The organism is Nocardiopsis ganjiahuensis DSM 45031 (genome assembly GCF_000341085.1).
GTDB classification, from domain to species: domain Bacteria; phylum Actinomycetota; class Actinomycetes; order Streptosporangiales; family Streptosporangiaceae; genus Nocardiopsis; species Nocardiopsis ganjiahuensis.
Window position 1 is genome coordinate 171752 of the sequence record NZ_ANBA01000020.1, and the last position, 57357, is coordinate 229108.

General features: G+C 72.6%; 52 protein-coding genes (2 of these 52 only partly in view). 10 read left to right on the forward strand and 42 right to left on the reverse strand.

Features of this window, described 5'->3' with window-relative positions:
- On the forward strand, positions 1 to 79 hold the final stretch of the coding sequence (locus D458_RS0126560) for an MFS transporter (RefSeq protein ID WP_083936440.1). It extends 1445 nt beyond the left edge of the window; 79 of the gene's 1524 nt are visible here — the last part of the coding sequence; the start codon falls outside the window, past its left edge; the stop codon is at positions 77 to 79.
- Here D458_RS0126560 and D458_RS0126565 read toward each other — a convergent pair.
- Genes D458_RS0126565 through D458_RS0126590 form a run of 6 tightly spaced genes read right to left on the reverse strand, consistent with a single transcriptional unit; the run spans position 33 to position 9360 of the window.
- Complete coding sequence (locus D458_RS0126565; RefSeq protein ID WP_017589751.1) at positions 33 to 2234, reverse strand: TIGR03986 family type III CRISPR-associated RAMP protein; 2202 nt, start codon at positions 2232 to 2234, stop codon at positions 33 to 35. The genes D458_RS0126560 and D458_RS0126565 overlap by 47 nt on opposite strands.
- Positions 2234 to 3064 (reverse strand): hypothetical protein, encoded by an 831-nt coding sequence (locus D458_RS0126570; RefSeq protein ID WP_017589752.1) that lies wholly within the window; start codon positions 3062 to 3064, stop codon positions 2234 to 2236. Before D458_RS0126570 ends, D458_RS0126565 begins: the two co-directional genes overlap by 1 nt.
- A complete protein-coding gene (locus D458_RS0126575) occupies positions 3061 to 4854 on the reverse strand; it encodes an RAMP superfamily CRISPR-associated protein (protein ID WP_017589753.1) in 1794 nt (597 codons plus the stop codon). Before D458_RS0126575 ends, D458_RS0126570 begins: the two co-directional genes overlap by 4 nt.
- Positions 4851 to 6698 (reverse strand): hypothetical protein, encoded by a 1848-nt coding sequence (locus D458_RS0126580; RefSeq protein WP_017589754.1) that lies wholly within the window; start codon positions 6696 to 6698, stop codon positions 4851 to 4853. The genes D458_RS0126575 and D458_RS0126580 overlap by 4 nt, the downstream gene beginning before the upstream one ends.
- On the reverse strand, positions 6695 to 7420 hold the full coding sequence (locus D458_RS0126585; protein WP_017589755.1) for a hypothetical protein: 726 nt from the start codon (positions 7418 to 7420) through the stop codon (positions 6695 to 6697). The genes D458_RS0126580 and D458_RS0126585 overlap by 4 nt, the downstream gene beginning before the upstream one ends.
- Positions 7417 to 9360, reverse strand: coding sequence for a hypothetical protein (locus tag D458_RS0126590; protein ID WP_017589756.1), 1944 nt, complete (start codon positions 9358 to 9360; stop codon positions 7417 to 7419). The genes D458_RS0126585 and D458_RS0126590 overlap by 4 nt, the downstream gene beginning before the upstream one ends.
- Before the next feature lie 248 nt (positions 9361 to 9608).
- Here D458_RS0126590 and D458_RS0126595 point away from each other — a divergent pair, with 248 nt between their 5' ends.
- On the forward strand, positions 9609 to 9797 hold the full coding sequence (locus D458_RS0126595) for a hypothetical protein (RefSeq protein ID WP_017589757.1): 189 nt from the start codon (positions 9609 to 9611) through the stop codon (positions 9795 to 9797).
- A 176-nt stretch (positions 9798 to 9973) separates the two neighbouring features.
- Here the strand turns inward: D458_RS0126595 and cas6 are convergent, their stop codons facing one another.
- Together cas6 and D458_RS0126605 are read right to left on the reverse strand one after the other, a co-directional pair.
- Positions 9974 to 10918 carry a CRISPR system precrRNA processing endoribonuclease RAMP protein Cas6 gene (gene cas6 / locus D458_RS0126600; RefSeq protein WP_017589758.1) on the reverse strand — a complete coding sequence of 315 codons (945 nt, stop codon included), beginning with the start codon at positions 10916 to 10918 and terminating at the stop codon, positions 9974 to 9976.
- 173 nt (positions 10919 to 11091) lie between these two features.
- Positions 11092 to 11634: a DUF1697 domain-containing protein gene (locus D458_RS0126605; protein ID WP_017589759.1), complete on the reverse strand. Its 543-nt coding sequence runs from the start codon at positions 11632 to 11634 to the stop codon at positions 11092 to 11094.
- Positions 11635 to 11732: 98 nt separating this feature from the next.
- On the opposite strand from D458_RS0126605, the gene D458_RS34330 reads away from it, so the two are divergent.
- Positions 11733 to 12884, forward strand: a complete 1152-nt coding sequence (locus D458_RS34330) for a hypothetical protein (protein ID WP_017589760.1) — start codon at positions 11733 to 11735, stop codon at positions 12882 to 12884.
- Here D458_RS34330 and D458_RS0126615 read toward each other — a convergent pair.
- Positions 12856 to 14586 carry a solute symporter family protein gene (locus D458_RS0126615; RefSeq protein ID WP_017589761.1) on the reverse strand — a complete coding sequence of 577 codons (1731 nt, stop codon included), beginning with the start codon at positions 14584 to 14586 and terminating at the stop codon, positions 12856 to 12858. The genes D458_RS34330 and D458_RS0126615 overlap by 29 nt on opposite strands.
- On the reverse strand, positions 14586 to 15023 hold the full coding sequence (locus D458_RS0126620; RefSeq protein WP_026119706.1) for a DUF485 domain-containing protein: 438 nt from the start codon (positions 15021 to 15023) through the stop codon (positions 14586 to 14588). The genes D458_RS0126615 and D458_RS0126620 overlap by 1 nt, the downstream gene beginning before the upstream one ends.
- A gap of 528 nt (positions 15024 to 15551) precedes the next feature.
- On the opposite strand from D458_RS0126620, the gene D458_RS0126625 reads away from it, so the two are divergent.
- Positions 15552 to 15827 (forward strand): hypothetical protein, encoded by a 276-nt coding sequence (locus tag D458_RS0126625; protein ID WP_017589763.1) that lies wholly within the window; start codon positions 15552 to 15554, stop codon positions 15825 to 15827.
- A 324-nt stretch (positions 15828 to 16151) separates the two neighbouring features.
- Here the strand turns inward: D458_RS0126625 and D458_RS0126630 are convergent, their stop codons facing one another.
- From D458_RS0126630 to D458_RS0126670, 9 genes are all read right to left on the reverse strand, one after another.
- Positions 16152 to 17519, reverse strand: a complete 1368-nt coding sequence (locus D458_RS0126630) for an NAD-dependent succinate-semialdehyde dehydrogenase (protein ID WP_017589764.1) — start codon at positions 17517 to 17519, stop codon at positions 16152 to 16154.
- Positions 17516 to 18826 carry a M20 family metallo-hydrolase gene (locus D458_RS0126635; RefSeq protein ID WP_017589765.1) on the reverse strand — a complete coding sequence of 437 codons (1311 nt, stop codon included), beginning with the start codon at positions 18824 to 18826 and terminating at the stop codon, positions 17516 to 17518. The genes D458_RS0126630 and D458_RS0126635 overlap by 4 nt, the downstream gene beginning before the upstream one ends.
- 41 nt (positions 18827 to 18867) lie before the next feature.
- Positions 18868 to 20565: a thiamine pyrophosphate-dependent enzyme gene (locus tag D458_RS0126640; protein ID WP_017589766.1), complete on the reverse strand. Its 1698-nt coding sequence runs from the start codon at positions 20563 to 20565 to the stop codon at positions 18868 to 18870.
- Positions 20566 to 20641: 76 nt separating this feature from the next.
- A complete protein-coding gene (locus tag D458_RS0126645; RefSeq protein ID WP_026119707.1) occupies positions 20642 to 21268 on the reverse strand; it encodes an RraA family protein in 627 nt (208 codons plus the stop codon).
- The gene (locus D458_RS34335) at positions 21261 to 21686 is read right to left on the reverse strand and encodes a RidA family protein (RefSeq protein ID WP_204366932.1); all 426 of its coding nucleotides are present in this window, start codon (positions 21684 to 21686) and stop codon (positions 21261 to 21263) included. The genes D458_RS0126645 and D458_RS34335 overlap by 8 nt, the downstream gene beginning before the upstream one ends.
- Before the next feature lie 2 nt (positions 21687 to 21688).
- Positions 21689 to 23083, reverse strand: a complete 1395-nt coding sequence (locus D458_RS0126655; protein WP_204366933.1) for an MFS transporter — start codon at positions 23081 to 23083, stop codon at positions 21689 to 21691.
- Between the two features lie 402 nt (positions 23084 to 23485).
- Positions 23486 to 24568 (reverse strand): GNAT family N-acetyltransferase, encoded by a 1083-nt coding sequence (locus tag D458_RS0126660; RefSeq protein ID WP_017589770.1) that lies wholly within the window; start codon positions 24566 to 24568, stop codon positions 23486 to 23488.
- Between the two features lie 210 nt (positions 24569 to 24778).
- The gene (locus tag D458_RS0126665; protein WP_017589771.1) at positions 24779 to 25543 is read right to left on the reverse strand and encodes a GAF and ANTAR domain-containing protein; all 765 of its coding nucleotides are present in this window, start codon (positions 25541 to 25543) and stop codon (positions 24779 to 24781) included.
- Between the two features lie 140 nt (positions 25544 to 25683).
- A complete protein-coding gene (locus D458_RS0126670) occupies positions 25684 to 26409 on the reverse strand; it encodes a GAF and ANTAR domain-containing protein (protein ID WP_017589772.1) in 726 nt (241 codons plus the stop codon).
- Between the two features lie 302 nt (positions 26410 to 26711).
- On the opposite strand from D458_RS0126670, the gene D458_RS0126675 reads away from it, so the two are divergent.
- Positions 26712 to 27290, forward strand: a complete 579-nt coding sequence (locus tag D458_RS0126675; RefSeq protein WP_017589773.1) for a sigma factor — start codon at positions 26712 to 26714, stop codon at positions 27288 to 27290.
- A 9-nt stretch (positions 27291 to 27299) separates the two neighbouring features.
- Positions 27300 to 27665, forward strand: coding sequence for a sigma factor-like helix-turn-helix DNA-binding protein (locus D458_RS0126680; protein ID WP_017589774.1), 366 nt, complete (start codon positions 27300 to 27302; stop codon positions 27663 to 27665).
- Between the two features lie 99 nt (positions 27666 to 27764).
- Here D458_RS0126680 and D458_RS0126685 read toward each other — a convergent pair whose 3' ends face one another.
- Entirely contained in the window at positions 27765 to 28385 is a 621-nt protein-coding gene (locus D458_RS0126685) for a TetR/AcrR family transcriptional regulator (RefSeq protein WP_017589775.1), read from the reverse strand.
- A gap of 44 nt (positions 28386 to 28429) precedes the next feature.
- On the opposite strand from D458_RS0126685, the gene D458_RS0126690 reads away from it, so the two are divergent.
- On the forward strand, positions 28430 to 29428 hold the full coding sequence (locus tag D458_RS0126690; protein WP_239648072.1) for a DUF2867 domain-containing protein: 999 nt from the start codon (positions 28430 to 28432) through the stop codon (positions 29426 to 29428).
- 48 nt (positions 29429 to 29476) lie between these two features.
- Here the strand turns inward: D458_RS0126690 and hutI are convergent, their stop codons facing one another.
- The 5 genes from hutI to hutH are packed head-to-tail and all read right to left on the reverse strand — an operon-like array spanning position 29477 to position 36562.
- Positions 29477 to 30700: an imidazolonepropionase gene (gene hutI / locus D458_RS0126695; RefSeq protein WP_017589777.1), complete on the reverse strand. Its 1224-nt coding sequence runs from the start codon at positions 30698 to 30700 to the stop codon at positions 29477 to 29479.
- Positions 30697 to 32100, reverse strand: coding sequence for a formimidoylglutamate deiminase (locus tag D458_RS0126700; RefSeq protein WP_026119708.1), 1404 nt, complete (start codon positions 32098 to 32100; stop codon positions 30697 to 30699). The genes hutI and D458_RS0126700 overlap by 4 nt, the downstream gene beginning before the upstream one ends.
- Entirely contained in the window at positions 32097 to 33335 is a 1239-nt protein-coding gene (locus D458_RS0126705) for an allantoate amidohydrolase (RefSeq protein ID WP_017589779.1), read from the reverse strand. The genes D458_RS0126700 and D458_RS0126705 overlap by 4 nt, the downstream gene beginning before the upstream one ends.
- Positions 33332 to 34990, reverse strand: a complete 1659-nt coding sequence (gene hutU / locus D458_RS0126710; RefSeq protein ID WP_017589780.1) for a urocanate hydratase — start codon at positions 34988 to 34990, stop codon at positions 33332 to 33334. Before hutU ends, D458_RS0126705 begins: the two co-directional genes overlap by 4 nt.
- A gap of 24 nt (positions 34991 to 35014) precedes the next feature.
- On the reverse strand, positions 35015 to 36562 hold the full coding sequence (hutH, locus tag D458_RS0126715; protein ID WP_026119709.1) for a histidine ammonia-lyase: 1548 nt from the start codon (positions 36560 to 36562) through the stop codon (positions 35015 to 35017).
- A 103-nt stretch (positions 36563 to 36665) separates the two neighbouring features.
- On the opposite strand from hutH, the gene D458_RS0126720 reads away from it, so the two are divergent.
- Entirely contained in the window at positions 36666 to 37439 is a 774-nt protein-coding gene (locus tag D458_RS0126720) for an IclR family transcriptional regulator (protein WP_017589782.1), read from the forward strand.
- 42 nt (positions 37440 to 37481) lie between these two features.
- Here the strand turns inward: D458_RS0126720 and D458_RS0126725 are convergent, their stop codons facing one another.
- Positions 37482 to 38177 carry a hypothetical protein gene (locus D458_RS0126725; RefSeq protein WP_017589783.1) on the reverse strand — a complete coding sequence of 232 codons (696 nt, stop codon included), beginning with the start codon at positions 38175 to 38177 and terminating at the stop codon, positions 37482 to 37484.
- A gap of 134 nt (positions 38178 to 38311) precedes the next feature.
- Here D458_RS0126725 and D458_RS0126730 point away from each other — a divergent pair, with 134 nt between their 5' ends.
- Positions 38312 to 38572: a hypothetical protein gene (locus D458_RS0126730; protein WP_017589784.1), complete on the forward strand. Its 261-nt coding sequence runs from the start codon at positions 38312 to 38314 to the stop codon at positions 38570 to 38572.
- Between the two features lie 331 nt (positions 38573 to 38903).
- On the opposite strand, the gene D458_RS0126735 is transcribed toward D458_RS0126730, so the two are convergent.
- The 10 genes from D458_RS0126735 to uvrC all read right to left on the reverse strand — a co-directional run bounded on the left by D458_RS0126735 (position 38904) and on the right by uvrC (position 49321).
- Positions 38904 to 39275, reverse strand: coding sequence for an RNA polymerase-binding protein RbpA (locus D458_RS0126735; protein ID WP_083927594.1), 372 nt, complete (start codon positions 39273 to 39275; stop codon positions 38904 to 38906).
- Between the two features lie 79 nt (positions 39276 to 39354).
- The gene (secG, locus tag D458_RS0126740) at positions 39355 to 39591 is read right to left on the reverse strand and encodes a preprotein translocase subunit SecG (protein ID WP_017589785.1); all 237 of its coding nucleotides are present in this window, start codon (positions 39589 to 39591) and stop codon (positions 39355 to 39357) included.
- A 288-nt stretch (positions 39592 to 39879) separates the two neighbouring features.
- Complete coding sequence (gene tpiA, locus D458_RS0126745) at positions 39880 to 40659, reverse strand: triose-phosphate isomerase (RefSeq protein WP_017589786.1); 780 nt, start codon at positions 40657 to 40659, stop codon at positions 39880 to 39882.
- Between the two features lie 219 nt (positions 40660 to 40878).
- Positions 40879 to 42063, reverse strand: a complete 1185-nt coding sequence (locus tag D458_RS0126750; protein ID WP_017589787.1) for a phosphoglycerate kinase — start codon at positions 42061 to 42063, stop codon at positions 40879 to 40881.
- 144 nt (positions 42064 to 42207) lie between these two features.
- Complete coding sequence (gap, locus tag D458_RS0126755) at positions 42208 to 43212, reverse strand: type I glyceraldehyde-3-phosphate dehydrogenase (RefSeq protein WP_017589788.1); 1005 nt, start codon at positions 43210 to 43212, stop codon at positions 42208 to 42210.
- A 342-nt stretch (positions 43213 to 43554) separates the two neighbouring features.
- On the reverse strand, positions 43555 to 44535 hold the full coding sequence (whiA, locus tag D458_RS0126760) for a DNA-binding protein WhiA (protein WP_017546454.1): 981 nt from the start codon (positions 44533 to 44535) through the stop codon (positions 43555 to 43557).
- A 202-nt stretch (positions 44536 to 44737) separates the two neighbouring features.
- Positions 44738 to 45151 carry a DUF488 domain-containing protein gene (locus D458_RS0126765; RefSeq protein ID WP_017589789.1) on the reverse strand — a complete coding sequence of 138 codons (414 nt, stop codon included), beginning with the start codon at positions 45149 to 45151 and terminating at the stop codon, positions 44738 to 44740.
- A gap of 53 nt (positions 45152 to 45204) precedes the next feature.
- Positions 45205 to 46194, reverse strand: coding sequence for a gluconeogenesis factor YvcK family protein (locus D458_RS0126770; protein ID WP_017589790.1), 990 nt, complete (start codon positions 46192 to 46194; stop codon positions 45205 to 45207).
- A 206-nt stretch (positions 46195 to 46400) separates the two neighbouring features.
- The gene (gene rapZ, locus D458_RS0126775; protein WP_017589791.1) at positions 46401 to 47285 is read right to left on the reverse strand and encodes an RNase adapter RapZ; all 885 of its coding nucleotides are present in this window, start codon (positions 47283 to 47285) and stop codon (positions 46401 to 46403) included.
- Positions 47282 to 49321 carry an excinuclease ABC subunit UvrC gene (uvrC, locus tag D458_RS0126780; protein WP_017589792.1) on the reverse strand — a complete coding sequence of 680 codons (2040 nt, stop codon included), beginning with the start codon at positions 49319 to 49321 and terminating at the stop codon, positions 47282 to 47284. The genes rapZ and uvrC overlap by 4 nt, the downstream gene beginning before the upstream one ends.
- A 178-nt stretch (positions 49322 to 49499) precedes the next feature.
- Between uvrC and D458_RS0126785 the strand changes: the two genes are divergently transcribed.
- Complete coding sequence (locus D458_RS0126785) at positions 49500 to 50660, forward strand: mechanosensitive ion channel family protein (protein ID WP_026119710.1); 1161 nt, start codon at positions 49500 to 49502, stop codon at positions 50658 to 50660.
- A 105-nt stretch (positions 50661 to 50765) separates the two neighbouring features.
- Here the strand turns inward: D458_RS0126785 and D458_RS0126790 are convergent, their stop codons facing one another.
- From D458_RS0126790 to D458_RS0126815, 6 genes are all read right to left on the reverse strand, one after another.
- Positions 50766 to 51152 carry a Rieske (2Fe-2S) protein gene (locus D458_RS0126790; RefSeq protein ID WP_026119711.1) on the reverse strand — a complete coding sequence of 129 codons (387 nt, stop codon included), beginning with the start codon at positions 51150 to 51152 and terminating at the stop codon, positions 50766 to 50768.
- Positions 51153 to 51261: 109 nt separating this feature from the next.
- The gene (locus D458_RS0126795; protein ID WP_152521253.1) at positions 51262 to 51636 is read right to left on the reverse strand and encodes a hypothetical protein; all 375 of its coding nucleotides are present in this window, start codon (positions 51634 to 51636) and stop codon (positions 51262 to 51264) included.
- A gap of 122 nt (positions 51637 to 51758) precedes the next feature.
- Positions 51759 to 52127, reverse strand: a complete 369-nt coding sequence (locus D458_RS0126800) for a VOC family protein (protein WP_017589796.1) — start codon at positions 52125 to 52127, stop codon at positions 51759 to 51761.
- A 188-nt stretch (positions 52128 to 52315) separates the two neighbouring features.
- Entirely contained in the window at positions 52316 to 55150 is a 2835-nt protein-coding gene (gene uvrA, locus D458_RS0126805; RefSeq protein ID WP_017589797.1) for an excinuclease ABC subunit UvrA, read from the reverse strand.
- Between the two features lie 349 nt (positions 55151 to 55499).
- Positions 55500 to 56528 carry a TerC family protein gene (locus D458_RS0126810; protein WP_017589798.1) on the reverse strand — a complete coding sequence of 343 codons (1029 nt, stop codon included), beginning with the start codon at positions 56526 to 56528 and terminating at the stop codon, positions 55500 to 55502.
- Positions 56529 to 56900: 372 nt separating this feature from the next.
- On the reverse strand, positions 56901 to 57357 hold the end of the coding sequence (locus D458_RS0126815; protein WP_017589799.1) for a glycosyltransferase family 4 protein. 626 nt of this gene lie beyond the right edge of the window; the window shows 457 of its 1083 coding nt (coding positions 627–1083); its start codon lies off the right edge, out of view; it ends in the stop codon at positions 56901 to 56903.

Here is a 57357-nt window from a genome sequence, read left to right on the forward strand (position 1 = left end):
CGCCGTGGCCGCCGGAAGCGCGGTCTCGTTCGTCATCGGCCTGCTCGTCCTGCGCCTGCTGCCCCGAAGCGTTCGGTGAGCGGGGGCAGGACCGGGTACTCGGCGAACCGGCGCAGGGACATCACCGCCGTCTCCGACCACGGCAGGCGCTCGCGCCAGCGGCCGGCCAGGCACACGTCCACCACCTGGTCCACCTCGGTCCAGTCGCCGACCGACCGGTACCCCGCCAGGGCGGCGGAGAAGGCGTCCAGGAACGAGGCGACCTGGTCGGGGCCGGCCCGGGTGACCCCGGCGGCGGGGTCCAGGGAGAGGTCGGCGGCGCGGGAGCGGCGGTCGACCAGGTGGAGTTCGGGGCGCAGGTGCACACTGCCCATGCCGAGGGACTTGCCCATGCCGATCTTGTGGGCGTGCTCGGGGTCGCGGGGGTCGCCGCCGTCGGCCGGGTTGGCCAGGAGCAGGGCGCGCATGAGGGCGCCGAGTTCGGCGTCGGTGAGGTTGGTGAAGGTGATCCGGGACCGCAGGGCGAGGCCGTCGCGGAGCGGGACGATGTCGCGCTGGGTGTCCCTGGGCGGTGCGGTGGCGGCGCCCCGGGGCAGCACCGTGAGCCCGAGTTCGGTCTGGGCCCGTTCGTCGTAGCGGACGGGCGTGCCCAGGCGGGGGTCGTGCCGGTGCAGGTAGGCCTTGTACCCGCCCAGGCGGATCCGGCCCTCGTGCGACCATGTGACGATGTCGGGCCGCTCCCCCGCCGCCGTGTCGGGGCCCTGGAGCAGGTAGTTGGCGAAACAGCCGCGCTGCGGGGACAGCAGCCGCACGCGCAGGGCGGCGCCGTCGGGGTAGTCGGGATCGGGGTCCGTGCTCAGGGCGCTGCCGAAGGACACCCGGCCCTTGAGCGCCCCGGCCTCCCCCGCGAACACGTCGGTGTCACCGAAGACCGCCCGGCACACGTCGACGGTGCGCCCCGCGCGTGCGGTGCGGTCGGGGTCCCCGTGCTGGGGGCCGAGTACCTCGCCCGGGACGGCGCGGCGGATCGGGTTGTCGTCGCTGACCGCGATGCGGTAGCCGCCGGAGCGGCCGAAGGAGACCACGTGGCCGGCCTGGTCCACGTCGAACCAGATCGGTTCCAGGCTCCGCCGGGGCAGTCCGCCGCCGCCCCCGCCCCCGGCGACGGGCGGACGGCCGGGGTCGTTGCCTCCGGCGCCCAGGGTCTCGGGGAAGGCGGCCCGCTGGTAGCCGGTGACCTGCTCCGCGGACTCGAACAGTTCCACCATGGCGTCGGGGACCGGGAGCCGGCCGGTCCGCAGGTCGGTGGGCCTGGGGAACAGGTAGGCGTTGCTCCGTCCCCCCGCGGCGGCCCCGGTCAGGACCACCAGCGCGGGGACCACCCCGCCCCCGTGGTCGGAACCGCCGGTGCCGACCTGTCCGGCCAGGTGGGCGAGGGCCTCCTCCTTCGTGGGGGCGACGGCGGCGATCCCCGGCTCTCCCGGCAGGTGGACCGCGTACACCCAGCGGTGCTGGAGGCGGCCGTGCTGTTCGTGGGCGGTGGGGACGTAGGTGTTGTCACGGGGCGCGTCGGGGAAGTCCGCGACCCCGAAGTCCCAGGTGCGCAGGCTCTCCCGCAGCACCTCGAAGGGCACCTTGAGCGCCCGGCCCGGCTCGGGTTCCAGTGCCGTGGCGGGGACCTCGACGGCGTACCAGCCCTCGCCCCGGGGCGAGCGGTACAGGAAACCCTGCTTGGTACGCAGCCCCGCCCGGCGTTTGCGGTAGTGGTCGTGCTGCTGGGCCATGACCTGGCGGGCGCGGGGGGACAGGGCGCTGTCGGCGCTGCCGGCGTCCACCCGCACCGGGGCGCGGAAGAACAGCATGGGGGTGTTGACCGGCCCGCTCTCGCCGCCGGTGAGCATGCGCAGTGTGTTGCGGACCAGGCCGCGCAGGGTGGAGCCGGGCACCGCGGGCAGGGAGCGGTCGCCGTGCGGAAAGCGGGCGGAGGCGTGCACCCCGTCCCGGCCGGGGGTCTGGCCGATGAAGGTGGGGGTCAGGGTGGTCAGGGTGAGGTCGATCCAGCCCGAGCGGGTGCCCGGGACGGTGCGGTCGTGCGACCGGAGCAGGGACCCGGTGTCGTGGTCGGGGTGCAGCGCGGCGGCGGGCACGGGGGTCTCGGCCAGGCGGACCAGGCCGTAGGGGGCCGTGGCGCGGTAGGGGCCCGGTCGGTCGGCGGCGTGCCGCGGGTCCGCCATCAGCGCTCCTCTCCCCGGGCCCGTTCCTGACCCGGGCCCCGGCCCCGGGCTCCCGCCCTGTCGTCGGCACGCACCTGGTCGCCCGTACCGACGTCGAACTCCGGCCCGGTGGGCTTGGCCCCGGTGCACAGCCCCGTGAGGCGGTGGAAGGCCACCCCCACCGCGCCCGTGGCGGGGTCGGCCGCCCAGTACTCCCGGACCGTCAGCCAGGTACCGGTGCTCTCCAACGCACCGCGCCCCGGTTCCGTCAGCGGCCGGACCCGGCCCGAGAAGTCGGCCCAGTCCACCGGGAGCACCGCCTCGGTACCGGACGGCTCCCGGGTCACCGACAGGGGCACCGCACCCTCCAGGGTGCGGCTGTTGGCCGCCCCTGCCCACCCCTGCAGCAGGAACGACCTGTCACGGGGGCGCAACCACTCCGGCGGGTCGTCCTGAGCGTCGGTGCTGACCCATCCCGAATCCGCGCCCTCGCCCAGGCGGATCTGCGCGTGCGGACCGAACACCAGGACCTCCAGTACCCGCCACCGGTCGGTGCCGGGGTCCAGCGGGGGCGCGGACAGGTGCTCGGTGGGCGGGGCGTCCGACCGGCGCCACAGCTCTCCGGGACAGGCCCCGGTGATCCGCCCGTCGCCGAGTTCGGCCAGCAGCCACTGGGGGCCGCCGGACGCACCGGGCGGCCCCGCCGCGTCGAGCGCCCGGCAGCGCCGCCCCCGGACGAACACGTCGTCGAGGACCTCGTCGACCAGCCCGGCCGACAGCGGCCGCACGGCCACCCCGACCGGTTCGGGGGGCTCATGGGCCGGGAGGGGATCGTACGCGTGCGGGCTCATGGCCGGTTCCCCCGGGTGATCTGGCGGTGGAGGGCGGGCAGCCACCCGCGCACCACGGCGGCTTCGTAACTGTCCGGATCGGTGAGTGCGGTGACCAGGTCCACCTGGTGCGGTTCGGCTCCGTCGCCCTCGTAGCCGACCAGCACCGCCCGGGTGGCGACGAGCCTGCCGTTGCCGCTGCCCGAGCCCGCGCCGAGGGTGTCGAAGGGGACCGTGACCAGTTCGCGCACCACCAGGGCGAGCAGCCCCCGGACGGCGTCGTCGGGTTCGGTGATGTCGAGGACGGCCTCGGCCGAACCGCCGCAGTGCAGGTCGGAGGTGAACAGGCGCCCGTCCACGGCGTCGCCGAACAGGGCGTCCACGGTCAGGCGCGTGGTGGTCAGGGGCGCGCCGCCGGTGACGGACGGGGTGGCGCGCAGGCGGATGCGTGAGGGCACGGACGGGGTCGGCGGGGCACCGGGGCTCTGGTCGGTGTCGGCGCCCCACCAGTGCCCGTGCCACTCCCTCCAGGCGGCCTCCTCCCCGACCAGGTGTTCGGCCGCGTCCCGGGCGATCCGACCGCCGACCCGTTTGAACAGGGCGAACAGCGCGGTGTCGCCGAGGACCGGACGCAGTTCCACCTCCGCGGCCCCGGTGGCGGTGTCCGCGGTCCCCCCGCCGCCGGCGTCCGCGCCGGTGACGAACGGGCGTCGGCGGTGGGCGCGGTCAACCTCGGCCAGGCGCCCGTCCACGGGAGTGTCCCCGATCATGAGCAGGCCCGGGCGCAGCTCCTCCGGGACGGGCGGCCGCCCCGAGGGGGCGGGTTCGGGGCGTTCGGCCACGTGCAGTTCCATACGGAGTTCGGCCCGGCGGCGCCGGTCCGCGCCCTCGGCCCGGGCCGCCAGGTGGGCGGCGGTCGCCTCCCGGCCGTGTTCACGCAGCCGGTCCGCCACGAGCCCGGCCAGGTCCGTCCCGGAGCGGTGGTCCGCGGCGGCGCGGTGCGCGGCCGGCCCGGGTCCGGGAGAGGGCCGCCCGGCGGAGCGGCTCTCGGCGGGGCCGCTCTCGGCGAGTATGTCTCCGGCGGCCAGGGCCTCCTCTCCCTGCCGCCAACGGGTCCGCCAGTCGCGTGCGTGGTAGGCGAACCAGCCGTGTTCGTCGGTGAGGTCGTGGCGGCGCGCCGCCCAGCGGGCAGCGCGCACCGCCCCGTAGCCCCGCCCCGAACGCCCGCCGATCCGGATCCCGGGGCCCTCGTCCCCCAGGCCCCGGGCGGCCAGGACCAGCAGGGTGAGCAGCCGGGCCTCCTCCGACGGTGCTCCCACCCGCAACCGCAGGTGGGCGGTGAAGACGGTGCCCGCGGGCAGGACCTCCCACTGCCACATCCGTCCGGGACTCACCGCACCGGTGGCCGGATCCACCCGGGTGCCCACCCGTACCGTGACCGCCGCCCCGTCCGGCAGGACGGCGTGTGCGTCGTCGACGTCCAGGGCGCTGGGCAGCGGAGCGGGGGTCCGCGCGCCGGTGAGCTCCCCCGCGTCGTCCGAGCCCAGCAGCGCGGCGGGGCCGACGGGGTCGGCGGTGCGCGCGGCGAGTTCGTGGCGGAGCAGCCCGGCGAGGGTGGTGCCGCGCAGGCGGGGCACCCCGGTACGCGGATCCCGGTCGAGGTACAGGTCCACGTCGCTCTCCGCGGTGTGCCGGGGGGTGGCCCTGGCCGCGCCCACGTGGGCGTCGGTGAGCAGGCACAGCCGGGCCGCGAACTCCCAGACCACGCCGGGTGGCCGGGGCCCGTACTCGTCCGCGAAGGAGTCGGTCACCGCGGCCCGCCCCCGTCCCGGTCGGTGCCGGCCTGTTCGGTCCGCAGGACCCGCGCCGCCTCCGCCAGCCACGAGGAGACCAGCAGCAGGCACAGCCGGGCCGAGGCGCGGCTCTCCCAGGATTCGGCACACGACGAGAGCCCGCTCTCCCGGGTGGTCGGCGGCAGGCCGTCGGGGGAGGCCAGGTCCACGGCGGCCAGCGCCCGGGCGTAGGCGGGGTCCCCGACGGGCCGGGGGCGGTTCTCGCTCCACCAGGCGACGGCGGCCGGGCCTCCCGAGAGGCCGCTCAGCCAGGCGTGGACCGTGACCGGCCGGGCCTGCCCGGGGCGGACCAGACGGGCCCGGCCCAGAGCGCGCACCGCCCGCTCCCCCAGGACCTTGGGGGCCGCCCGGCCCTGCCCGGGCCCCGCGGATCCCCCGGCCCCCGGAGGCGCCCCGGCGAGGGTGCGTCCGAGAACGGTCAGGGCCTCGTCAGCGGTGCGTCCGGGGTGGGCGACCACCTCGCGCAGCCGCCCCAGGAGGCTAGGGGTGAGCGGGGGGAGCGTGTCCGCCGAGGCCTGGGCCAGGGCGCGGGCGTGGCCGCGGACCCGGGGCGCGGCGGCGTTCCACAGCAGTTCGTCGTACAGGGCGCCCAGTTCCGGATCCCGTCCGGGGTCCAGCGGAGCGGGTTCGGGCAGGACCCGCCCGTCGGGCAGGGTGACGGTGCCCGCCCGGCGCGCGGGTACCGGTTCGGACGGCGGGGAAAGCGGTTCAGGGCGGGACGGCGGCGGGGCTGCCAGGACGAACTGGCCGTACCCGTCCACGAGGCGCTCGCCCAGCGGGTGGGCCTCGAGGTGGCGGACGTGGCCGGTGGTCAGGTCCCGGCCCGGGCGCAGCCGCACCACCGATCCGGGCGCGGCGGCCCAGCGCTGGGCCATCGGCCCCCGGTAGGCCCGGTGGTAGGCGCCGAGCAGGACCGGTTCCACGTGGGCCGCCACCACCGCCACCGGGGTGCTGGGCAGCCGCCGGGCCAGGAGTTCGCGGACCGCCGGTACCAGGGCGTGCGGGCGTTCCTGCCCCTGCGCGCCCACCAGCAGCGCCGGGGAGAGCAGGAGCAGGTCGATCTCCTGCCCCGCGCGCCGGGACCGGTCCGCACGCGGCCGCTCCACCCGGTCCGGGGACAGCAGCCGGTCCGGGTGGACCGGTTCCACCACCACCCCGCCGTGGGCCCGGGTCCCCCCGGAGCCGAGGGTGAGTGTGCCCTCGGCGGCGCCCAGGACGGCGACGATCCGCTCGGCGAGCTCGCGGAGGAAGGCCTGGTCGGGCCCGCGCAGCTGCCAGCGGGCCTCGAAGACCTGGCCCGGGTCCAGGCTCGTGGTGAAGAAGGGGACGCCCTGCCCGGGTTCCCCCGTCCGGGAGCGTCCGAGGTAGCGCTCGGCGGTGGTGCGGACGGCGGCGCGCAGCGACCGGTCCGGGGTGAGCGGGTCCCGGACCGCCCGGTAGGGCACGCCCGGCCGGTCGGCGCCCTCGGCGAACACGTCGACGAGGGTGTCACCGTCCTTGCCCGGGGTGTACAGGTGGGCGGGCGGCGGATGGGCGACCACCTGCACCCCGTCCCGGGCGTGCTGTTCCAGCCGGGGGTGGGCCGGGGCGAAGCGGACCTGTTCGCCCCGCGCCACCCACTCGGTGAGCTCGTCCTCCAGGCCGGCCCGTCGGAGCGCCGCCGCGAGCATGCCGCGCTGGGCGCGCCCGCTGAGCGTGGTCTCGGAGTCGACCCGCAGGGGATCGAAGGAGGTGCGCACGGCCAGGGAGTCGGAGAGCACGTACCGCAGGGGGAGGTAGGCGCTGACCGGTTCGGGGGTCATGGCCGGGCCTCACCCCGCCCGGAAGGGCCCTGCCCGCCGGGTGTGTGCCCGCGCTCCCGTTCGGAACCGCGGGCGGCGGGCGCGGCCAGGGCCAGGGTGGTGGCCCCGGGGTCCGGGTCGTCGGGACGGGCCAGGCGCACGTCCACCCGGCCCCGCCCTCTGCCGGCCTTCAGCCCGATCCGGTCGGTGGCCAGGCAGGCCCGTGCCAGGCACCGCCAGTGCTCCTCCTCCGGAGGGACCGACCAGGTCAGCGACGCCGTCAGGACCAGCCCGGGCAGGAGCACCCGGTTGGTCCGCAGACGGCCGGGCTCGGGCGCCCCGTGCGGGCCGATCTCGACCCCCGACTCCAAGGTGGTGTGGGCGTCGGTGACGGCCCGGCGCAGGGTCGAGCGCGTGGGTTCGGCGCGGCCGGCCAGCGCGTGGGCGACGGCGGCGCGCACGCCTTCGCCGGGGACCGCGTGCCCCACCCGAAGGATCCGGTCGTCCCCGTGGGAGCGGCCCTGCCCGAACACCCGGTCCACCGCCTCGGCAAGGTCCGGCGCCACCACCAGGGCGCTGACCGCCCCGGCGCGCAGCCGGGCCGCGAGCCGGTGCCGGGGCAGTCGGGGCAGCCCGTGCCCGTCGGTGACCACGTCGGTGTCGGCGCCTGTGCCGTCCGCGCTGGCGCCGACGAACAGCGCCGGGGAGGCCAGGCTCACCAGGATCCGGTCCGGGGCGCTCATCCCGCCCCACCCCCGAAGGGCCGGGCTCCGTCGAAGCCCCCGGACCCCCTGGAGCCCCCGGCTCCCTGGAAGGGCGCCGGCACGGGTGCGGGGAGCCGCGGGTCGAGCGCTTCGGACAGCCCGGGGTCCAGGTACAGGTCCATCACCCCGACCGCGTCGAGCAGCTCGCCGGGCGTCCATCCCTCGGGCAGTGCCACGGGGCGCCCGGTCACGTGGGCGCGGCGGGACAGTTCGGCGCCGGGGTCCGCGCCGGACTCCAGCAGCGGGACCAGCGTCGAGACCAGCCAGCCCCGGTGCCGGGTGTCCCCGTCCGCGCCCAGACCGCCGCGTACGGACAGGTAGCGGTCCAGGAACCGGGCGAACGCGGTCCCCGTCATCGGCAGGGCGGTACGCGGACGCTCGGCCCGGAGCGCGAGTCCGACACGGCTCAGCACCCGGTCCACCCCGTCGAAGCGGGTCGTCCAGGCGACGGTGTGCTCCTGGGCCGCGGCCGGGTCGGCGGCGGCCGCGGCCAGCCGCCGCTCCTTGGCCAGCCGGCACATGGCCTCGCAGAGGTCGTAACCGAGCGAGAGCGGGGCACCCACCGGCTGCACCGCGATCCCCACCCCGACGGTGGGCACGGCGGTGGAGTGGCTCCGCCCGTCGGCCGCGACCACGGTGCGGCCCCATGCGGCCCGGTTCGCGGTCGCGCCGCCGCCGTTCTCCTCGGCGAGGGCGCGGTGCAGGGCCACCCTGGGGTCCTCGGGGTCCCCGATCAGCTCCGGATCGGCGTCCAGCCACTCCAGCGCGTACCGCACCATGCTCAGCGCCAGCCGGGCGTCGCACAGCACGGTGAGGTCGTCCCCGGCCACCACGATCGGCCGCACCGGGAGCCGGATCGGGCCCGGCGGTTCGTGGTCCAGGGTGAGGGTCCCGCCTCCACCGACGGCCGGGACGACGGGCCGCCGCCCCGGCTCCACCCGGACCGCGGCGGCCACCGCGCGCACCAGGGCCCGTGCCAGGCCCTCCGTGAGCCCGGCGATCCGCGTGGACAGAGCCCGCTGGGCCAGGGCTCCGGAGCCGGGCACGTCCGGGTCCCCGGCCCGTTCCCGGTACTCGCCCAGGATCGCGCCCAGGCCGTTGACGTCCACGTGCACCACCGCGACCCGGCTCACGTCGCCGTGGTCACGGCCGAGCCGGTCCACCTCCATCGGCAGGGCCAGTTCGTGGACCTCCGCGGTGTCCGTGTCCGACATCACGGAGACAGCCGCGCCGGCCAGCCACGCGTCGCTGTGCGCGCGGTGCCAGCGGCGGCCGACCCCCCGGGCCCGGGCGACGTCGGCCGCCACCCGCTCGTGCACCCGTTCACGGGTCCGGGTGTGCTCGCCCAGGGGCCTGCTGCTGTCCACGGACTCGGCCGGGGCGCCGCTGACCGAGCACACGGCCGTGATCCCGTACCCGTGCGCGGGGGTGTGCAGGGCGGACATGTGGCGGCGGGCGCGGCGCAGGCGGACCGGCAGTTCGGCCAGGGCCGTGTCCAGGTCGGGCAGGGACGGCTCCCCCGCGGCGGATTCGGCTCGGGGACCGTAGGGGAGGAACGCGACCACCGGGGTGAGGCCCCCGGCGCGGTCCCGCAGCCTTCGCGTGTAGCGCCCGGTGAAGTCCCGGGCCGCTGCGGGATCCGGCAGGACGACGGTCAGAGCGCCGCCCGCGTCCCGCAGGACCAGGCAGTCGTCGGGCACCAGGTCGGCGATCCCGTGCACGGGGTCGGAGGTGTCGGTGAGTTCGGCGACCAGGGCGGCCCGGCCCACGGCGTCCAGGATGCGCCGCCCGCTGTACACGTAGGCCTGGATCCCGCGCAGATCGACGCCGACGAGCACCCCGCTGTCCGGTGGGGCGTCGGGGGTGCGGGTTCGGGTGGGAAGGGCTCGGGCCGATCGGTGCTCGGGGGCCTGGGTCACCGCGGCGGACTCCTCGTGGCCTGGGGACGGCGGGAACGGCGCGGGACGCCGGACGGGAACGACCGGCCCGCTGACCTCTCTCGGACGGTGGTGCCGTCAGCACCACCGATACCAGGCACCACAGCCCCACGCCACCCCGTTGGCCCCTTCCGGTCACCCGCGCATCTGTTTCCGTGAGGTACATCCGGTGTTTGTCCGAGAGAGCTCAGTGCACGGACCGTCCCTGTCCAGAGCAAGGAAAGGCCCCCATGGCGACCCCGCACCGACACGACCGGCTCTCCCGTTCCGAACGCGAACGCCCCTCCGCCAGCAAACGGACCGGGCCCGCCCTGACCCCGGAGGACCTCGTCCCGCACCTGCTCGGTCTGGCCCGGTCCCTGCGGGAGGGCGACGGAAGGACGCCTCCCGCCCCCACTCCCTACGGGAGCGGCGCCTGAGTCCTGCCCCGAGCAACCGTCCGGGGCAGGTCTGGGAACAGAAGCAGGGATCAGGGAAAGAGAGCGGCTCCCACCCCGTCCACCGGGTGGGAGCCGTGAAGGGCGGCCTCGCGGCCGCCGGGGTGGGGCACCGGTCCCCGCCCGCCGTCCTCGGGCGGGAACCGGCGGTCTGTGGGTCAGTCGAACAACGTGCCCCCGAACTCCTCGGCCTCGGCCACCGCGTGCGCCCGGGTGCCGACCGTGCGGGGCGGGTTGCGCCGGACGCGGTGCGCGGTCCGCCCCGGACGCGGAGCGGGGACCTCTTCTGCGGACCGCCGGTGGGTGACCGTGTCCACGCGCACGGAACCGAAGCCCTGCGCGGTGTACTTGCCGACCCCGGCCAGTTCCAGGAGTTGCAGCAGGGCGGCGAAGGTGTCGGGGCTCCGGTGTCCGCCGAGCGTCTCCAGGCGCAGCCCGCCGCGCCAGCCGAGCACCGTACGGCTCTCCGCGTGGTGGTGTTCGGCCAGCCGCACCTCCTGCCCGGGCAGTGCCGAGCGCCTGACCTGGGCCAGCCCGGTGAGGGCCTCCTCCAACCAGGGGGCGGCCAGGGCCGGCGGCGCGAATCGGGCCACGGCACCCACCGCACCGCTGCCGCCGACGATCCCGCCGCCGGAGCGGTGCACGGCGCCGAAGAGGCGCCGGGGGCTGGGCCAGATGTGCGGGATGCGTTCACCGGTGGTGTCCCGCGTGGTCATCACCACGGGTGTCCAGGTGCGCACGTCGGCGGCGCGCACGGCGACCGGGCCGCGCTCGGCGGTGAGCATCTCGGTGTAGGGGGTGTCGAAGGTCCGGGTCACCGAGAGGGGTTCGAGCACGTGGTCGCCGACGCGCTGGGCGACACCGACCAGCTCCCCCGGGTCCAGGGGCGCCGGGTTCTCGTCGTCCAACCAGGTGAGCGTCCAGTGGTGGAGCCGGTCGCCCAGGGGGCGGGGCCACCCGTTCATCGCCCAGCGTTTGGGCGCGGCGTGCTCGGAGGCAGGGTGGGGCCACCAGCGGTTGAGCAGCCCGTGGCAGTCCTCCGGCCGGATCGGTCGCGCCGTGTCCGCCCGGTCCCGCAGGACCAGGGTCCACCGTCTGGGCACCGGACATCACCCCTTCACGTGATCGTGACGGCGGTGGGCCACCGCCGTGCTCGGTTCGCCGGGGACTCCTCTCGGACAGTCCCGCACTGGAGTCCCTCTCGGACAGTCCCGCCCACCCGTACCCTCCGGGGCTCCGGTTCCCAGGCTCCCCGGCTCTCGTGCGTCCCCGTTGTTCAGGAGCCCTCCGCCAGCTCCAGCAGGCGCAGGACCGTGCGCCAGTTGCGGGCGGTGACCTCCCCCGGGCAGTGCCGTCCGACCACGGCGGGCAGCTTCGCCCCGCGCACACCGCGCTCGTGGTGGGTGAACACCTCCGTGGGGGTGACGGCGATGCGCTCGCCGGGGTGGGTGGCCGGGTCGATCGCGGACAGCGCGGCCGTGTCCACGGGCTCGGAGCAGAACAGCACCGTGAACACCGACGGGTCGGCCACGGGCAGGGGGTTGGCCGCCACCACGGCGCGGAGCTGGTCCAGGGTGCGCACCATCACGGGCACATCGAACCCGAACCGGTCGCGGACCGCCCCGCGGACGAGCGCGCCCACGGCCTCAGGGTCGCCCTCCTCCGAGGTGAGGACGGCGTTCCCGCTCTGGATGTAGGTGGCCACGTCGGTGTGGCCGAGTTCGGACAGCGCGGCCCGCAGTTCGGCCATGGGCAGTTTCCGGTGCCCGCCGACGTTGACCCCGCGCAGCAGCACGATGTGTCTGGTCATACCGGCCATGGTGCCCGAGACCCATGACAGTCGGTCGCTTGTCCCTCCTCGGGTTCAGGGACACAATGACTTGCCAGCACTCACCCCAGTCGAAGCGGAGGGGACGCATGCCCCGTCTGAGCCACACCCTCGACCTGTCACCCCTGGACAGGGAGGACCTGCGCCGGTCGGTCGAGGGCATCCACCGGGTCCTGCGCAGCTGCCGCTTCGACGAGGACGGCTACCTGCTCGCCCTGGCCGAGGAGGAGGTGGAGCGTCTGGACCGCCGGGCCGTGGAGCTCGGCGTGGTCGACGCCGAGCTCCACCGCGAGCGGAGCGAACGGGCCGAGGCGGAGGAGCGGGAGCGGAAGGCGGAGTGGGAGCGGACGCTGGCCGATCTGCAACGGGACACGGACGAGCTGAACCGGACCATCGCCGAGCTGAACGAGGAGCTCGGCCTGCCGCCCGAAAAGGAGGAGAAGGCCGCGGACGAACCGGAGCCCGAGGAGGAGGCCGAGCCGCGCACGCAGCTGCGCCTGCTCTCCGGTGCCCACCTGGCCCCCGGCAGCCACTACCTGCTCAACGAGCTGGACCTGGACGAGCACCCCCTCATCGCCGAGGAATACGACGGGTGGCTGGGCACCGACATCACCGTCGGCTCCTGGAGCGAGGCGGGCGTGTGCGCACTCGACTTCGCCATGCGTGACGTCCCCGACCAGCGAGCCGACGGCGGCGCCGAGGGCGGTCCACCGCCGCCGTCGACCTCGGGACGCCTCGAGCACGACCGCGGCGCCGAGGTCCTCACCCTCACCGCCACCCTGCGCTTCCCCGCGTCGAGCGCGTTCGTCCGGTGGGGTTCGCGCCTGCTCACGGTGGGCGTCACCGCCCGGGTGGACCTGCCCGGGTGGTACGCGTCGCTAAACGGGGCGGACGTGCCGGCCCCGGTCCGGCTCGAGGTGGAGCACCCGCTGGCCAGGGCCCTGGCCGAGGTCCGCCCGGAGCTCGGCGCCCAGCGCCGCTGGTCGGTCGACGGCACCCTGGACGTGCGCGGCAAGGGTCTGTCCCGCCCGATCGTGGCGGTCGCCGCCTGGGCGCTGCGGCGGTCCCTGCACCGCTCCGAGGACTGGTCCTTCCAGGAGCAGGTCGCACAGGTCGAGAGCGCGTGGGAGGAGGCCGCCCGCGGACTGCACGCGTTGCCGGCCCTGCTCGACGAGGTGGCCGAGTCGCTGGAACGGGCGGGCGGGACCGGGGTCAGTCGCGGTCGGCACCCCAACCGGTGAGGGAGCGCACCCGGAGTTCGGTGAAACGGGCGCTGTTGCGTTCCGGGGACAGCAGGCTGCCGATGACCGCGCAGGCGAACCCGATGGGAACCGCGACCAGGGCCGGGTTCTCCATGGGGAAGAACTGGATGTCGATCCGGGCCGGCAGCATGGACAGGTTCTCTCCGGTGACCGGGTCGGTCCTGCCCGACATCACCGGGGAGAACAGCATCAGCAGCAGGGTCGCGGACAACCCGCCGTAGATCCCCCACTCCACGCCCTTGGTGTTGAAGCGGCGCCAGAACATGGTGAGGACGATGACGGGCAGGTTGGCGGCGGCCGCGATGGCGAAGGCCAGCCCCACCAGGAAGGCGACGTTCTGCCCCTGGGCCTGCACCGCCAGGACGATGGAGACCGCGCCGATCACACAGGCGGAGAAGCGGGCCACGCTCACCTCCTGGGACTCGCGCGGGCGCCCCCACATGAGGATGTGGCCGAACAGGTCGTGCGCGATCGAGGAGGACGAGGCCAGGGTGAGGCTGGCGATGACCGCGAGGATGGTGGCCAGCGCCACCGCGGAGATCAGCGCGAGCAGCACGGCGGCGCCCACCGGGCCGGCGGTCAGCCGCCCCAGCTCCTCGGCGAGCAGGGGGACCGCGGAGTTGCCCGAGGGGTCCAGGGACATGATGCGCTCGGACCCCACGAGGGCGGCGGCGCCGAACCCCAGGGCGAGGGTCATGAGGTAGAAGGCGCCGACCATGACGATGGTGCGGTTGACCGAGGAGCGGGCGGCCCGGCCGTCGGTCACCGTGTAGAAGCGGATGAGGATGTGCGGCAGGGCGACCGTGCCCAGGACCAGCGCCAGACCCAGGCTGATCAGGTCCATCTTGTTGAAGAAGGTCTGTGTCGCGTCCCCGGGCACCTCGACGCCCAGGCGCAGTCCGGGTTCGAGGAAGGCCTGTCCGCGTCCGCTGGCCTCGGCCGCACCGCTGAGCAGGGCTCGCGGGTCGAAGGAGAACAGGGCCAGCACCATGGCGGTGAGCAGTCCGGTGGCGGTGAGCAGCACCACGGCCTTGATGATCTGCAGCCAGGTGGCCGCCTTCATCCCGCCGTACATGACGTAGACGATCATCAGCACGCCCACCAGGACGATGGCGCCGGTGCGGGCCTGGTCCGCGCTCAGCCCCAGGAAGGTCCCGCCGTCGTGCAGGCCGAGCAGCACCGCGACCAGGGCGCCAGCCCCCACCATCTGCGCCACCAGGTAGAACACGCACACGGTGACCGTGGAGACGGTGCAGGCCAGCCGGACGCGCATCCTGCGCATGCGGAAGGCCGGCAGGTCGGCCATGGTGAAGCGGCCGGTGTTACGCATCAGCTGGGCCATCGGCAGCACCAGCAGCCAGGCCACCAGGAAGCCGATCGAGTACAGGAAGCCGTCGTAGCCCTGGAGGGCGATCATCCCGGCGATGCCGAGGAAGGAGGCGGCGGACAGGTAGTCGCCGGTGAGCGCGAGCCCGTTCTGGGTGCTGGAGAAGCCGCGGCCGCCCGCGTAGAAGTCGACGGCGCCCTTGGTGGTGCGCCGGGCGCGGATGGTGATGGCCAGGGTGACCAGGACGAACAGCGCGCACAGGCCGATGGTCCAGGCGTGCGCGACCCCGAACTGGCCGCCGAGCGCACTGCCCAGGCCCGCCGCGCTGCCCTGGTGGAGGGTGGCGGTGCCCATCAGCCGACCACCCGTCCGTCGGCCGTGTCCTCGGCCCGGGCGTGGTCGCGGATCTCCTCGGCCAGCGGGTCGATGGAACGGACGGAGAAACGACCGAACGCCCAGGCGAGCACGAAGGTGAGCAGGAACTGCCCGACCCCCATCACCAGGGCCACGTTGACGGAGTCGACGATCTGCACGCTCATGAAATCGCGCGCGTAGGCGGAAAGAAGAAGATAGGAGAGGTAACTGAACAAGAAGGTGCCGACCAGCGCACCCGCTTGAAGTGCGAACCTCCTACGGAGTTTCACAAAACGCGGGTCGACGGACATGCGTTCACAGGCGTGCGCCATATCCGCCTCCGCCCGGACGCGGGCCGCTCTCCCGCCCCCGGCCCGGAACGGTTCCCCGGCACCGTCACCACGCCTTCTGGACGTGCCTTCCATGTACTCGACCACGGCCATCCCCCCGAACACGGAAAATCCTCCCCGCGCACGCGGGGCCCTTGTGCCTGTCGCCGAATCCGCTCCCCAACGGACCACGGCCTTTCCCTCGGCGCGCGCCGGCAAGGGCGCGTCGGCCGGTTTCCCGGGACGGCTCGTCCCCTCGTCGGACGCTCTCCCATCCCGGGGTGGCCATCACACTAACGACACACCCCGCACCGTGTTCACCAAATTCACAAATCGGCTGGAACAAATACGGGCACCGAGAACAGGAAAAGGGACAGAAGGCGTTTCCGGGGCGCGGCCCGGGCCGAACAGCGGCCACTGCAGCGACCGGGATCACAGCACCCGACCCGAACGGACCACCTGGTCATCAGGCCACACGCGGCACAGGACGGCGCAGCGACCCCTCCGACTTCGCTAGGCTTCGGGGCGACCCCGCCCCATCACGGAAACCGGGCTCATCACCCGTTTCCGCGTTCGTACACGTGTATGATTACGGGGTCCGCACAGTTCACGCGATACCGAAGGGAAATCCCCGCCGTGGTCACCGAGGTCTTCACGCGCAAGTACTGCGATCCCCACGCCGTCCGCGAGGAGAAGGTCGAGGCGACTGAGGTCATTCAGTTCGCCTGGGAGGGCGCTGTCCGCGAGGTCGACGCCTGCGAGGAGTGCTTCAAGGAGCACGAGACCCGCTACGAACCCCTCGTCGACTACTCGCGTCCGGTGAAGAAGCGCCGCGTCACCAAGAAGACCGCGTCCGCTGCCACCGACAAGTCCGAGAGCTCCGACTCCGACGCGGACAGCGACGACAACTAGGGCCTGTTTTTCTGGATGCTTTCGCTCGTGTCGGCGGAGCCGACATCGAGCGAGCGGCCGTCCAGGCAATCTCTCGCAAGACGATGAGCGAGGTCAGCCTGGGTTTGGCTGTCCGAGTGACATCGGCGCAGCGAGAGGCCGCCTGGTGGCCGCGAGCGCGGAATGATCCAAAAAACAGGGCCTAGGTAGTCCGCACGGACCCACGGGACCGTGCGAGAGCGGCCTCATCGCGTCAACCGCGAAACGGGGGTCGGCGGCACCCCCGGTGGCCGCCGACCCCCGTTTCCGTGTCCGCCGCCCGGGGCCGGGGCGGACACCGGGCACCTACGGGGTGCGGAAGAGCTTGCGGTTGACGAACTCCGCCATGCCGTACTCCCCCAGCTCCCTGCCCACACCGGACGCCTTCACCCCGCCGAACGGCAGGTCGGCCTGGGTCCGCGACGGCGCGTTGACCGACACCATGCCCGTGTCGAGACGGTCCCCGACTGCCAGGGCCGCGTTCTCGTCCGCCCCGAAGACGACACCGCCCAGACCGTAGGGGGTGTCGTTGGCCAGAGCGACCGCCTCGTCCACGGAGCCGACACGGTGGACCACGGCGACCGGACCGAAGATCTCCTCCCGGTAGGCGCGTGTGCCGGGCGCGACACCGGTGAGCACCGTGGGCTCCACGAAGGCGCCCTCGCGGTCGGGCCGACCGCCGCCGGTCAGAACGGTCGCACCGTGGGCGACGGCGTCCTCCACCTGCCCGACCACGTGCTGTGCGGCCGCCTCCGAGGACAACGGGCCGAGGTCGGTGCCCTCCTGGCCGGGGTCGCCGACCCGCAGGGCCGCGACCCGCTCCACGAACGCCGCCACGAAGGCGTCGTACACCTCGTCCAGCACGACGAACCGCTTGGCGGCCGTGCACGCCTGGCCCGCGTTGCCCATACGCCCGACCACGGCGGCGTCCGCCGCACGCTCCGGGTCGGCGTCGGCCAGCACGATGAACGGGTCGGACCCGCCCAGCTCCAGGACGGTCTTCTTCATCGCCCGCCCCGCGAGCTCGCCGACGGCCCGGCCCGCCCGCTCCGAACCGGTGAGCGAGACCCCCTGCACGGCCGGGTGGCCGATGATCCGCGCGACCTGCGCCTCGGTGGCGTACAGGTTGGTGTAGACGCCCTCGGGCAGCCCGGCGTCGGCGAACAGCGCCACGATCGCCGCGGCCGACTCGGGGCAGCTCGGCGCGTGCTTGAGCAGGACGGTGTTGCCGAGCGCGATGTTGGGCGCCGCGAACCGCGCCACCTGGTAGTAGGGGTAGTTCCACGGCATGATGCCGAGCAGGACGCCGATCGGCTCGGTTCGCACGGTCGCTGAGCCCTCGGCCACGTCCAGGGGGCGGTCGGCGGTGAACGCGGCCGCGTTCTCCGCGTAGTAGTCGTGGATGTCCGCGCACAGGTCGACCTCGCCGAGCGCCTCGGCGGTGGTCTTGCCCATCTCGCGGGTGATGATCGCCGCGAGGTGGTGGCGGCGCTCTCGCTGGAGCCCGGCCACGGCGGCCAGGAAGCGCGCCCGCTCCGCGACCGGCCTGCGACGCCAGCTCCGGAAGGCCTCGGCCGCTCCGTCGACGGCGGCGTCGACCTCGGTGTCCGTGGCGGTGGGGAAGCGTCGGACCAGACGGTTCGTGGTCGGGTCGACGACGGCGTACTCGGTCACGCGCGGTCCTCTCCGGGGACGTAGGGGGTGGCGGGGCCGAGCTCGCCCGCGCCCAGGCGGCGGGTCACATCGGTGAGCAGGGTCAGTCCCGCGATCAGGTCGGCGTCCTCGGTGTACTCGCCCACGTTGTGCGAGACGCCGCTGACGGAGGGGACGAAGAGCATCACGGTGGGTACGTGCTCCTTCATGTTGATCGAGTCGTGCCCGGCCACGGTCATGATCGGCTCGCTGCTCAGACCGAGCCGCTCGGCGCTGCTGCGGGCGAGGTCGACTCCGGAGGGCTGGTAGGGGTTCACGCCCCAGGCGTGGGACAGGTGCCGCTCCACGGTCACACCGGTCTCGGCCTCGATCTCGGCGACGCGCTCCAGCAGCAGCTCGTTGGCGCGGGCCAGGACGTCCTCGTCGGGTGAGCGCAGGTCCAGCAGCAGCTCGACCCGCGAGGCCACGACGACCGGGGAGTTCGGGTAGACGTCCAGCTTCCCGACTGCGGTGTGCAGGACACCGGGGAACCGGTCCGCCAGCTCGCGGGCGGCGACGACGAGCAGGGAGGCTCCCAGGAGCGCGTCCCGGCGGTCCGGCATCACGGTCGCACCGGAGTGCGCCTGCTCTCCGCGGACGGTGATCTCGTACTTGCTGGCCGCCCAGGAAGCGCTGACCAGCCCGATCGAGGAGCCGGAGTCCTCCAGGACCCGGCCCTGCTCGATGTGGATCTCGGCGCAGAAGACCGCCTCGGGGCCGTCGCCGTCCCCGAGGAAGCCGGTGGGCGCCAACGCCTCGGCCACGGTGGTCCCGGTCCGGTCGCGAGTGGCGAGAGCGGTCTCCAGGCCGAGCCGGCCCGTGTACACGGCGCTGCCCATCATGGACGGCTCGAACCGGGAGCCCTCCTCGTTGAACCAGTTGACCACGGCCAGGTTGTGGACCGGCGGGGACGCGGGGTCGGGCTCCTCGGACGCGACGCGGAACACGGCGTGCGCCGCGGCGAGCACCCCGTAGGCCCCGTCGAAGCGCCCCGCGGTGGGCTGGGAGTCCATGTGGGAGCCGACGACGACGTAGGGGGCTCCGGGAACGCGCTCGAGCAGCCCGAACTGGTTGCCGATCCGGTCGTAGACCACGCGCAGGCCGTTCTCCTCGAGGAGGTCGGCGAACCAGCGGCGCTGGGCGTTGTCGGGTTCGGTGGCGGCCTGGCGGTCGACGCCGCCCTCGGGGGTCGCCCCGAAGGTGCTCATGGTCGCGAAGTCGTCGAGGAAGCGCTGGTCGTCCTCGTTCCGCGCCGGGGTCGGCGCGGCGGTCGGTCGGCTGGTGGGCATGGGTCGTCCTCTGTTCGAACGGTGGGACCGGACACGGGTGGTCAGGACACGGACGGGGACCGGACCCCGGGGTCCTGCCGCAGGTGCAGGACCGCGGGCCCGCCGCTCTCCCGGGCGCGCTGCAGGGCCTTGCGGAAGTCCGCGGTACCGGACACCGTCTCCCCGTACCCGCCGAAGGAGCGCGCCAACGCGGCGAAGTCGGGGTTGGTGAGACCGGTCCCGGAGGGCCGTCCCGGGTAGTGCCGTTCCTGGTGCTCGCGGATGGTCGCGAAGACGCCGTTGTCCACGACGATCGCGACGAACGCCGCTCCGTACCCGACCGCGGTGGCGATCTCCTGGCCGTTCATGAGGAAGCAGCCGTCCCCGGCCACGGAGACCACCTGGCGTCCGGGGTGGACCAGGGAGGCGGCGACGGCCGCCGGGATCCCCATCCCCATGGCCCCGTTGCGAGGAGCGAGGAGCGAGTGGCCGGAGCGGTGCTCCAGGTACCGCGCGGGCCAGATCGCGTGGTTGCCCGCGCCGTAGGTGATGACGGCGTCGTCGTCGAGTTCCTCGCGCAGCACGGCCATGACCGCGGTGAGGTCGACGAAGCCGTGCTCCTCCTCCGCCTCCGTGCGGGCGCCCGTGTCGGCCCGGTCGTCCTGTGCGGGGGTGGAGAAGGCTTCGTGGGCGGCGCGGGCCCGGGCCAGGCGTGCGGGGTCGTGCCGGAGGGGTTCTCCCCCGGCCTCGGTGAGCGCGGCGACGAACTCGGCGGGGGCGGCGACCACGTGCTGGTCGAGGCGTCCGCTGTGGCCGAGCGGCTCACCGGGGAGCACGAGGACCGTCTCGGCTCCGCCTCCCAGGGTGTAGCCGTCGCTGAGCACGTCGGTGCGCGACGTGCCGACGAACAGGGCCAGGTCGGCGTCGTCGAACAGGGCGGCCGCGGCGTCGGAGCGCCCGTATCCGAGCGCGCCGGCGTAAGGGCTCTCCACATCCGCCAGGCGGTGGGGCACGGCGTCGTAGGCGCGGAAGTCGGCCAGTACCGGGACACGGCGCTCGGCGGCCCAGGCCATGAGGGCCGCACCGGCCTCGTCGGTCCAGCTCTCGCCGCCCACCACGACGACGGGGCGCTCCGCCCGGTCGACCCTGGCGACGACGTCGGCGACCGCCTCGGCGGAGGGCCGCCCGGTCGTGGCCACGCGCGGCTCCACCACGGAGGAACCCGGTACACGGACTCGGATGACGTCCTCGGGCAGACCGATCACGACCGGTCCGGGGCGGCCCGAGCGCGCCGTGTGGACCGCCTCGGACACCACCCGCGCGGCCGAGGCCGGGTCGTCCAGCGTGACCACCCTCTTGGCGGTGCTGCCGAACCACCCCGTGAGGTCGAACTCCTGGAAGGACTCCCGGCCCCGGTCGGCGACGGGGATCAGCCCGACGAACAACAGGAGCGGGGTGGCGTCCTGGTACGCGGTGTGCACGGCGATGAAGGCGTTGGCCGCACCCGGCCCCCGGGTGACCATGGCCACCCCCGGCAGCCCGGTCAGCCGTCCCTCCGCCAGCGCCATGAAACCGGCGCCTCCCTCGTGGCGCGTGACCACGGTGGTGATGGCGGAGTCGTGCAGTCCGTCGAGGACGTCGAGGTAGGACTCTCCGGGCACCCCGTACACGCGCTCGACGCCCTCGTGTTCGAGCTGGGCGACGATGAGGTGGCCCGCGGAGCGGGGAGCGTCCGTGTGCGCGGGATCAGTGGTGGGCATCGTGTGCGGGATCCTTCTGGGTGGTGTCGGGGTGGTGGTGCCGCTGGTGTCGGGGCGGCGGGCCGGTGGTGCGGGGTCAGAGCGCGAGGAGCCCGTCGAGGGGTTCCCCCGCGCGGATACGGGTGAGGAGTTCCGGTTCGGCCAGGTCGGAGCGGCGGGCGTCGTCGGCCAGGGAGGGGTCGAAGGTGTCGGGGTCGAGCACGAGGAGTCCGTTCTCGTCGCCCAGGACGAGGTCGCCGGTGCGCACGCGCGTACCGCCGACGGTGACGGGCGCGCCGACCCCGTCGGCGGCGGTGCCCAGCCGCTTGGTCGTCAGGCAGGTGGTGCCCCGGGCGTACACGGCCAGACCGCTCTCCCGGAGGGCCGACAGGTCGGTGACGGGGCCGTCCACGACGATGCCCGCACCGCCCCGGGCGCCCACGGCGGCGGCCGTGACGGCCCCGATCGGCGCGTGCAGTCCGCCGGCCACCTCGATCACCAGGACCCCTCCCCGCGCGAGGCCGACCACGGCCCGGTTGACCGCGAGGGCGTCGGGTTCGGCGAGGCGCACGGTGTGCGCCACCCCGGCCAGCCGCGGGACCGGTGTGAGGCTCCGGACCCCGGGGTCGCAGAACCCCTCCTCCAGCACGTGCCCGAGGGTCGGGATCTCGACGTCGGCGAGGGTGTCGAGGAGCGCGGCCGCCCGCGCGCCGCGGTCAGCCACGGGGCTCACCGCCCCCGCGGCCCGGCCGACGGCCCTCGGCCTCCTCGGCCACGACGGCCACGCAGTCGATCTCCAGGGCCACGCCCCACAGGGAGACGCCCACGGTCGTACGGGCCGGGAGCGCGTCCCCGAACACCTCTCGGTAGACCCGGTTGTAGGTGTCGAGCTGTTCGGGGTCGGTGAGGTAGCCGTTGACCTTGACCACGTGCCCGAGTGAGCTCCCGGCGGCCTCCAGGACGGCGCGGAGGTTGTCGAGGGCCCGGGTGAGCTGCGCGGCGAAGGTGTCCGGAGCGGTGCCGGAGGCGTCCACGGGCAGCTGCCCCGAGGTGTACACGAAACCGTTCGCGACCACCGCGTGGGAGAACGGGCCCACGGGTGCGGCCAGCCCTTCGACCGTGTCAATGCGGGTGGGGGTCACGGTCACACCGTCCTTCGCTCGGAGCCGCCCTCGGCACCGCTCTGGTCGGCGGGGTCCACCTCCGCCTCGTCGAACCGGCTGCCGCCGGCGATGGAACGCAGGAGGAGGAGCGCGCCGAGCGAGAGCAGCGAGGTGGCGACGATGTACCAGGCGACGGAGGAGCTCTGCCCGGTCAGGGACAGCAGCCACACCGTGACGGCGGGGGTGGCGGCGGAACCGAGGAGCCCGGAGAGCATGTAGGCCACGGACAGGCCGGAGTAGCGGATCTTGGAGCCGAACTGCTCGGCGAGGAAGGTCGCGATGGGGCCGTAGTTCGCGGAGAAGGCCAGCATCATCAGCGTGTAGGCGGCGAAGAGGAGCGGGACCGAGCCGGAGTCGAGCATCCAGAAGAACGGGAAGGCGAGCAGCACCTCGGCGGCCACACCGGCGAGGATGACGGGCTTGCGGCCCAGCCGGTCGGAGAGCCGTCCGAAGAAGGGGATGGCCGCGAAGGCCAGGACGCAGGCGACCAGCACCGCCCAGAGCATGAGGTCCTCGGAGTGCCCCAGTTCGGTGGTCCCGTAGTTGACCCCGGAGGTGACCAGGAGCGTGAACGTCGACCCGGTGGACAGGGTGGCCACACCGCCGAGCAGTACCTGCTTCCAGTAGTGGCGCATCAGGTACGCGAAGGGGAGCTTGGCCTTGGCGCCCCGGTCCTTGACCTGCTGGAAGCTGGGGGTCTCCTCGATGTGCAGACGGATGTAGATGCCCACGCCCACGAGCAGTGCGGAGAGCAGGAACGGCACGCGCCAGCCCCAGTCCAGGAAGGCGTCGTGGTCGACCGAGGCCAGGACGGCGAGGAAGGCGAGGTTGGCCAGAAGCGTGCCCGCCGGGACGCCGACCTGCACGAGCGAGCCGTACCAGCCGCGTCGGTGGACGGGGGCGTGCTCCACGGTCATGAGCACCGCGCCGCCCCATTCACCGCCGAGGGCCAGGCCCTGGATGAGCCGCAGTGTGAGCAGCAGGAGCGGGGCCGCGACACCGATGGCGCGGTAGTCGGGGACCAGGCCGATGGCGACGGTGGCCACGCCCATGGTGATGAGCGAGATGAGCAGCATCGACTTGCGGCCGAGCCGGTCGCCGAAGTGCCCGAACAGGACCGCGCCCGCGGTACGTGCCACGTAGGCGGACGCGAAGGTCAGGAAGGCCAGGATGGTGCCGACGGCTCCGTCGAGGTCGGGGAAGAAGACCCGGTTGAAGACGAGGGCGGAGGCGGTGCCGACGAGGAAGAGGTCGTACCACTCGACGGTGGTACCGATGACGCTCGCGGTGGCGATCTTCCGCATCTTCGCCGGTTCGAGTCGGGCGGAACCCGAAGAGGGGCCCACGCCGGTGGGAGTACTGGGGTTTGCTGTCATGGGGGTCTCCGGTTGAGCTGTGGAAACAGCACGTCTGTCAGGAATCATGGTGATCGTGTGACAGGTGGGGAGCAATCGGCATTCACACACGCTCTTCACCGCTGACCTGTGCAGATGCACAGCTCCCTGGCGGCGCGGGGGTCAGCTCCGGGCGCCGGATCGCCACGGAAACCCCTGGGCAGAGGGATCTCCGGTCAAGGCTCCGGCTGACAGCGGCTTTCCGCTCATGGCGTTTCCGCCATGTCGCGCGGGGGTGACGATTCCGGAGGCGACCCGTGAGCGGGCGGGACGGTCGACGGCCCCGTCCGAACACGCGGGACGGGGGCCGGCGACACCCCCCAGTGGCCGCCGGCCCCCGCGTTCGCGTCCGCCCTCGGGCGGAGTGCCCTCGGACGGGTTCCCTCAGACGGGACCCATCAGGCGCGCCACCTGACCGCCGCGGCGGCCCTCGGCGCCGAGCCCGCCCTGGACCGCTGCCGCCACCGGCAGCCGGGCGTGCACGTACACGCCCTCCTGGGTCTGGATCGAGGCGCCCAGACGGCGCATGATCCGCAGCATCCCGTTGTTGGCGAGCGTGGTCTCGGCGCGCACCTCGGCCAGTCCCCAGTCGGCGGCGATGACCGTGAGCGCGCGGGTCAGGGCGGTGCCCACACCGCTCCCCTGCCAGGAGTCCTCGACCAGGAAGGCGATCTCGCCCACCCCGGGATCCAGGGTGTACATCAGGTGGCCCAGGGCGATCGGCTCCTCCCGGCCCTGCGGGCGCACCGCGACGGTCAGGCCGCGTTCGGCGTCGCAGAACACCCTGAGCATGTGCGGCCCCAGCTCGCTGATCCCGGCGAAGTAGCGGTTGCGCAGGGTGTCCGGCGTGCAGCGGCGGTGCAGCTCGCTCAGGGCCGGGGCGTCGGTCTCCCGGACCTGGCGCAGGGAGAGCCCCACGCCTTCGGTGGTGCGGATGACGCGGTCGGTGGGCACCGGGCCGGTGGAGGGCATCACCGAGCGCACCAGCGCCTCGGCCCGGCTCGACTCGGTCCAGGTGAAGGGGTGCGAGGCCCGGTCGACCAGGACCCCGCGCAGCGGCCCGACCGGGACCAGCATCGAGGTGCCCCCGTCCACGTCCCCGGCGGTCAGGTTGGTCCACCGGGCGCCGTCGGCGAGCAGCAGCTCGGCCAGGGCCTCGGGGAGCCGGTTGGGGTGGGAGCGCAGTCGCGCGGTGAGCAGCAGGGCGCGGGTGACGTCGTCGCCGACCTCGCGCCGCTGGGCGGCGACGGCCGTCACGGTACCGGCGGGGCACTGTTCGGCCAGCGCTCTGACCGCGGCGCCGTGGTTGCCGGGGATGTCCACGACGAACTCGTCGACCACACCGGTGACGTCGGTGTGGATGGCCAGTCCCACGATGTTCCCGCCGTGTTCGGCGAGGGTGCCGACGACCCCCGAGAGGCTGCCGGGGCGGTCATCGACCGCCGTGCGGATACGCCACAGACTCATGGGCCGAACCTCCTGGGGAGAAGGTGCTCCCTCCGCCGCGCCACGGCGCTGTGTCGCGGCGGAGGGTCGCGCACCGACGTGGTTCCCACTGTGGGGGTCCGAGGTTTCGCGAAGGTTAGGTGCCCGTTGAGTTCGGGGTGCCGTCCGGAGAAGTCCCGTGACTCCGCGTGTCACCGACGGCCGCGGGGTCTCCGCGCCGGCCCCTCGGACTCACGTGGCCTCGCCGCGCCCCGGTCGCAGGACCGAGGCGGGGGGCAGCTCTCCCGAGGCCAACCGGTGGGCGATGTCGCTGAGCCCGGTGTGCCGGGCCCGCGCGAACCGGCGCAGCGCCTGGAAGGCCTGCTCCATGTCGAGCCCTCCGGCGTGGGCGAGGAGCCCCTTGGCCTGTTCGATGGTGATCCGGCTGTTGAGGGCGCCCTGGAGCTGTTCGGTGAGGACCTCGCCGTGGCGGATCATGCGTTCCTGGAGGATGCCGATCGTGGCGATGTCGGCGAGCGCCCTGGCGACCTTCACGTCGTCGGACGACAGCGCTCCGGGATGCTGGTTGAACAGGTTCAGCGTGCCGATGAGGTCGCCGCGCAGGCGCAGCGGGACGGCGTGCACGGCCCGGAACCCCTGCTCCACGGCCTGGGGTGTGAAGACCGGCCAGCGGCCCCGGGCGGTGGACAGGTCGGCCACCGCGACCGTCTCACCGGTGCGGAAGGAGTCGACGCAGGGGCCCTCGTCGGCCTGGAGCTGGAAGAGCTCCAGCAGCCGGGTCCGCTCGTTGGAGGAGGCGACCACTTGCAGGCTCCCCCTCTGGTCGGACAGCAGGAGACCCGCCGCGGAGACGCCCAGGAGGTTGACGCAGTGCGTGGCGAGCTGGTGCAGGACCTCGGGGACGTCGTAGTCGTCGACCAGGGTGTCGGCCAGCTGGACGAAGGCGCCCACCAGGTCCGCCTCGCGCCGCGTTCCCGAAGGTGGTGAGCCGTTCATGGACTTTCCTCTGCTTTCGCTCCGGGTTCGACGGTGCTGTGCTCAGTGCCCTTGCCGCTCGGCGCCCTTGCCGCCGCACCGCTCGGTGTGCTGGAGGCGTCGGCCGCCGCGGCCCCTGTCCGTGCTGTCACGTCCGCTCCTCAGAGTTCGATGTCGGTCGGGACGATCCGGCCGGAGACCAGGTCGTCGGCGATCTCGTCCACCATGCGGCCGACCGAGAACGCGTGGGCCCGAAGCCTGGCCAGCGCCTGCTCCGCGGACACACCCAGCCCCGAGATCAGCATTCCCGTGGCCTGGTGGACCTGGGCGCGCTCCGGGGGCAGGCCCACGACCCACTCCCCGTCGAGCGAGTCCATCCGCAGCGCCGGCAGGGCCAGCGTGGCGATGTCCACGACGCGCAGCGCGACGGTGACCTCCTCCGAGGACAGCCACCCCGGATCACGGCGGTACAGGTCCAGGGCCCCGATCGCGATCGCCCCGCGTTGCAGCGGGAAGGCGAAGACCGCCCCGACCGGACAGGCGGCGACCTCGGTGGCGAACACCGGCCAGCGCGCTCCCGGATCGGCGGCCAGGTCGGGGACCAGGACCGGCCTGCGTGTCCGGTAGGCCTCGTAGGAGGGGCCTTCGCCCAGACTCACCTGCAGCCGCTGGATCCGGTCGCTCACCTCGTCGCCGGCGTACAGCGCCTCCCGCGCACGGGCACCGCCCACCAGGGAGATCGAGGCGCCGTCGATCGGCAGCAGCCGGGTGCACGCACGCCCGATCAGGGCCAGCGCCTCCGTTCCGCCGGAACCGTCGCCGATCGACGCGACGACGGCGTCCCACAACCGCCGCAGGGACTCCTCGGAGCTCTCCGGAACACTCACTGGCTGCGCACCGCTTCCTCCTCCTGATCGGTGGAGACGGCCGGGGCCGACATCGTTGGCGCTCGGGAGGGACCGAGGACCGGGGCGGGGCGGGACGGCAAAAGCCTTCGTTCACGAGTCTTGCACGGGTCCCGGCGAAGTGTGGTCGCCTTGCGTGTTCCGTACCGCACGTGCTACGGGTCGAGAGCTCGTCTCTGTGTTCTGCGGTCCTCGCGGTTCCCAGGACACTAAGGTCGGGTGTGCTGCCCCAGAAGACCGGCGGCCGAAAGACTCCTGTCCGACGGCTGAAGAGGGCGACACCCATGAAGACTTTCGTGCACCACATGCCTCCGACCAACCTCGACGATCTGTTGACGCGTACGGGGGCCGGTGACGTGCGGGCCTTCGCGGCCCTCTACGACCGCAACGCGGCCGTCGTTCACGGCCTGGCCCTACGCGCCCTGCGCGATCCCGCGGCGTCCGAGGAGGTCACCCGGACGGTGTGGATCCGGGTGTGGCGCAGGTCCAGCAGTTACGCCCCCGACCAGGGTTCGGCGTTGGCCTGGGTGATGGCGCTGGCGCAGCGCACGGTGGTCGAGCGGCTCCGCTCCCGTCCGCACGGCACCGCCCCCGCCCGGATCGAGTCCGCGACCGCCCAGGCCGCGCCGTCCCCGGGCTCCCACCTCTCGCTCGCCGCGCGACGCCGGGCCGTCCTCCTGGCGTACTACCAGGGGTGCACCTCCGAGCAGATCAGCGCCCTCCTCGGGGTTCCGCACGAGACCGTGGCCACCATGATCCACTCCGGGCTGATGCACCTGCGCGCGCACCTGCGCATGGCCGACCACGGGCCCCGGGGCGCAACGGCCTCCCTGAACACCTCCGTCGACGCGGACAGGTGGTGAGAGGCGCAGGTGAGTACCGACCAGACCTGGGCCGCGCCCACCGTCGAAGGTGTCGAGAACGTCCACCGCGGGGTGGCGCTCGACGAGACCGAACACGCCCGGGAAGCGCTCTTCCGCCGGGGGTGGGACCCGTTCTCGGAAGGCGGTGAGCAGCCCGCGCCCGCCACCGGTCCCTTCGGCGGCGCGGCCGACCACCGGGCACTGGCGACGGCCACGCGCCGGCTGCCCCCCGAGGAGCGCCGCGTCGTCCGGATGCGCCTGTCCGGGCACGATTGCGCCGGCACCATCGCCGACGTCCTGGGCCTGCCCCGGCCCCGGGTCGCCCTGCTCCTGGACCGAGGGCTGTCGCGGATCCGCCACGACCTCCTGACCTGACCACGGGCTTCCCCGCACGTGGGGCGCGCGGTTCTTCGCGGGGCGGGCTCCGCGCGCCCCGAAGGTCCCTCCCCGCCTTCCGGCCCGACCCGCCGTGTCTCACACCGGGGGCGGACCCGGCCGCCCGTCGGGGAGGCCCTCGGGGGTGACCACCTCATCGAGCACGAAGCCGAGGTAGGCCGCTGCCTCCGCACCGCCGGGCAGTACTTCCGGGGTCGCGTGGACGAGCTGTGTGTACCCGAGCCAGGTGGTGAAGGCGAGCAGGGCCTGTCGCCGCGCCCGGCCGGGTGGGACGCCCAGTTCCTCGTAGAGGGCGGCGACGTAGGCGATCCGGCGCTCCGTGATCCGGGAGACGGTGGGAGCGACCAGCGGGTGTGAGGCGGTCGCGAGCAGTGCGACCTCGATCCGGTTCTCCGGGGCCCTGGCCGCCCCGGTGGTCACGTCGCTGAACAGCCGCCGGAGCTTGGCCCGGGCGTCCGGCTCGGCCTCCACGTGCTCGACCACGGCCTCGGTGTGCTCCCGTTCCCACAGCTCCAGCGCGGCCGCCACCAGCGCGTCGCGGTTGGCGAAGTGCCAGTAGAAGCTGCCCTTGGTCGCACCGAGCCGTGCCGCGATCGGCTCCACCGCCACAGCGGGGAGGCCGCCTTCGCTGATCGCCGTGAGGGCCGCACGGGCCCAGTCGTCGGCGGAGAGCCTCCGCCGGGTCTTCTCGTTGGCCATATCCGTACGGTACCGTATGGATTCATACCGTACGGCACCGTACGGTGAGTTCGACGGAGGTCCTCATGGCACTCGTCCGGAACACACACGAACGCGTCGTCGCCGCGCCCACCGAGGTTCTGGGCGAGCTCCTCGCCGGGCTCGGCGGAGACCGGGACCGGCTCTGGCCGAACCCGGCCTGGGAACCGATGCGCCTGGACCGCCCGCTGGCGGTCGGCGCCGACGGGGGCCACGGTCCGATCCGCTACCACGTGGTCGAGTACGAACCCGGGCGCAGGGCCCGGTTCGCGTTCCGCCCGGAGTCGGGGTTCGACGGCTTCCACGAGTTCACGGTCGAGGCCCTGCCCGACGGCGGCACCGTCCTGCGCCACCACGCCGAGGCGGTCCCGCTCGGCCCGACCCGTCTGGTGTGGCCGCTGGTGATCCGCCCGCTCCACGACGCCCTGGTCGAGGACCTGCTCGACAACGCCGAACACGCCGCGACGGGCCGCCGTCCCGACCCCCGGCCCCGGTCACCGTGGGTCCGCCTGCTGCGCGGGGCCAGTCCGCCGCGCGTGCGGGCACGGCCGGTCCCGGAGGCGGCACGGCTCGCCCGCACGGCCTTCGAGCAGGAGGAGGCATCGGACGCCTTCTCCGTGGACCTGAGGCCCGGCACGAGCACCGACCCCCAGGAGTGGGCGGACGCGGTCTTCCGCGACCCGCCCCGGTGGGTGCTGGCGCTGCTCCTGCTCCGCGAGGCGCTGGTGGGGCTGGTCGGCATCGAACGCGCCGGGCGCGGCGCCTTCGACACGATCGCCTCCCGCCCGGGGGAGCTCCTGCTGGGAACCGACTCGGGACACCTGGACTTCCGTGTCTCGGTCCTCGCCGGGGAAGGGGAGGTCACCCTGACCACGGTCGTGCGCCTGCACAACCGGCGGGGCCGGCTGTACTGGGCCGTGGTCCGCCCTCTCCACCCCTTCGTCGTACGCGCCATGATCCGGCGCGCCGCGAACCGGTTGGCCGAGCGCGCCTGGGCGGCGAGGAGCGGGTCGCCGACCCGGTGACCGGGAGACCGGACCGGGCGGCGGGGAGACCCGCCGCCCGGCCGCCGGTCAGGGCCGGCCGGCCACCAGGGCGCCGTCCTTCCACACCGCCGCCACCTGGGGCACACCGGGCCGGTAGGCCAGGTAGAGGTGGTTGGGTGCGTCCAGCAGCGTGAGGTCGGCGCGGGCGCCCGGGGCCAGGTGGCCCACGTCGGTCCGGCGCAGCGCCAGGGCCCCGCCCCTGGTGGCCGACCACACGGCCTCGTCCGGGGTCAGCCCCATGTCGCGCACGCCCACGGCGATGCAGAAGGCCAGGCTGGACGTGAAGCACGAACCCGGGTTGCAGTCGCTGGCCAGGGCCACGATCGCGCCGGCGTCCACGAGCGCCCGGGCGTTCGGGTAGGGCTGGCGGGTGGAGAAGTCCACGCCGGGCAGCAGCGTGGCGACCGTCGGTTCGGGGCGCTCGGCCGCCTGCGCGAGTGCGTCGACGTCCTCGGCCGTCAGGTAGGTGCAGTGGTCGACCGAGGCCGCCCCCAGCTCCACCGCCAACCGGACCCCGGGCCCCTCGCCCAGCTGGTTGCCGTGCACGCGGGGCAGCAGGCCACGCTCGATCCCGGCGGTGAGCACCCGGCGCGAGGCCTCCTCGTCGAAGGCGCCGCGCTCGCAGAACACGTCCACCCAGCGGGCGTAGGGGGCGCAGGCGTCGAGCATGGGCCCGGTGACCAGGTCCACGTAGCCGGCGGGGTCCTCGGCGTACTCGGGGGCGACCACGTGCGCGCCCAGGAAGGTGACCTCGTCGGTGACCCGGGAGGCCACCTCCAGGGAGCGCCGCTCGTCCTCGACCGTGAGCCCGTACCCGGACTTCACCTCCAGGGTGGTGGTGCCCTGGGCGTGCGCCTCGCGGACGAACCGGCGGGCACCGTCGAGGAGTTCGGCGTCGGTGGCGGCGCGGGTCGCGGCCACCGTGGTGCGGATGCCGCCCGCGGAGTAGGGCTGTCCGCTCATCCGGGCGGCGAACTCGCGGCTGCGGTCACCGGCGAAGACGATGTGCGAGTGGCTGTCCACGAAACCGGGCAGCACACAGCGCCCGGCCGCGTCCACGCGCACGTCGGCGGCGGGCGCCTGCGCGCTCGGACCGGCCCAGGCCACCCGGCCGTCCTCGATCACGAGAGCCGCGTCGGTGATCTCCCCGAGCGGCCCCTCCCCCAGGGCGGGGTCGTTGGTGACCAGGGTGCCGATGGCGTCGACGAGGATCGTGCCGGGCACACCGGAAGTGGTTTCGGTCTCGGTCAAAGCAGCTCCTTGATGGCGGCGTCGAGTTCGCGGGCGGTGTCGGGCAGCCGGGTGTGGACCCCGTCACGGACGGTCCACCGCCCGTCCACCATCACGTGGCGCACGTCGGCGGCGGTGGCGGCGAAGACCACGGCGTCGGTGGCGCGTTCGGGGTCGGCACCGGCCAGGCGCACGCTGTCCAGGGACACGTTGACCAGGTCGGCACGGGCGCCGGGGACCAGGCTTCCGGCGTCGTGCCAACCGAGCCCCGCGTGACCGTCGGCGGTGGCGGCGCGCAGCAGCGCCCCGCTGCCCAGGGTGCCCCGCCGGTGGGTGCGCAGGCGCTCGTGCAGCTCCACCGCCCGGGCCTCCTCGAACAGGTCCAGCTGGGCGTGCTGGTCGGTGCCCAGGCTCAGCGGGACCCGGTGCGGGACGGCCGCGAGGTCACCGGTGCGCGGCAGGCCGTCGGCGAGGTCGCGCTCGGTGGTCGGGCACAGGCACACGGCGGACCCGTGCGCGCGGACCGTGTCCACGTCGGCGTCGGTGAGGTGGGTGGCGTGCACCAGCGTGGTGCGTTCGGTGAGCGCTCCGGCCTCGGCCAGCACCCGCACGGGGGTGAGCCCGTGCGCGGCCAGGCAGGCGGCGTTCTCGGCCGGCTGCTCGGAGACGTGGACGTGCAGGGGCAGCTCCCCCGCGTCGGCGAACTCCGCCACCTCGGGCAGATCGGCCCTGGGGACCGCGCGCACCGAGTGCGCCGCGGCTCCGACGCGGGCGTGCGCACCGCTCGGGGTGAACGCGCTGACCCGTTCGGCCCAGGCGCCGACGGTACCGTCACCGAAGCGCAGCTGGGGCCCGGCCAGCGGCTGGTGGACGCCGTCCTCGCCGAGCCCGCCGGACAGGTAGCACACGTCCAGCAGGGTGATCCGGATCCCGGCGTCGGCAGCGGCCGCGACCAGCGCCTCACCCATGGCGTTGGGGTCGCTGTAGCGGTGGCCGCCGGGGCCGTGGTGAAGATAGTGGAACTCGCCCACACAGGCCACCCCGGCCAGGGCCATCTCCGCGTAGGCCGCCCGGGCCAGACGGAAGTAGGAGTCCGGGTCCAGGCGTTCGGCGGCCCGGTACATCACCTCGCGCCAGGTCCAGAAGGACCCGCCGGCGTGCCCCTCCCCGGTGTGCCCGTCGCCGCTGTGGGTCCGTCCGCGCAGCGCCCGGTGGAAGGCGTGCGAGTGGGCGTTGGCCAGTCCGGGCAGGGTGAGCCCGGGCAGGTGTTCGGCGTCGGCCGGAGCCTCGCCCCGACCGATCGAGGCCAGCCGTCCGGCGCCATCCACCTCCAGGACCACCCCGGCTTCGGGGCCCCCTCCCCCGAGCCAGGCCCACTCGCACCAGTACCGGCGGGACCCGGGCGACGGTTGCCCGTTCACGAGACCCCTCCCGGAACGGCGAGCAGGTCCTGGAGGACGTCGGCCAGGGCCAGGACCCCGGCGTGGCTGTCCTCGGGGCGGGCCCACTCCTGCGGCGAGTGCGACACCCCGGTCGGGTTGCGCACGTACAGCATCGCCGTGGGCACGTGTGCGGAGAGCACTCCGGCGTCGTGCCCGGCGCCGGTGGGCAGGATCGGGACCGGCCCGGCGGACTCGGCCGCGCGGGCCCCCACGACCGCCGCCAGGCGGTCGCGCAGGTCGTGGGAGAACTCCACCAGCGGCGTGGTGGACTCGGCCGCCATGGTGTGGGCGACCCCGTGCTCGCGGGCGGTCCGCTCGGCAACCTCGCGCACGCCCTCCACCACCGCGCTCAGGGTGGCCTGGTCGGCGGCGCGGGCGTCCAGCCAGGCGCTGACCAGCGAGGGGATCGCGTTGGTGCCGTTGGGGGTGATCAGGCTCTTGGCCACGGTGGCCCGGGCGCCGTGCTGCTCGGCCAGGGCCCGGGCGGCCAGGATCGTGTGCGCGAACGGCAGCATGGGGTCGTTGCGGTCCTCCAGGCGGGTGGTGCCCGCGTGGTCGGCGCGGCCGGTGAAGTCCATCCGCCACCGCCCGTGCGGCCAGATCGCACCGGCCACACCGACGGGATGGCCGGTGTCCTCCAGGGCCCGGCCCTGCTCCACGTGCAGTTCGACGAACACGTCCAGCCGGGAGAGGAGTTCGGGGTCGGGTCCGACCCCTTCGGGGTCCAGGCCCGCGTCCGCCATGGCCCGCTCCCAGGTGACACCGGAGGCGTCGGTGAGGGCCCGGGCACGGGCGGGACCGATCTCCCCGGTGGTCAGGCGGCTGCCCAGGCAGGGCACCCCGAACCGGCCGCCCTCCTCCTCGACGAACACGCCCAGGACCAGCGGCCGCGCGGGCGTGAACCCGCGCTCGCGGAGTTCGTCCACGGCGGCCAGGGCACTGGCCACACCGAGCGGGCCGTCGAAGGCTCCGCCGTCGGGTACCGAGTCCAGGTGGGAGCCGGTGGCCACGGCCCCGGGGCCGGGCGTTCCCCACCAGGCCCACAGGTTGCCGTTGCGGTCGGTGCGCAGGTCCAGGCCGCGGGCGGCGGCCGCCTCGGTGAACCAGGCGCGGGCGTCGGTGTCGGCGCCCGCCCAGGTGTACCGGTGGTAGCCGCCGCTGTCCGCGGAGCGCCCGACAGGGGCCAGATCGGCCCAGAGCCGGTCGAAACTCACTCGCCCTCCTTCATGGGCACCCGGATGCCGTGGGCGTCGGCCACGCGCTCGGCCTCCTCGTACCCGGCGTCAACGTGGCGGATGACGCCCATGGCGGGGTCGTTGGTCAGGACCCGGTCGAGCTTGGCTGCGGCCAGCTCGGTGCCGTCGGCGACACTGACCTGCCCGGCGTGGATGGAACGGCCCATGCCGACGCCGCCGCCGTGGTGGATGGACACCCAGGAGGCGCCGGAGGAGGTGTTGACCAGGGCGTTGAGCAGCGGCCAGTCGGCGATGGCGTCCGAGCCGTCCTTCATGCCCTCGGTCTCACGGTAGGGCGAGGCCACCGAACCGGTGTCCAGGTGGTCGCGGCCGATCGCCAGCGGGGCCGAGATCTCCCCGGAGGCCACCAGCTCGTTGAAGCGCTGCCCGGCGGCGGCGCGCTCGCCCTGGCCCAGCCAGCAGATACGGGCGGGCAGGCCCTGGAAGGCGACCCGCTCCTGGGCCATGCGGATCCACCGGGTCAGGTGGTCGTTGTCGGGGAACAGGTCGAGGACGGCCTGGTCGGTGCGGGCGATGTCGGCCGTGTCGCCGGACAGCGCGGCCCAGCGGAACGGGCCCTTGCCCTCGCAGAACAGGGGGCGGATGTAGGCGGGCACGAAGCCGGGGAAGTCGAAGGCCCGCGTGAACCCGCCCTCGCGTGCCTCGTCGCGGATGGAGTTGCCGTAGTCGAAGACCTCGGCGCCCGCGTCCAGGAAGCCGACCATCGCCTCCACGTGCGCGGCCATGGACTCGCGGGCCCGGACGGTGAACTCCTCGGGCTTGGCCGCGGCCAGGTCCTTCCAGTCCCCGAACGGCACACCCGACGGCAGGTAGGCGAGCGGGTCGTGAGCCGAGGTCTGGTCGGTGACGATGTCGATCGGCGCGCCGCGGGAGAGGAGTTCGGGGAAGACCTCGGCGGCGTTGCCCAGGACGCCGATGGACAGCGGGCGGCGCTCGTCGCGGGCGCGCACGGCCAGCTCCAGGGCGTGGTCCAGGTTGTCGGCCCGCACGTCCAGGTAGCGGTGCTCGATACGGCGGTCGATCCGGCTGCCGTCGCACTCGACCACGATCGCCACACCGTCGTTCATGGTGACGGCCAGCGGCTGGGCGCCGCCCATTCCGCCGAGCCCGGCGGTCAGGGTGATGGTCCCGGCCAGCGAACCCGCGAACTTCTTGGCGGCCACGGCGGCGAAGGTCTCGTAGGTGCCCTGCAGGATGCCCTGGGTCCCGATGTAGATCCACGAACCCGCGGTCATCTGCCCGTACATGGTCAGGCCCTCGGCCTCCAGGCGGCGGAACTCGGGCCAGTTGGCCCAGTCCCCCACCAGGTTGCTGTTGGCCAGCAGCACACGCGGCGCCCACTCGTGGGTGCGCATGATCCCCACGGGCCTGCCGGACTGCACCAGGAGGGTCTCGTCGCCCTCCAGGTCGCGCAGGGAGGCGGTGATGCGGTCGAAGCTGCGCCAGTCCCGCGCCGCCTTGCCGGTGCCGCCGTAGACCACCAGTTCGTCGGGGTGCTCGGCGACCTCGGGGTCGAGGTTGTTGTGGAACATGCGCAGAGCCGCCTCCTGCTGCCAGCCCTTGGCCGACAGGGTGAGGCCGCGGGCGGCGCGGACGGGGCGTGCAGTGCTCATCGAAATCTCCTCGGAGGGCTGGGGCTAGGCGAGCGGGGTGACGGACTCGGCGGCCGCGACGATCGACCCGTCGGCGACCAGGGCGGCCACCTCCGCGATCTCGGGGGCCAGGTAGCGGTCGGGGCCGGGGCCGGCGACCTTCTCGCGCACGGCGCGCAGCACGGCGCCGGTGGCGGGCCCGGGCTCCAGCGGGGAGCGCAGGTCCAGGGCGCGGGCGGCGGTGAGCAGCTCCACGGCCAGCACGGTGGTGAGCCCGTCGACGGCGCGGCGCAGTTTGCGGGCGGCCGACCAGCCCATGGACACGTGGTCCTCCTGCATGGCCGAGCTGGGGATGGAGTCGACGCTGGCCGGCACGGCCAGGCGCTTGAGCTCGGAGACGATCGCGGCCTGGGTGTACTGGGCGATCATGTGGCCCGAGTCCACCCCGGGGTCGTCGGCGAGGAAGGCCGGGAGCCCGTGGGAGCGGGAGACGTCGAGCATGCGGTCGGTGCGGCGCTCGGCGATCGACGCGGTGTCGGCGACCGCGATGGCCAGGAAGTCCAGCACGTAGGCGACCGGCGCCCCGTGGAAGTTGCCGTTGGACTCCACACGGCCGTCGTCGAGCACCACCGGGTTGTCGATGACGCTGTCCAGTTCGCGCCCGGCCACGAGCAGGGCGTGGGACAGGGTGTCACGGGCGGCCCCGGCGACCTGCGGAGCGCAGCGCAGCGAGTAGGCGTCCTGGACACGGTTGCAGTCCGGGCCGCGGTGGGAGGCGACGATCGGCGAGTCCGCGAGCATCGCGCGCAGGTTGGTGGCGGAGGCGGCCTGCCCCGGGTGCGGGCGCAGGTGCTGGAGCTCCTCGGCGAAGACCCGGTCGGTGCCGAGCAGGGCCTCGACGCTCATGGCGGCGGTGATGTCGGCGACCTTGAGCAGGCGCTCCAGGTCCACGCAGGCCATGGACAGCATGCCCAGCATGCCGTCGGTGCCGTTGATGAGGGCCAGCCCCTCCTTGGCTCCGAGCTCGACGGGCCGGATGCCCGCCTCGGCCAGGGCCTCCCCAGCGTCCTTGAGCTCGCCGTCGGCGTCACGCACCCGCCCCTCGCCCATCAGGGCCAGGGCCACGTGGGACAGGGGCGCCAGGTCACCGGAGCAGCCCAGGCTGCCGTACTCGTGGACGATCGGGGTGATCCCGGCGTTGAGCAGGGCGGCCAGGGTCTCGACGGTGGCCACCTCGACCCCGGTGTTGCCCGAGGCCAGCGTGCGCAGACGCAGCAGCATCAGGGCGCGCACGACCTCGCGCTCCACCTCGGGGCCGGCCCCGGCGGCGTGCGAGCGGATGAGGGAGCGCTGGAGGCGGGCGCGCAGGTCGGGGGCGATGTGCCGGGTGGCCAGGGCGCCGAAACCGGTGCTGATCCCGTAGGCGGGGACCTCGCCCCGGGCGAGCGCCTCGACCTGTTCGCGGCCGTGGCGCACGGCCTTGCGGGTCTCCTCGCTGAGGATGACGTGGGCGCCGTCGCGGGCGACGGAGAGGACCTGGGCCGGGGTGAGCGGAGCACCGCCGACGGGCACGGAAGGAACTGCTGTGGACATGCCCCCATTCGACCCTGTCCGCGACCCCGCCGGAAGTGCCAACACGTGGGTTCTGTCCGAAATACCAGACAGCCGCGCCCGGGCCCTGTGGGAGCATCGGGACATGAGTGTTGTTCCGGCGGCCACGCGCGCGCTGCGGCTGCTTCGTTTCCTGGCCTCGCGGCCCGGGCCCGTGTCGGCTTCGGCGATCGCCAACGGGCTCGGGCTGCCCCGGTCCAGCGTCTACCAGCTCCTCGAGGCGATGGCCGAGGAGGGGTTCGTGACCCACCTGCCCGAGGACCGGCGGTGGGGGCTGGGGGTGGCGGCCTTCGAGATCGGGTCGGCGTACCTGCGCCACGACGGGATCGAGCGGTTGGCCCGCCCCCTGCTGCACCAGCTGACCGAGAGCACCGGGGCCACCGCGCACCTGGGAGTGCTGCACGGCGCGGACACCTTGTACCTGCTCAAGGAGCAGCCGCCGCACGCGCCCACGCTCATCACCGGGGTGGGGGTGCGCCTGCCCGCGCACCTGACCGCTTCGGGGCGGGCGATGCTGGCCCGGCTGCCGCGCGCCCAGGTGCGCGCCCTGTACCCGGACGCGGCGGCGTTCACCGACCGCACCGGTCGGGGGCCCGCCACCCCGGGGGAACTGCGCACGCTGCTGACCGAGGAGCGCCAGCAGGGGTGGGCGATCGAGAGCGGCCAGGTCACCGAGGGCTTCGTCTCGGTGGCGGCGGCCGCGTCGGACCACAACGGGCGCCCCGCGGCGGCGATCAGCCTGACCGTGCCCAGCGCACGGCCGGTCACCCCGCAGGCGCTGGCCGCGCGGGTGCGCGACGCGGCCGACGAGCTCACGCGCAGGCTCAACGGCCGGCCCGGCCCGCCCCCGCAGCCGTAGGCCCCGGCGGGTCCCGGAGCAGGTGGGCCCGGAGGCGTCCGGTCAGCGGTGGCGTGAGCGCAGCGGCCGGGTCCGCTCCACGACGGAGGGCAGGGGCGCGGTGCGCTCCACCATCTTGAGGATGTGTTCCTTGCGGTCGCGCGGCACCTGCACGTAGAACTGCGTGGCGGCGTCGGGGTCGACCTCCAGGTCGAGGCTCTCGGGGGTCTCCGCCCAACTGGGGAGTTCGGGGTCGGTGCGGTGGGTGTCCAGCGCGAACTCGATGAAGTAGGCGACCCTGCGGGTACCGATGTGCAGTTCGCGGATACGGCGGATCTCCGGCCAGGCGATGAAGGTGCCCTCACCGGAGAACCACCACTTGCGCTCCTGGAGCACGGTGATGCCGTCGCTGTCCGCGCTGATCCCCTGGCGGGTGATGCGCTGCGGCAGGCCCCGCACGAGGAAGACGTTGCTGCCGGGGCCGATGAAGAACATGACCAGGGCGGCGAACGCCCACAGCGTGACGGAGCTGACCGTGGTCTCCTCGCGCAGCACGTGCCAGAGCATGGAGCCCACCACGACCAGGAACCCCAGAGTGAGGGCACCGGAGAAGTAGGCCGCGGTCATCCACATACGCGCGTTGGGGCCGCGCAGGCTGACGTAGCGGCGCAGGTGGGACACGCTCGCGGGTGGCTGGGACAGGTCCGAGGGGACGCCCCGTGAGCCAGGGGAGGCGTCCGGTTGTTCGGGGGAGGCCATACCCCCATTCTTCCAAGGTTCCGAGGTGCTTGGTGCGGTGGCTCACCCCGCTTTGTCGTCTGTGTACGACCGTGTGCGGTCAATCCCGGCAAACACCTGATGTCCGACGCTCCCCGGCGCTACAGTCCTGTGCCATGAGGCGGAGCACACGAGAGTACGAGACCGCGCTCCTGGTGGACGGGGAGGTCCTGGTCATCGAGGGGATCGTCTACCAGGGGCAGACGATGCTCGACGAGGAGGGGGAGGAGCGGTTCGCGCCGTTGGAGCGTTGGGCCAAGGGGGTCGCCGAGAGCCTGGGGACAGCCGTGACCTGGCAGGCCAGGGCCAAGAACGAACCCGAGGCGCGGGGCACCGCGCGGCCGGGTGGGGGTTTTCAGAACCGCCTGGCGCTCTGAGCTCCGCACTTGGCGCACTGGAACTTGCGGTCGTCGCCGAGAATCCAGTCGTGGTCGCCGCCGGTAGGGCACGCTGACATCGACACCAACTCCTCAGGAAGGGGGCTTCGGGGGTGTGTCGGTCATCGTATTTCCCACCAACCACACCGGTCCCGAGAATGAGAAAGAATGCGCTTTCCTCATCTCTTCTGCGGTTCGCTCCCCCGGCCCCGGACACCCCGGACACACGTCGGGGCCCGTCACCGGATCTGGTCCGGTGACGGGCCCCGACGGAAGACCCGGAGAGAGAGCCGCTGAGCCCCTGAACCGCGGGCGGCCGCTCCCCCTGCGCCTAGTTCTGGGAGGCCTTCATGTGGGCCTCGACCGCGGCGCGGTCGGCACGGAGCTTGGCGAGGGCCTCATCGAGAATGAGCTTGCCCTCCTCCTCGCTCCGGCGCTCCTTCACGTACGCCAGGTGCGTCTTGTACGGCTCGGTACGCGGCGGCGAAGGCGGGTTGGCCTTGTCCTTGCCGGCGGGGAAACCGCAGCGCGGGCAGTCCCACTCGTCAGGGACCGCGGCTTCGCTGGCGAAGCTGGGGATGACCTCGTGCAAGTTCGCACAGTAGAACGGAACCCGAACGCGGGGAGCGGCCTCGCCCCGTTCCGCCTCGCCCATAGGACCGGCTCCGACTCGGCTGCCACGGATGGCACTGCCACTACCCACGAAAAACTCCTTCGGCGAACTCGCTGATTGACTCGGGCGAGATTGACTTGGACGAGGGGGCTTGCGGCCGATCGGCGCGCTACATTCCCCGGTTGATCAGCAGGCCGAGCACGACGGTCGCCACGATCCACGTGACCGCGAGGACGACGGTCATCCGGTCGAGGTTGCGCTCGACAACGGACGATCCTCCGAGCGAGGACGTGATACCACCGCCGAACATGTCGGACAGGCCGCCGCCCTTACCCTTGTGCATCAGCACGAGGAGGATCAGCAGCACACTGAGAAGCATCACGAAGATGGACAGACCGAGGATCACACGCTCACCCGTAGCTCGACCCCGCAGCGGGGGGATGGACACCTCGGTCCCCCTTTTCCCACCCGCACCAGCACCGGCAAGAGGGCACCGGATCGGGAGCGGGTCACGGAAGGAGGAGACCGGGGACGTTTTCGGATTTTACCGCGCCGGCGACGGCGCGGGAGGGGAAACCACGAGGCACGGGAATCCCCACAGCGAAGTCTAGCCCGAACAGGGCACCTGTCGGACACCCGGCCCGTCACCCCTGGACATCAGAGAGTGACCGGCCGGGTCATCCGAGACGTTTGGTCAGCCGTTCTCACCGAATCGGATCACCTTGGCGAACTCTTCGGCCTTCAGGCAGGCACCACCGACGAGGGCGCCGTCGACGTCCTCCTTGGCCATGATGCCGGGGGCGTTGTCACCCTTGACCGAGCCGCCGTAGAGCACGCGGACCGCACCGGAGACCTCGGAGGAGTACAGCTCGGCCAGGCGCCCGCGGATCGCGGCACAGACCTCCTGGGCGTCCTCGGGGGTGGCCACCTCGCCGGTGCCGATGGCCCACACGGGCTCGTAGGCGATGACGATCTTCTCGGCCTGCTCGGCCGGGATCTCCTTCAGGGCGCCGTCCAGCTGGGACAGGACGTGCTCGACCTGCTGCCCGGCCTTGCGCACCTCCAGGCCCTCGCCCACGCACAGGATCGGGACGATCCCGTTCTTGTAGGCGGCCTTGACCTTGGCGTTGACCAGGGCGTCGTCCTCGTTGTGGTACTCGCGGCGCTCGGAGTGGCCGACCAGGACGTAGGAGCACTCCAGCTTGGCGAGCATGGCGCCGGAGATCTCACCGGTGTAGGCGCCCTTGTCGTGGGCGGAGATGTCCTGGGCACCGAACCCGATGCGCAGCTTGTCACCGTCCACCAGCGTCTGCACGCTGCGCAGGTCGGTGAACGGCGGCAGGACGACGACCTCGGCGTTGTCGTAGTCCTTGTCCTTCAGGGCGAAGGCCAGCTTCTGGACGAGGGCGATCGCCTCGAAGTGGTTGTTGTTCATCTTCCAGTTGCCCGCGATGAGCGGCTGGCGCTTGGTCATCTGTGACTCTCTTCGAAATCGTCGGAGGAGGCTTGCTGCCCCTGGGCCTGAGCCACAGGGGGTTGCCGTTCGGGCGCCGGCAGGTGGTGTTGCAGGAAACCCGGGGAGGTGCCGGAGGTGGGATTGCCCGGGAAGTACCGTCGGCCGCCAGGCCGCCCGTTGAGGGCGGTGGCGGGCGACGGGTGGGCCAAAGCGAAGCGGAGGCCCAATCGAACACAGTCAGGCGAGGGCGTCGATACCGGGAAGGTCCTTGCCCTCCAGGTACTCCAGGCTGGCGCCGCCGCCGGTGGAGATGTGGCCGAAGGCCGCCTCGTCGAAGCCCAGGGCGCGCACGGCCGCGGCGGAGTCACCGCCGCCGACCACGGTGAAGGCACCCGAGTCGGTGAGGGCCTGGGCCAGGGCGCGCGTGCCGCCGGCGTAGGGGGCCATCTCGAACACGCCCATGGGGCCGTTCCAGAACACGGTGCGGGCGTCGGCCAGCTTCTCGGCGAAGAGCGCCTGGCTCTTGGGGCCGATGTCCAGGCCCATGCGGTCGGCCGGGATGGCGTCGACGCCGACGGCGTCGTGCGGGGCGTCGGCGGCGAACTTCTCGGCGGCCACGACGTCCACGGGCAGGACGATCTCCACACCCTCGCGCTCGGCGCGCTCCAGGTACTCGGTGACGACGGGGATCTGGTCGGTCTCCAGGAGGCTGGAACCGACCTCGTAGCCCTTGGCCTTGAGGAAGGTGAACACCATGCCGCCGCCGATGAGCAGACGGTCCGCGGTGCCGAGGAGGTTGTCGATGACGGCGAGCTTGTCGGAGACCTTGGAACCGCCCAGGGCCACGACGTAGGGGCGGTCCGGCGTCTCGGTGAGCTTCTTGAGCACCTCGACCTCGGCCAGGACCAGGCCGCCGACGGCGTGCGGGAGCTTGCCCGGCAGATCGAAGACGCTGGCGTGCTTGCGGTGCACGGCGCCGAAGGCGTCGCCCACGTACAGGTCGGCGAGCTGGGCGAAGCGGTCGGCGAGCTCTCCGCGCTCGGCGTCGTCCTTGCTGGTCTCACCGGGCTCGAAGCGCACGTTCTCCAGGAGCGCGACCTCACCGTCCCCGAGGGCCGCGGCGGTGGCGCGGGCGGACTCGCCCGCGGTGTCGGCGGCGAAGGCGACCTCGGTGCCGAGCAGCTCGCCCAGGCGGGTGGCGACGGGGCGCAGGGAGTACTGGGGGTCCGGGGCGCCCTTGGGGCGGCCCAGGTGGGCAGCGACGATGACGCGGGCCCCGCGCTCACGGAGCTCGGTGATGGTCGGCAGGGCCGCGCGGATGCGCCCGTCGTCGGTGATGCGGTCACCGTCCAGGGGCACGTTCAGGTCGGCCCGGACGAACACGCGCTTGCCGGAGACGTCGAGCTCGTCGATCGTCCGCATGCTGGTCTCCTCGTTGGGTTGTGAAGTCTGGGGGCCCCGGCCGGTGGGGCCGGGAAGGGGCGCGCACGCGACGGCACCCCTTCCGCGCGCGGGCGAAAGGGGTGCCGGGTCACGCGTCGGCGTCCACGGGTCTGGACCCGGTGGTTACAGGCTGGAGCCGACCAGCTTGGCCAGGTCGACCAGGCGGTTGGAGTAACCCCACTCGTTGTCGTACCAGCCGAGGATCTTGACCTGGTTGCCGGCGGCCATGGTCATGCCGGCGTCGAAGGTGCAGGAGGGCGAGGTACCGACGATGTCGGAGGAGACGATCTCGTCCTCGGTGTAGACCAGGACGTCCTTGAGCTCGCCCTCGGCGGCGGCCTTGAACGCGGCGTTGACCTCTTCCTTGGTGACCTCGCGGTCCAGGGTCACGACCAGGTCGGTGGCGGAGCCGTCCGGCACGGGGACGCGCATGGCCATGCCGTCCAGCTTGCCCGCGAGCTCGGGGATGACCAGGGCCGTGGCCTTGGCAGCACCCGTGCTGGTCGGGATGATGTTCTGCGCGGCCGCACGGGCGCGACGCAGGTCCTTGTGCGGGAAGTCCAGGATGACCTGGTCGTTGGTGTACGCGTGCACCGTGGTCATGAAGCCCTGCTGGATGCCGAAGGCGTCCTTGAGGACCTTCGCCATGGGCGCCACACAGTTGGTGGTGCAGGAGGCGTTGGAGATGACGTCGTGGTTGGCGGCGTCGTACTTGTCGTCGTTGACGCCCATCACGATGGTGATGTCCTCGCCCTTGGCCGGGGCGGAGATGATGACCTTCTTGGCACCGGCGGCGATGTGCTTCTTGGCGTCCTCGGCCTTGGTGAAGATACCGGTGGACTCGACGACGACGTCGACGTTCAGCTCGCCCCAGGGCAGCTGGGCGGGGTCGCGCTGGGCCAGGACCTTGATGGTCTTGTCGCCGACGCGGATGAAGTCGTCACCGACCTCGACGTCGCCCTCGAGGGTGCCGAGCACGGTGTCGTACTTGAGCAGGTGCGCGAGCGTCTTGGTGTCGGTGAGGTCGTTGACCGCGACGATTTCGATGTCGCTGCCGCCGGCGGCGACCGCTCGCCAGAAGTTACGGCCGATCCGACCGAAGCCGTTGACGCCTACACGGATGGTCACGGAACCAATCTCCTCATTTTGTCGCACAGCAGTTTCACCCGAGCGTGTGGCCGCTCCCGCGGGCCCGGACCGGTACGGTCCGGCACAACCGTGTTGAGCAGCGTGAACGCATAACAGGTGTTCACAAAGAGCCTAGCGGAGTGTCGGCGGGGAGCCGTTCTCGCCCCCGCCCGGCAATCCGTCGCCCCCTCGCGGATTCGCGACCATCCTGACACCGCTCGGCGAAGAGGTCTATACCATTTTCGGAAGTTATCCCGGAGTTTTCGCAGTTAACAAAGCCGAACATCGGTGTTGCGGTCGTGTTCCAGGGCACTCGTGCCCCGGCTCAGGGGTCGCACGCCCTCAGGGCACCAGCATGTCAGGAGTGAGGTTCGCCTCGGTCCCCTCGATGCCCAGGTCGCTGGCCCGCTTGTCCGCCATGGCCAACAGCCTGCGGATACGCCCCGCGATCGCGTCCTTGGTCAGCGGCGGGACCGACAGCTGCCCCAGCTCCTCCAGGGACGCCTGCTTGTGCGCCAGGCGCAGCTGGCCGGCGGCCACCAGGTGCTTGGGCGCGTCCTCGCCCAGGATCTCCAGGGCCCGCTCCACCCGCGCGCCGGCGGCGACCGCGGCCCGGGCGCTGCGCCGCAGGTTGGCGTCGTCGAAGTTGGCGAGCCGGTTCGCGGTGGCCCGCACCTCCCGGCGCATCCGGCGCTCCTCCCAGGCCAGGACGCTCTGGTGGGCGCCCAGCAGGGTCAGCAGCGCACCGATGGAGTCGCCGTCGCGCACCACCACCCGGTCCACACCGCGCACCTCACGGGCCTTGGCGTGCACCTTCAGGCGGCGGGCCGCACCGACCAGGGCCAGCGCGGCCTCCGGACCCGGGCAGGTGACCTCCAGCGACATCGAGCGGCCCGGCTCGGTCAGGGAGCCGTGCGCGATGAAGGCGCCGCGCCAGGCGGACTCGGAGTCGCAGGCGCCACCCGCCACCACGTGCCGGGGCAGGCCGCGCACCGGGCGCCCGTTGTTGTCGACCAGACCGGTCTGGCGGGCCAGGGACTCGCCGTCCTTGATCACCCGCACCACGTACCGGTTGCCCTTGCGCAGGCCGCTCGGGGAGAGCACGACGACCTCGGACTCGTGGCCGAAGACCTCCGAGATGTCCTTGCGCAGCCGACGGGCGGCGGCCCCCGTGTCGAGTTCGGCCTCGATCACGATCCGACCGCCCACGAGGTGAAGGCCTCCGGTGAACCGCAGGATGGTGGACACCTCCGCCTTGCGGCAGCATGGCTTGAGAATCGCCAGCCGGCTCAACTCGTCCTTCACCACGCCGGTCATCGCCATCGCTGCGATCCTCCCCTTGAACTGGCAGAACACCGGCGCCGCACACCCTGGCACCGGGGGTGCCGCCACGGGGCTCTGCCACGGGCGGCTGTCTCGCTGCAGACTACGTGACGCGGGCCTTTACGCCGACCCCCGCACGGCGTGTCGTCGATCCCCCCGCCCTGCTCAGAGGCGGCGTGTCGGCCTTCGTGACGGTGTGCGGTCAATTGCTCCCGGCGTCCGGGGAGGTGAGCAGCGACTCCAGGTGGTCGCGGAGGACGACCGCGTGGTTGTGCTCGGTGTCCCGGGCCGCGTAGAGCAGTGTGACCGGCCCCTCACGCGCGGCCGCCAGGATCGGTTCGAGCACTTCGGGTCTGCGCTCCAGTTCGGCGAGGTAGCGCCGGGCGAACTCAGCGAAGCGGTCCGGGTCGTGCCCGAACCAGGTGCGCAGCTCCCGGCTGGGCGCGACGTCCTTGAGCCAGGGGCACCCGGCGACCTCGCTCCTGCGCACCCCGCGCGGCCAGAGCCGGTCCACGAGGAACCGGGGCCCGGGCGGGGGATCCTGCCCCCGCCCGGGGTGCTCCTCGGCACGTACCTCGTCATAGACGCGTTCCAGACGGATGCGGTGATCGGCCATGGGACGCCCCTTCCCGGAAGCGGGTCACCCCCAACCCGGTCCGGCCCCAACAGTCAGTCGTCCGCCCGGCCCACCAGGATCCGCTCCAGGGCGGTGGCCAGCTTGTCGGAGTCGTGCCGGGGGGTGCCGTCCCCGCGGTTCAGGTCGGCCAGTTCCAGACGGCCGCCGAGTTCGCCCACCACCGAGGTCAGCGGAGCGGCGTCCTCCACCGTCCCGGTGTCGGCCAGCACCACGTCCACCCCCAGCTTGGGCGCGTGCTCGCGCAACACCTCGAGGTAGGTCTCGGGGCGGAAGCCCTCGGTCTCCCCCTTCTGCGGTGACAGGTTCAACGCCACCAACCGCTTGGCCTTCGTGGTGACCAGGGCGTGGGCCAGCTCGGGGACCAGCAGGTGCGGGAGCACACTGGTGAACCAGGACCCGGGGCCGAACACCACCCAGTCGGCCTCGCGCACGGCCTTGACCGCCTGCGGGCTGGCCGGCGGGTCCTCGGGGATCAGCGAGATGGAGCGCACCCGGCCGTTGGTGCTGGCACAGGCCACCTGGCCACGCACCGTGGTGATCTCCTCGGGCCTGGCCGGATCGACCCCCGACACCTCAGCGGAGATCTCCAACGGCACCGAGGACATCGGCAGGACCCGGCCGTGGGCGCCCAGCAGCTGCCCCACCCAGTCCAGGCCGGCCACCGAGTCGCCCAGGAGCTCCCAGAGCGCGACGATCAGCAGGTTGCCCACGGCGTGACCGTGCAGGTCACCCTCCGAGCGGAACCGGTGCTGGAGCACCTGGCTCCAGGTGTGCCCCCATTCGTCGTCCCCGCACAGCGCGGCCAGGGCCATCCTCAGGTCCCCGGGCGGAAGCACGCCCAGTTCCTCGCGCAACCGGCCACTGGAACCGCCGTCGTCCGCGACCGTCACGATCGCGGTGACGTCCGTGGTCACCCTGCGCAGCGCCGACAACGAGGCGTGCAGGCCGTGCCCGCCCCCCAGCGCGACCACCCGGGGCGGACGCGAGGCGTCCTCCCCGTCCGGAGCGGTGCTCTTCGACATGCCTCTGGCCTGCCTCCCCTATGCGGCGGACGCGTCGGACCGCACCCCCGAAGGGGCGTGCGAACGGCCGGACCACGCCCCCGACCCGCCGTGCGTACCAGTCCCCTTGACGGGCCGACACCTTCAATGACCGGGCCAATGTAAGGGAAGACGCCACTCTTGGCGATTCGGTTCACCCCGCGGACCGGGCCGGCCTCACGTCCCGTTCACTCCCGGCCCACGTCCCGGTGGACGACGTGCACGTCCACGTCCTGCCCGCGCAGGCGGTCGGCGAACTGTTCGGCCATGGCGACACTGCGGTGCTTGCCGCCGGTACAGCCCACCGCCAGGGTCATGTAGTGCTTGCCCTCGCGCTGGTATCCGGCGATGGTCAGCTTCAGGACCTCCGAGTACGCCTCCAGCATCTCCTTGGCGCCGTCCTGCGAGAGCACGTAGTCGCGGACCGGCTCGTCGCGGCCGTTCATCGGCCTGAGGTCGGGCACCCAGTGCGGGTTGGGGAGGAAGCGGCAGTCCAGGACCAGGTCGGCGTCGACCGGAAGACCGTGCTTGAACCCGAAGGAGACCACGTTGGCGCGCGGGCGCACCTCGTCGCTCTCCCCGAAGAACCCGATCACCCGGGCCTTGAGCTGGTGCACGTTCAGCTGCGAGGTGTCGATGACCAGGTCGGCCTCGCCGCGGATGGCGCGCAGGGTCTCGCGCTCGCGGGTGATGCCGTCGGTCACGCGGCCGTCACCCTGGAGGGGGTGGGGGCGGCGCACCCCCTCGAACCTGCGGACCAGGGCGTCGTCCCCGGCCTCCAGGTAGAGCACCCGCGCGGTGATGTCGCGCTTGCGCAGCTCCTCCACCGTGGACAGCAGGTCCTCTGTGAAAGCGAGTGAACGCACGTCCACCACCACCGCGACCCGCGGCACCGCCCCGTGGGTGCGGCCCGCCAGTTCGATCATCGTCGGCAGCAGGCCCGGCGGCAGGTTGTCCACCACGAACCAGTCCAGGTCCTCCAGGGCCCTGGCCGCCGTACTTCGGCCCGCACCGGACATCCCGGTGACGACGACCACCTCGGGTGGCAGTTCCCCACCCAGTTCGACCGTCATATGTCTCCTCCCCCGTCTTCGCTCTGCTCTGCCGTCACCCCGTCACCCTCCGCACCCTTCCGGCCGGGGCCACCGGACAGGTGTGCGTGCACGGACTCGGCCAGCTTGGGGCCGATCCCGGGCACCGCGGCGATCTCCTCGGCGCTCGCCGAGGCCAGTCGTTTCACCGAACCGAACTCCTTGATGAGGGCCGTCCTGCGCGCCGGGCCGAGCCCCGGGAGCTCGTCCAGACTGCTACCGGTGAGCGCCTTGGCGCGCTTTTGCCGGTGGTACTGGATGGCGAAGCGGTGTGCCTCGTCGCGCACGCGCTGGAGCAGGTAGAGGCCCTCACCGGCACGCGGAAGGATCACCGGGTCCTCGTCGTCGGGCAACCACACCTCCTCCAGGCGCTTGGCCAGCCCGCACACCGCCACGTCCTCGATCCCGAGCTCGTCCAGCGCGCGCCGCGCCGCCTCGGCCTGGGGCCGGGCGCCGTCCACCACCACAAGGTTAGGCGGGTAGGCGAACTTGCCGGGGGCCGGCTCCTCCTCGGACCCGGACCGGCCCGCCCCCGTCGGCTCGTCCGGGCCGCCGCCCATACGGGCCACCTCACCGGAGCGGGCGCTCTCCTCCAGGTAACGGCGGAACCGCCGTTTGACCACCTCGTACATGGCGGCGACGTCGTGCTGCTCGGCCCCTCCGGCCCCGCTGCCGCGCACCGAGAAACGCCGGTACTCGGACTTGCGGGCCAGGCCGTCCTCGAAGACCACCATCGAGGCCACCACGTGCTCGCCCTGCAGGTTGGAGATGTCGAAGCACTCGATGCGCAACGGCGCCTCGGGCAGCTCCAGCGCCTCCTGGATCTCGTTGAGGGCGCGGCCGCGGGTGCTCAGGTCCCCGGCACGGTGGGTCTTGTGCCGGGCCAGCGCCTCGCGGGCGTTCTTGTCGACGGTCTCCATGAGGGACTTCTTGTCGCCGCGCCGGGGCACGCGCAGGTCCACCGCGGAACCGCGGTGCCCGGACAGCCAGCTCGCCACGGCCTCGGCCTCCTCGGGTTCGTGTGAGACCAGGACCTCACGCGGCACGGAGGTGCCGGTGCCCTCGGTCTCCTCCGCACCGTCCAGGGCGCCGTAGAGCTGGCGCAGGAAGGTCTGCATCAGCTCCCCCGGGCCGGCGTCGGTGACCTTGTCCACCACGTATCCGCGCTGACCGCGGATCCGGCCGCCGCGCACGTGGAAGATCTGGACCGCGGCCTCCAAGGGGTCGTCGGCCATCGCGATGACGTCGCAGTCGGTGGAGTCGGGCAGGACCACGGCCTGTTTCTCCAGGGCGGCGCGCAGGGCCCCGATGTCGTCGCGGATGCGCGCGGCCCGCTCGTACTCCATCTCCTCGGCCGCCTCGGTCATCCGGCCCTCCAGCTCGCGGATGAAGCGTCCGGTGTCACCGGCCAGGAACGAGCAGAAGTCCTCCACCAGGGCACGGTGCTCCTGGGGGTCGGCCTTGCCCACGCACGGGGCCACGCACTTGCCGATGTAACCGAGCAGGCAGGGGCGGCCGCTGTTGCGCGCTCCGCGGAAGACCCCGGCCGAGCAGGTGCGCACCGGGAAGACCCGCAGCAGCAGGTCGACGGTCTCGCGGATGGCCCAGGCGTGCGAGTAGGGACCGAAGTAGCGCACACCCTTGCGTTTGGCCCCCCGCATCACCTGGACTCGGGGGAACTCCTCGTTGAGGGTCACCGCCAGATAGGGGTAGCTCTTGTCGTCGCGGTACTTGACGTTGAAGCGCGGGTCGTACTGCTTGATCCAGGAGTACTCCAGCTGGAGGGCCTCGACCTCGGTGCCGACGATCGTCCAGTCGACGTCGGCGGCGGTGGAGACCATCTGCTGGGTCCGGGGGTGCAGCCCGGCGAAGTCGCGGAAGTAGGACGACAGCCTCGACCGCAGGTTCTTGGCCTTGCCCACGTAGATCACCCGGTCCGAGGCGTCCCGGAAGCGGTAGACGCCCGGTTCGGTCGGGATGGAGCCGGGGGCGGGGCGCAGGTGAGGAGTCGCAGCCATGCACCCATTCTGGTGTGTCCCGGGGACAGACGGCCACCCGCCCGCGCGGAGCGCTCCGTGGAGCGGGTCACTCCGGCACGAACTGTTCAACCAAACGTCACGATTGGATATCTGGATGGTCTAGGTTGGGCAGGTACAGCCGAACTACCCGACATGAACGGTAAGGGGGTCCTTCGTCGTGTCTGCGTCCCAATGGATCGCGATCGGTATCGCCGTCGCGGTCGCAATGACCCTGGTCTTCGTGGTCCAGTGGCTGCTCAACCACAAACTGGGCAAGGTCTGGCCGATGGCCCGCCACGTGGTCTCGCGCTCGGCGGTCACCGCCTACACGGCCGCCGCGGTCGCCGGTGCCAACCTGGCGCTCCCCAGCCGGGGGGACGTGCCCTGGAGCACCTTCCAGACCATCGACCACGCGATGACGATCCTGATGATCGGCACCCTCACCGCGCTGATCCTCAGCCTGGCGTACGCGGCCACCGACATGGTCCTGGACCGCCTGTCGGTGCGCAACGGCGACGCCGACCGCCGGGCCCGCCGGCTCCAGACCCAGGTGCGCCTGCTGCGCCGGGTCATCACCTCCGTCGTCGTCGTCCTGGCGATCGCCGCCATCCTGTTCACCTTCGACGGGGTCCGAGCACTCGGCGCCGGTCTTCTGGCCTCGGCCGGTGTGATCGGTATCGTCGCCGGTGTGGCCGCCCAGTCCACGCTGAGCAACCTGTTCGCCGGACTCCAGCTGGCCTTCAGCGACGCCCTGCGCATCGGCGACGTCGTCGTGGTCGAGGGCGAGTGGGGCCGGGTCGAGGAGCTCAGCCTGGTCAACGTCACCATCAAGATCTGGGACGAGCGCCGCCTGGTCGTGCCGGTGGCCAACTTCACCACCACCAGCTTCGAGAACTGGACCAAGTCCGGCACCAACATCACCGCCAAGGTGCAGCTGCCCCTGGACTGGGAAGTGCCCATCGCCGAGCTGCGCGAGGAGACGGGCCGCCTGATCACCTCCAGCGACCACTGGGACGGGCGCAGCTGGTCCTGCCAGGTCGTGGACATCACCGCGACCGGCGAGGTCATGGTCCGCGTGGTGGCCAGCGCCTCCGACACCGGCAACCAGTGGAACATCGCCTGCGAGATCCGCGAACACCTGATCACCTGGCTGGTCGAGAACTACCCGGAGTCCCTGCCGCGCAACCGCACCGAGTTCGTCACCGGCGCCCCGGACATCGACTCCGACTACGCCGCGCAGTTCCCCACCTCCGCGTTCCGCCGGGCCACCGCCGCCTCCGGCGCGGTCCACGACAGCAGCAACGGTACGGCGCAGTCGGGCAACTCCGAAGAGGTCTGACCGCCCCTCGCACCGCCCCGGGAACACGGTTCGCACCGGGACAACGACACACACGACGGAGCCCGCCGATGCGCATCGGCGGGCTCCGTCGTTTCCCGGTCCCGCTCAGTCCAGGATGATGTCGGTGCCGTCGATCGTGACGGTGAACGGCTCCAGGGGCGCCTGGGCCGGTCCGGCCAGCGGCTCCCCCGAGACCATGTCGAACTCACTGCCGTGGCACAGGCAGCGGATCACCTGGTCCTCGACCTCCTGGACCGTGCAGCCGCCATGGGTGCAGGCCGCGCTGAAGGCCTTGTACTCGCCCTCCTCGGGCTGGGTGACCACCAGCTTGCTGTGGCTGAACACCGCTCCGCCGCCCTCCGGCACGTCCGTGGTCTGACCGACCACCTGACCGCGCCGAACCTCCTGAGGGGCGGGAGGCTCGCCACAAGCGCTCACAGCGGACACGGCGGCGGCCGCCCCCGCCGTACCGAGCAGGCGTCGCCTGCTCACCCCGCACCCGCATGTCCTCTTTCCGGCCACGACCGAACGCTCCTCACCTGCGCCTGAATTCCACTACGAACTGTAGTAGGCCGGTCGAGGTGCCCTGCACCGCCCCCGGTCAGGGCCGACCGGGGTACCCGTCCGGCGGCAGGTGGCCCTCCGGCGGGTACGGCTGCCCGTAGCCCTCCGCGGGCGGTGCCGACGGATACCGGCCGTGGCCCTGGCGGGGCGGCGGGTACGCCTCGGCCTGCCCGTAGTACTGGGAGGGGGCGGCGTACGGGGAATGATCGGCCCGGTGGTGGCCCGTCGCGGGCCCTGCCTCGGGCCAGTAGAGGGCGGTCGCCTCGGCCTTGAGGATCACCGCGTGGGAGCGCCCGAACTGGGCCACCCGCACCCGGACCCGACGCCCCGGCTCCAGGAAGCCCTTCCAGCCGTAGGTGGAACGGCACGCGGCCCTCTCCGGGTCGCGAGAACGCGGCGGCGGAGCGGGCACGGTCCTCGGGGCCGACCGCCGTACGCGGCTCTGTGGAAACTCGGTTCTCGGCGGGACGAGAAGGATTCAACCGGTAGGACAGGCGGATCGGCAAGGAGAAGGGCTGTTCCGTCCGCTGGTGGTCAGCGGGTGAACTCCAGGCAGAACGGGTGGCCGGCGGGGTCGGCGTAGACCCGGTACAGGTTCGCGCTGTCCTCCTCGACCACGGCCAGCAGCTCGGCGCCCATGGCCAGGACCCGCTCCTGGGCGGCTTCGATGTCCTCGACCCCGATCTCGAAATGCGCCTGCTGGGGACGCTCCGGATCCGGCCAGGCCGGGGGCCGGTGGTCCTCGACCTGCTGGAAGTCGATGGCCGGGCGGGTCCCGTCACTGATCTGGGCCCAGTCGGCCTCCCTCTTCGTGACGGGCCACCCGAGGAGAGCGGAGTAGAAGTCGGCGAGGGCGTTGGCGTCCGGGCAGTCGAGGGTGACGGCGCGCAAGTGTCCGATCATGCGCCACAGCCTTCCGGACGGGCCCGGACCCCACCACGGGTTTTCCCCGGGGCCCGGGCGGGAAAGGCGAACGCCCGCGCGGTGGCCGTGGGGCCGCCGCGCGGGCGGTGGTGCGCCGAAGGCGTCCGTTGAGGGCGGTGGTGGGCGACGGGCGGGCGGTGCTGCGCCGAAGGCGTCCGTCGAGGGCGCTAGAGCAGCTTGGCCAGGAACTGGCCCGTGTAGGACTCCGCTACCGCGGCGACCTCCTCGGGGGTGCCCTCGGCCACGAGCGTGCCGCCGCCGGAGCCGCCCTCGGGGCCCATGTCGATGACGTGGTCGGCGGTCTTGATCACGTCGAGGTTGTGCTCGATGACGATCACCGTGTTCCCGGTGTCGGTCAGCCGGTTGAGCACGCCCAGGAGCTTGCGGATGTCCTCGAAGTGCAGACCCGTGGTGGGCTCGTCGAGCACGTACACGGTCCGGCCGGTGGAGCGGCGCTGGAGCTCGGCGGCGAGCTTGACCCGCTGCGCCTCACCGCCCGACAGCGTGGTGGCGGGCTGGCCGAGGCGCACGTAGCCCAGACCGACGTCGGCCAGGGTCTGCAGGTGGCGGCGGATCGCGTTGACCGGCTCGAAGAACTCCAGGGCCTCCGAGATCGGCATGTCCAGCACCTCGGAGATGTTCTTGCCCTTGTACTTCACCTGGAGGGTCTCCCGGTTGTACCGGGCCCCGTGGCAGACCTCGCAGGGCACGTACACGTCCGGCAGGAACTGCATCTCGATCTTGAGCGTGCCGTCACCGGAGCAGGCCTCGCAGCGGCCGCCCTTGACGTTGAAGGAGAACCGGCCCGGCTGGTATCCGCGCGTCTTGGCGTCGGTGGTCTGCGCGAACAGCTTGCGCACGTGGTCGAAGACCCCGGAGTAGGTCGCCGGGTTGGAGCGCGGGGTACGGCCGATCGGGCTCTGGTCGACGTGCACCACCTTGTCGACCTTGTTCATGCCGTTGACCCGCAGGTGGCGGCCGGGCACGCTGCGCGCCCCGTTCAGCTCCTTGGCCAGGGCCTTGTACAGGATCTCGTTGACCAGCGTGGACTTGCCCGAACCGGACACGCCGGTGACCGCGGTGAACACACCCAGCGGGAAGGCCACGTCGATGCCGTGGAGGTTGTTCTCCCGGGCGCCCCGGACCACGAGCTCGTGCCCCTTGGTGAGCGGGCGCCGTGAGGCGGGCAGCTCGATGACGCGCCGCCCGGCCAGGTAGTCACCGGTCATCGACTCGGTCGAGGTCAGCAGTTCGTCGACGATGCCCGAGACCACGACGTGGCCGCCGTGCTCGCCCGCGCCGGGACCGATGTCCACGACCCAGTCGGCGGCCCGGATGGTGTCCTCGTCGTGTTCGACCACGATGAGGGTGTTGCCGATGTCGCGCAGCCGCTGGAGGGTCTCCAGCAGGCGGGCGTTGTCGCGCTGGTGCAGGCCGATGGAGGGCTCGTCCAGGACGTAGAGGACGCCCACCAGGCCGGAACCGATCTGGGTGGCCAGCCGGATGCGCTGGGCCTCACCGCCCGAGAGCGAACCCGAGGAGCGGGCCAGGCTGAGGTAGTCCAGCCCCACGTCCAGCAGGAAGCCGAGCCGGGCGTTGATCTCCTTGAGCACCTGCGCGGCGATGACCATGTCGCGGTCGGAGAGCGTGAGGTCGGCCAGGAACCGGGCGCTCTCGCTGAGCGGCATCGAGGCGACCTCGGCGATGGATCTGCCGCCCACCGTCACCGCCAGCACGACCGGCTTGAGGCGGGTCCCCTCACAGGTCGGGCAGGGCACCGAGCGCATGTAGCCCTCGAGCCGCTCACGGGTGTGGTCGCTCTCCACCTCGGAGTGGCGGCGCTTGACCCAGGGCACCACGCCCTCGAACTCGGTGTAGTAGGAGCGGTTGCGCCCGTACCGGTTGCGGTAGCTGACGTGGACCTGGGTGTCGTGGCCCTCCAGGATCGCCTTGCGCGCACGGCGCGGCAGGCGCTCCCAGGAGGTGTCGGTGTCGAAGCCCACGGCCTCGCCCAGCGCCTTGAGGATGCGCTCCCAGTAGCCGCCGTTGGGCCCGCCCGACCAGGGGGCGATGGCGCCCTCGGCCAGGGTCCTCTCGGGGTCGGGGACCAGCAGCTCGGCGTCGACCTCCATGCGCGTTCCCAGCCCCGAGCAGTCGGCGCAGGCGCCGTAGGGGGCGTTGAAGGAGAAGGAGCGCGGTTCGAGCTGCTCGAAGGAGAGGTCGTCGTAGGGGCAGTACAGGTGCTCGGAGAAGACCTTCTCGCGCTCGGGGTCGTCGGACTCCAGGTCCACGAAGTCCAGGATGATGGTGCCCCCGGCCAGCTTCAGAGCGGTCTCGACCGAGTCGGTGAGCCGCCCGCCCGCGCCTGGCTTGACGCTGAGCCGGTCCACGACCACGGCGATGTCGTGCTTGTCGTAGCGGCCGAGTTTGGGCGCCTCGTCCAGCCGGACCGCCTGGCCGTCGACGACGGCGCGCGTGTAGCCCTTGGACTGCAGGTCCTTGAAGAGTTCGACGTACTCGCCCTTGCGGCCGCGCACGACCGGGGCGAGCACCTGGAAGCGGGTGCCCTCGGTCATCTCCATGACCCGGTCGACGATCTGCTGCGGCGTCTGCCGGGCGATCTCGCGGTGGCACTCCGGACAGTGCGGGACTCCCACGCGGGCCCAGAGCAGGCGCAGGTAGTCGTAGACCTCGGTGATGGTGCCGACCGTGGAGCGGGGGTTGCGGCTGGTCGACTTCTGGTCGATGGACACCGCGGGCGAGAGCCCTTCGATGAAGTCGACGTCGGGCTTGTCCATCTGCCCCAGGAACTGGCGGGCGTACGCCGAGAGGGACTCGACGTAGCGGCGCTGCCCCTCGGCGAAGATCGTGTCGAAGGCAAGCGAGGACTTGCCCGAACCGGACAGACCGGTGAACACGATCATGGAGTCGCGCGGCAGGTCCAGGGACACGTCCTTGAGGTTGTGCTCCCGTGCTCCACGGACCACGAGTTGTTCGACCATCGAGTGAGACATCCTTCGGCTCTGACGCACAGGACGTGGACCACGTCGCGAGACGTCGGTGGACCCGTGTGTGGCTTCGCGGTAGGGCGGTCGCAGGCCCCTCGGGGCCGCCGCGGCCCCGGAACCGGGCCGCTGAGGGACGGAGGCGGCTGACACGCCTGCCCGTCCGACAAGACTAACGATCGCCTGTGACGGTTTCTTCCAACACACAAAAGTGGTGGTGCCCATGACGCTCAGGCGTCAGGACACCACCACTATAAACGAACAGTCGTTCGAACGAGGTGGGTTCGAACAGATCCCGGGCGCCGGTTCGGCGGTCGGCCTCCCCCGGGCCCGAGACCGGCCGGGATCAGGAGCGGTCGGCCGTGACATCCTCGTCGTCGCGGCCGGTGACCGCTTCGGCCCCACGGCGCTTGTCGACACCGGACTTGATCAGGCTGCCGACGATGGTGACGGTCATGATGCCCAGGATGACGGTCAGCGAGAGGCCGATGCCGACCTCCATCACGTGCACGCCGTTCTCGTGCAGCGCGTGCAGGATCATCTTCACGCCGATGAACACCATGATCGCGGACAGGCCCCAGCTGATGTAGGCGAGGCGGTCCATCAGGCCGGCCAGCAGGAAGTACAGCTGGCGCAGACCCATCAGGGCGAAGGCGTTGGCGGTGAAGACGATGTAGGCGTCCTGGGTCAGACCGAAGATGGCCGGGATGGAGTCGACGGCGAAGACCAGGTCGATGACGCCGATGGCGACGATCACCAGCAGCATCGGGGTCACGTGGCGGCGGCCGTCGAGCTTCACGGTCAGGTGGGCGCCGTGGTAGTCCTTCGTCACCGGCCAGAAGCGCTTCACCAGGCGCACGACCGGCGTCTGCGTGAAGTCCTTCTCCTCTTCGTCGCCCTTGACGTGGTCACGGACGATCTTGTAACCGGTGTAGATGAGGAAGACACCGAAGAGGTAGAAGACCTCACTCCAGGCGTTGATGACCTGGGCGCCCAGGACGATGAAGACGCCGCGCATCACGATCGCGATGACGATGCCGACGAGCAGGACCTCGTGCTGGTACTTCTTCGGAACCGCGAAGGCGGTCATCAGAAGGTAGAACACGAAGAGGTTGTCGATGCTCAGGCTCTTCTCGGTGACGAACCCGGCGAAGTACTCGGCGCCCGAGGTCGAGTTGCCGAAGTACATCACTCCGAAGCCGAACACGATGGCGATGCCGATGTAGAAGGCGGCCCACCAGGAGGCCTGCTTGATCCCGAATTCCTTGGGACCCTTGGTCTTGCTCCACGGGCGGTCGACGATCACAAGATCCAGAGCCAGGATCAGGATCATGGCTGCGATCGTGGCAGCCCAGACCCACAGGGGAACGTTCACGGACGGATTCTCCTCCGGTTGGTGCGCGCGAGCGTTTTGCACGCACAGCGATTAACCGGAGGTCTCTCCCGCTCACGCCCAGAAGGCGTAAACCGACGGAACCGGGAATACGCCGTTGTATTCCGTGATGACGGCACCGCCGCGACAGGGATACTCCCCTCACGTGGTGAAGCAGGCGCAGAAAGCGCACCTGCACAGGATACGCCATCCGAACCGGTCCCCAGCATGCCATCGAAGACCTCTCTGGGGAAGTCACCCGCGCGGAGGCACCCACCACTCCGTGAGGACACATCTTCCCCACCCGCCGGACACCCCCGGCGGACCCGCCCTTCCGGGACCACCACCCCGGAAGGGACACCCCCGGCACCCCGCTCACCACCGGGCCACCACCTTGTACACCGAGCACGCGGCCTCCACCGCGTCCTCCTCCGTGGGCAGCCCCCTGGCCGTCTCCCGGGACCGTGTCCGCAGGTCGGCGGCGAGCACCGGATCATCCAGCACCCGCCCGACCGCCGCCGCGAACGCCTCGGGATCCCCGGCCGGCACCATCAGGACCGTCCCCGCGTACAGGTCGGGGATACCGCCCACCCGCGTGGCCACCACCGGCAGCCCCGCCCGCAGCGCCTCCATGATCACCAGCGAGGGCCCCTCCCACTGGCTCGTGAGACAGAAGACGTCCGCCGCGGCCAACAGGTCCGCCACGTCCGCGCGGTGCCCCAGCATCCGCACGTCCACGTCCATCTCCGCGGCGGTGTCGTGCAGCTCCCCCCACAGCGGACCGTCCCCCGCGATCGCCACGACCGGCTCGGGCACCCGGTCGGCGATCACC

Bases quoted from the DNA above. Each gene is read 5' to 3' on its own strand.
- D458_RS0126765 (WP_017589789.1), bottom strand. From the start codon at position 45,151: ATGGCCGATCACCGCATCCGTCTGGAACGCGTCTATGACGAGGTACGT.
- uvrA (WP_017589797.1), bottom strand. From the start codon at position 55,150: ATGGTCGAACAACTCGTGGTCCGTGGAGCACGGGAGCACAACCTCAAG.
- D458_RS0126655 (WP_204366933.1), bottom strand. From the start codon at position 23,083: ATGACAGCAAACCCCAGTACTCCCACCGGCGTGGGCCCCTCTTCGGGT.
- D458_RS0126800 (WP_017589796.1), bottom strand. From the start codon at position 52,127: ATGATCGGACACTTGCGCGCCGTCACCCTCGACTGCCCGGACGCCAAC.
- D458_RS0126565 (WP_017589751.1), bottom strand. From the start codon at position 2,234: ATGGCGGACCCGCGGCACGCCGCCGACCGACCGGGCCCCTACCGCGCC.
- D458_RS0126725 (WP_017589783.1), bottom strand. From the start codon at position 38,177: ATGGCCTCCCCCGAACAACCGGACGCCTCCCCTGGCTCACGGGGCGTC.
- D458_RS0126660 (WP_017589770.1), bottom strand. From the start codon at position 24,568: ATGAGTCTGTGGCGTATCCGCACGGCGGTCGATGACCGCCCCGGCAGC.
- D458_RS0126770 (WP_017589790.1), bottom strand. From the start codon at position 46,194: ATGTCGAAGAGCACCGCTCCGGACGGGGAGGACGCCTCGCGTCCGCCC.
- uvrC (WP_017589792.1), bottom strand. From the start codon at position 49,321: ATGGCTGCGACTCCTCACCTGCGCCCCGCCCCCGGCTCCATCCCGACC.
- D458_RS0126570 (WP_017589752.1), bottom strand. From the start codon at position 3,064: ATGAGCCCGCACGCGTACGATCCCCTCCCGGCCCATGAGCCCCCCGAA.
- hutU (WP_017589780.1), bottom strand. From the start codon at position 34,990: ATGAGCACTGCACGCCCCGTCCGCGCCGCCCGCGGCCTCACCCTGTCG.
- D458_RS0126585 (WP_017589755.1), bottom strand. From the start codon at position 7,420: ATGAGCGCCCCGGACCGGATCCTGGTGAGCCTGGCCTCCCCGGCGCTG.
- D458_RS0126605 (WP_017589759.1), bottom strand. From the start codon at position 11,634: ATGGCCGGTATGACCAGACACATCGTGCTGCTGCGCGGGGTCAACGTC.
- D458_RS0126635 (WP_017589765.1), bottom strand. From the start codon at position 18,826: ATGCCCACCAGCCGACCGACCGCCGCGCCGACCCCGGCGCGGAACGAG.
- D458_RS0126615 (WP_017589761.1), bottom strand. From the start codon at position 14,586: ATGGGCACCGCCACCCTCCACCAGGGCAGCGCGGCGGGCCTGGGCAGT.
- rapZ (WP_017589791.1), bottom strand. From the start codon at position 47,285: ATGACGGTCGAACTGGGTGGGGAACTGCCACCCGAGGTGGTCGTCGTC.
- D458_RS0126580 (WP_017589754.1), bottom strand. From the start codon at position 6,698: ATGACCCCCGAACCGGTCAGCGCCTACCTCCCCCTGCGGTACGTGCTC.
- D458_RS0126750 (WP_017589787.1), bottom strand. From the start codon at position 42,063: ATGCGGACGATCGACGAGCTCGACGTCTCCGGCAAGCGCGTGTTCGTC.
- tpiA (WP_017589786.1), bottom strand. From the start codon at position 40,659: ATGACCAAGCGCCAGCCGCTCATCGCGGGCAACTGGAAGATGAACAAC.
- whiA (WP_017546454.1), bottom strand. From the start codon at position 44,535: ATGGCGATGACCGGCGTGGTGAAGGACGAGTTGAGCCGGCTGGCGATT.
- D458_RS34330 (WP_017589760.1), top strand. From the start codon at position 11,733: ATGCCCCGTCTGAGCCACACCCTCGACCTGTCACCCCTGGACAGGGAG.
- hutH (WP_026119709.1), bottom strand. From the start codon at position 36,562: ATGTCCACAGCAGTTCCTTCCGTGCCCGTCGGCGGTGCTCCGCTCACC.
- D458_RS0126640 (WP_017589766.1), bottom strand. From the start codon at position 20,565: ATGCCCACCACTGATCCCGCGCACACGGACGCTCCCCGCTCCGCGGGC.
- D458_RS0126675 (WP_017589773.1), top strand. From the start codon at position 26,712: ATGAAGACTTTCGTGCACCACATGCCTCCGACCAACCTCGACGATCTG.
- D458_RS0126595 (WP_017589757.1), top strand. From the start codon at position 9,609: ATGGCGACCCCGCACCGACACGACCGGCTCTCCCGTTCCGAACGCGAA.
- D458_RS0126730 (WP_017589784.1), top strand. From the start codon at position 38,312: ATGAGGCGGAGCACACGAGAGTACGAGACCGCGCTCCTGGTGGACGGG.
- D458_RS0126685 (WP_017589775.1), bottom strand. From the start codon at position 28,385: ATGGCCAACGAGAAGACCCGGCGGAGGCTCTCCGCCGACGACTGGGCC.
- D458_RS0126720 (WP_017589782.1), top strand. From the start codon at position 36,666: ATGAGTGTTGTTCCGGCGGCCACGCGCGCGCTGCGGCTGCTTCGTTTC.
- D458_RS0126665 (WP_017589771.1), bottom strand. From the start codon at position 25,543: ATGAACGGCTCACCACCTTCGGGAACGCGGCGCGAGGCGGACCTGGTG.